Origin of the sequence: uncultured Lutibacter sp. (assembly GCF_947495725.1) — a bacterium.
GTDB lineage: Bacteria > Bacteroidota > Bacteroidia > Flavobacteriales > Flavobacteriaceae > Lutibacter.
This window is the reverse complement of the sequence record NZ_CANLZZ010000010.1, coordinates 1-54,235: the sequence shown is the minus strand read 5'-3', so window position 1 is coordinate 54,235 and position 54,235 is coordinate 1. Positions and strand designations below refer to the sequence as shown.

The window sequence follows — 54,235 nt, the reverse complement described above, 5'->3', positions numbered from 1 at the left end:
ATCTTTATAATTGCCATCTAAATTAATTTCAACTTTTAAATCTTTTTGATTTCCGTCCCAAACAATTTCATTAAAGGTTCCTACATTTGAAGAACCTTGTCCTATCATAAGATTAATCATTCCATATTTATCTGTGGAAGTGGAATGTGTTTCTTGAAATTCAATTCCTGCGGAACTTGTAATTGTAAATCGAACAGAAAGTGATTTATTAGGTAAAATATTACCACTCACATTTTCACCAGGAAGTTCTTGGGTGTTTGGGTTAATAATAACAGCTTGATAACTTAAGCCTTCAGTTTGTGCTAGCAAATTAGTTGAAATGAACAAGATTGCTATAAAAAGTATTAATCTTTTCATAATTAGTTAGTTAATTGGTTAGTTAGTATAGTTTATTTAGTTTAGATTATAGATTTGTTATTAAACCTAATCCAACCATATTTGATTTTATTTTTAGTTCTGAACTACCAGAGTTGTTACTATCTTTTAGTGCAAGACTTTTTCCATATACATATTGAAAGTATAGAGAGCAATTTTGAGCAATTGGATAGGAAATACCCGCTCCTCCTCTTAAAAAGATTGCTGGATTATCAAATTCTTCAACATTTACAATATTGAAAACTTGGTTATTAATAGTTTGAGTACCTTGAACAATAAATTCAACAGAGGCTCCTGCTTTTAGGTAAAAGTCGAATTTATTAATTTTAAATACGTTGTAGTTTAAACCAATATTAAGACCTAAATAATCCGTATTCCATTCATAATAATTATTTAAAGCGTCGTCACTACCTATAGCTCCATAACTGTTATAAACAAGGCTTATAAATAGATCAAGGTTTTTCGATGAAATGGGCGTGTTAAATCCAACTGAAACATAACTGTTTGAAACAGCTTGTAAGTTTTCCAAGTTAGAGCCTTGAGAGTTTTTAAAATCAAAGGAAGAAGCTGTTTTTCCAGTTTCTAAAAATAATTGTTGAGCAAACGATGATGTTCCTATAAATAGGAGAATCAATAGCGTAGTTTTTTTCATGGTTAGCGTTTTACTAGGTTAGCTTTAAATTTTTTGTTTCCGGAAGTTATGTTCAATATATATTGAGCACTTGCCAAGTTTGATAAATTAATGTTTATTTTTTGAGATGCTTCTCTATTATTTTGATAAACAACCCTTCCAAGCATATCAAAAATGAAAATTGAAAGTTGTTCTTTTAAATTTTCATTAAAAGTTATATTTATAGAACTTTCAAATGGGTTAGGATAAATAATTGCCTCAATTGTAGTTTCTTCAAGAATAATTTCACTTGAAATTAAAGGAGGTTGAATAAATCCTTGTCTAAGGGCAATTCTATCTGATTGAAAAGTACCGATTACACTAGATTGTCCTATGCTTTGTTGAATTACATAGTTTTTTTTGTTAATTGAGATATTTTCTGAATTTCCTTGAACGCTTATGGTGGATCGTTGAATTTCTTGTGAAAAACAATTCGCCGTTAAAATAAAAGAAAATAAAATGAGAAGTAATTTTTTTTTCATACTGTAAATTTTAAGCCTAAATTAACTATAAAAATTCAATAAACGAAATAAAATATGATATTTGTCATATTTTATTTTAGATAGGTAATTGTTTTACAGCACTTTAATTTTTGGTTGCAAGCTTTATTGAGAAATTTTATAATACGTAAAAAGCCACTCAAATTTTAATTGAGTGGCACTTTAAAATATATAAATTTTTATTTTGTTTTATTTTCTATTTAATCTTTTTAAGTTGTTTTTGAATTTTTTTAATGGCAGTTTCAATTGGTTTTTCAGGCTCAATTACATTGTATTCTCCCCAAAATTCAGGATCTGAAAATCCTGAAGCTTCATCGCTTAAAATTACAGATGATTTAAAGCGTTCTTTTGAGTTAAATGTTGTTTTTTCTAAATTTTTCTCCCAATTTGTAATAGCCATTTCCATAGTTAAGTGGTAAATAGAATTAAATAAACGCTTATCATAATCTATTTTAAAACCTAACTGGATTCTACTATATCCAAAATACCATTTTCCATTTTTTTGTCTGTAATTAACTTGGTAGCTAGCTTCAATTGGTTCAACATCTGCTTTCCTTGGTTTTTTTACAATAAAAATTCTACTGGCATTATATTTGTCTTCTAAGTTTAGCTTAAACTTAACGCTAGTTAATGCAAATGTATTAGCATCTATATATAATTTACCATAAAACAATGGGTCTTCAATATGAGGTTTTTGTTTAAAATTTACTACATAAATTGGACGATTATCAATTTTTGTTGAAGTGTCAAATTTGAAATCATATTTTTCAAACACATCGTTACCAAAAAAGTTTAATGTGTTTTTCATAACATCAATCTGGATAGTGCTTAATGGTCCTCCTTTTAACTTTAAGGTAATGGTATCTAATTTATCATAATCGGTATTTTTACGAGCTTTATACAATTTCAATAAATCAACTCGACCACTATTGTAAGATTGTTTTTTTATTTCAACAACTGCCTCAGAAAGCGAAACATAACTCCTTCTTTTTTTTATGGTTTCTCTATAAAAAGCGGTCATGTTTGTTGGGAAATCGAAGTAATTGTCTCCTTTCCTATTGAGCATTTCTTTCACAAGAACTTTTGGATCCTTAATGTCAATTTTAATTTCGGTTAACTCTTCTATATGTGTTTCTAATTTAATTATGATTTTATCTTTATCAAAATCTTTAAAGTCAATAACCTTACTTGTATAGCCTAAAAACGAAACAGTAATTCTATTGTTTTTATAGATTTTAGGAATCTTTAATAAAAATTCACCTTGAGAATTTGTTATAGAGCTAATATTAGTGTTGTTAACATTTAATGTAGCGTAAACTAAGGGCTTTTTAGTTTTAGTACTCAAAACAACACCTTTATATTGGTCAAAACCAATAGTATCATTTAAAATCTTGTTGAAAGCAAAATTGGAATTATGAAAGCCAATTAACACAAAAAACAAAAATGCAGCGAGAAATTTAAATTTCTTTTTAATATTAATATGATAGTTTTCCATAATGTATTGCGTTTTATTAATATTTTTTTATTCTACATTACAAGTTACTAAATATTAAGTAAATATAAAAGAAAGGGTGCATATTTGCACCCTTTGAATTTATTAATTTTTAATAGGAAATCCTCTGTCCCTCATTAATGCATCAATTTTAGCATCTCTTCCTCTAAAGAGCCTATAAGCCTCTGCAGGATCCATTGCGTTTCTAGGAGCAAATAGGTATTTCACCATTTTTTTTGAAAGCTCTTTATCGTAAAATCCTCCAGGAGCTTCTGAAAATGCTTCAGCTGCATCAGAAGTTAAAACATCTGCCCACATATAACCGTAATAAGCAGTAGCATAACCTTCACCAGAAAATACATGCCCAAAGTGTGGTGTTCTATGGCGCATAGGTAGTTCCTTAGGCATATTCATTTCTGCCAAAGTCTCTTTTTCAAATTTTGCAATATCAATATTTGTTGGGTCAGCCATATGTAATTTCATATCCATAATTGCTGAAGCTAAATATTCTGTAGTTGAAAATCCTTGGTTGAAAGTAGCTGACTTTTTAATTTTTGCAACCAATTCCTTCGGAATTACTTTTCCAGTTTTATAATGAACTAAAAATTGATTTATTAATTTATCTGTTGCTAACCAACGCTCTAAAACTTGCGATTGAAACTCTGTATAATCTCTAACTCCGCCATTCAAAGTTGGATAACGTACTTCAGAAGAGAAGAAGTGTAAAGCGTGTCCAAATTCGTGTAAAAATGTAGTTGCATCGTCCCAAGAAACTAATAATGCTTCACCTGGGGCAGGTTTTACAAAGTTTGAATTGTTTGACGCTAATACATTCTTTTTTCCATCGAAAGTAGAATGACTTCTATAAGTTGTTGCCCAAGCTCCTGAACGTTTTCCAGGACGTGCAAACGGATCTAAATACCATAAACCAATGTGTTCTCCAGAAGTTTTATCAGTTACTTCCCAAACCTTAACATCTTCATTAAATACTGGAACTGAACCCTCTTTAACAGGTGTAAATTTGTAATTGAAAACTTCGCTTGCTACAAAGAATAAAGCATCGGTTAATTTATCTAATTGTAAGTATTGTTTTACTTCGTCAGAATCTAAATCGTATTTTTCTTTTCTAACTTTTTCAGCATAAAAACGATAATCCCAAGGTTCAATTGTAATTTTTTCACCACTTTTATTAGCTACTGCTTGCATATCGGCAACTTCTTCTTTAACTCTAGCTATTGCAGATGGCCATACAGCATCCATTAGTTTCATAGCATTTTCAGGAGTTTTAGCCATTCGGTTTTGTAAACGCCAATCTCCATAAGTTTTGTAACCTAATAAACCAACACGTTCTTTGCGTAGTCTTAAAATTTGAGCAATAATTTCTTTATTGTCAAACTCATCGTTATTATCTCCGCGAGAATAATAGTTTTCCCATACTTTTTTGCGTAATTCTCTTTCGGTAGAATATGTTAAAAACGGATCCATATACGAACGTGTGTTAGGAATGGCGTACATTCCTTCTTTTCCTTTATCAGAAGCAATTTTAGCCATAGATTTTATCATTCCATCGCTTAAACCACCTAGTTGATCTTTGTTAATATAAACCACGTAGTTTTCTTCATCGGCTAAAACATTGTTTCCAAATTTGGTGTATAAAGAAGACAGTTCTTTATCAATTTCAGCATAGCGTTTTTTCTTTTCAGAATCTAATTCAGCACCATTCATTGCAAAACTTTCGTAGGTAAGTTGTACAACCCTTTGTTGATCTGCTTCTAAAGGTGTTTTTAATGAATTATCATAAACTGTTTTTATTCTTTTGAATAACTCTGAGTTTTGAGAAATTTTAGAACGAAATTCAGAAAGCTTTGGAGACATTTCAGTTTGAATAGCTCTAAATTCAGGCGAAGAAACATTAGAGCTCCAAATACCATAATATTTAAAAATTCTGTCTAATTCTGCTCCAGCTTTTTCTAATGGAACAATAGTATTTTCGAAAGTAGGCGCATCATTGTTAGCGGTTATTGCATTAATATCATTTAAATGCAATTCCATTCCTTTTTCAAGGGCTGGCTTAAGATCTTCTAAATTCATTTTGTCAAAGGCAGGAACACCACCAAAAGGTCCAGTCCACTCTTCTAACAATAAATTATCATTCATAACTGTTTCTTTTTCTTTAGTTTCATTACAGCTAATTAATGCTATACAGCAAAATGTTGCTAAAATTTTAAATGTAAATTTCATATTTATTTTGATTTGATTGAATTGAATCAAAATTAATGATTTAACACATAGAAATAAGAACTAGGAGGTTTTTTAGAGGTGAAATACTGTTAAGGATTTGTTAAAATTACAAATATAAAGGCATTCGAATGTTAATTGTACAAAAAAAAGGAATTACACTGCTGTAATTCCTTTTTTAATGACTTATTTTTTAGTTTTTTAAAGATGTTTTTTTGCATCTAATTTTTCAATTACTTTACCATAAACAATTAGGGCTACAGCAGAGACCATTGCAATTGCGGCAAAATAATACCAAATATAATGAGCGTTGCTAGCTGCGGTTTCCCAAGCTTCACGAGAATCAAATAGTTTTGGATCTGGACAATATTTAGAAAGTAAATATCCCGATATACCAAAACCTACAATTGAAGCTATAAAAGAGTGTAAGTGACTAAAACCTAAATATAAGCCTTCTTCACCTTTTGGTGCTTGTAAAGAGAAAAACTCTAAGAAACGTGGAGATATAAAAGATTCAGCTAAAGCTTGAAGTGCAATACCAATTATCATCATTAAAGCAACAGGATGCATTATCATAAACCCTAAGTCAAAACCTTCTCCATTAAACCAGTTTCCTGAAGCCATTGCAATGGCAGATAAAGGCATTATAAACATTCCAACAGTCATAGAAAACAAGGGTGTTTTACTAGCCATAATTCTTGTAACAAAAGTAACTGTTAAAACAACAATTAGTGGATTTACGTTTGCATACCAAGACGGAGCGGCACCTTCACCAGCCATACGTAAAACATATTTTGGCATTGTTGCGTAAAGTTGATGTTGAACCATCCAAAATCCTGTAATAATAATTATTAAAGTAATTAACCTTCCGTTTGTTAGTACTTTCACCAAGGCTGTCCAAATTTCATTAAATGTTTTTCCTTCACCTTCACGTTTAGCACTTTTGTAAAAGAAAATAATCATTAGAAGTGCTAAAGCAGTCATTGTTGCTGAGAAATAATTAAGATTTATTAACCCCATATCTCCCATAGAATCACGTAGAGGTTTTACAATTGTTTTTCCTGAAAAAGCACCAATGTTAACCATCATATAAAAAATAGAAAATCCAGCAGCTCTATTTGCTTCTGTAGTTTCTTTCGCAACAGTTCCAGTAATAACTGATTTTATAAAAGATCCACCAAACATAATTACTAGCATAACTGGTGCAATTAACCATTGATAAGAAGACTCTTTTAAACCACCGGCAAACGAAATTTCACCCGAATAATCTACTAATCCCGCAGATTCTAAAAAAGTGGGTAATACGGCTAACCCCAGATAACCAATTGTTAATAACGAAAAAGCAATCATTAAGGAGAATTTAAATCCAATTTTATCGGCTAAAGCCCCTGTAAATGTTGGTAATAAATATAATCCTCCAGAGAATACCCCAGAAATAATACCGGCTTCAATATCAGTAAATCCTAAAATTCGAGATAAATAAAGTGTAATAACAATAAAAACTCCATAATAAGCAGCTCTTTCTAACAGCTCTACAATATTTGCGGTCCAGAATGCTCTTGAAAATCCTTTTAATTTTTGAAACATGTTTCGATTTTATAAAATTAGTTTTCGAAGTTAGTAATTTTAGATGAATGGTTTTTTATAAATGTTAACTAATATTAATACTAAATAGTTCCAAATATGGAATAGTTTAAATAAATGAGAGTTAAATTTAATTAGTTTCTATATAAATTAGATAAAAGATAAATTTCAAATTTTAATAATTATGTAGTAGTTTTAGACGTATTATAATCTATAGAAAAGTAAAAAGTAGTTCCTTTAGTTAATTCGCTTTCGACCCAAATTTTTCCACCTAGTATTTCTATATATGCTTTTGCAATTGCTAATCCTAAACCAGCCCCATCATAATTTCTATTAAGCGATTCACTTCCTTGTCTAAACCTTTCAAATATAAGTTTTTGCTGTTCTTTAGAGATACCAATTCCAGAATCTTTTACATAGAATACAATGGATTCTTTTTTTACTTTATAACCAAATTTTATAAATCCTTGAGTTGTAAATTTTATAGCATTTTTAATAAGATTGGTTAAAATTGCGTAAATTTTTATGTTATCGGTTAAAATATAAGCATTATTATAAGGTAAATCATTATTGAAACTAAAATGAGTTCCCTTTTTTTCAACTTCATCTTTAAAAAGTGCATAAATATTTTCTATTTCGTCATTAATGTTAACTTCAGAAATATTTATTTCCATAATACCCGATTCAATTTTCGAAATATTTATAATATCGCTAATTAAATTAAGCATTCGTTTTCCGCTTTCTTCAATAATATTAATAAATTTTTTCTGTTTATCTCCAGTTAAATTAGGGTTTTTTAGTAAATCGGAAAAGCCTAAAATTGAATTCATTGGAGTGCGTATTTCGTGACTAATATTTGCAAGAAATGCGGATTTTAGTCGGTTATTTTCTTCTGCAAGGTCTTTGGCTTTAATTAATTCTTCATTTTTTTCTTTAAGTTCTTTTTCGTGATTTTTAATTCCTGTTATATTTACTCCAATACTTGCAATACCAGAAGCCGTATTAGAACTTGAATATAATGTAATATTATGCCACGAAATATATAATAATTCGCCATTTTTAGTTAGAATTTCATTTTCGTAATAGGTAGCAGCATTAATGGTTTGAGAAAAAACTTTTTTTAATGTATCTTTTAAAGGGGACTGAATAAAAATATCAAACCAGTTTTTACCTAATATTTCTTCTTGTGTATAGCCTGTTATTTGAAGTAAATAATTATTGCAAAAATTAATAGTTCCATCATTATTTAGTAATAGAGATACTATATTTCCACTTTCTAGAACTTGTGTAAATCTAAGTTCAGACTCTTTTAATTTTAACTGAGCAATGGAATTTTGAAAGTTTGTGTATTGTTTTAGCATTACAATACCCAATAACATAGTTGCTGGTGAATAAACAATTATAAGTGGAATTGAAATGATTTTTAAAGTTGGAAGTATTTTGTCTACTGGTAGAAAAATTGTACAAAAAGACATTGTTATATGTACTATTAATCCCAAAGACAATAATTCTAAGTAGTAGTTTTTAGTTTTCCATTTAGGTCTAAATTTTCTCCAATACAATCCAATTAAACCTGAAGAAATAATTACAGCTAAACCCATCCATAGTCCATCACCACCAATAAATACTCTGCCAATACATGCTATAATTATTGTAATTATTGTTGGAATTGGACCAAAAAATAAACCGGAGATTGCAAGCATTACAGAACGAGTATCAAAAGAAATTCCGGGAGCCAAAGTCCAAGGAGTAAACATTAATACAATACTGATACAGCCTAAAATAATTCCAGTTAGTATTTTCGAAGTATAAGAATTAGAATCTTCATTTTTAATCCAAAAATTTTGATAAATCATTGAAAAACTCAGCAATATAGCAACGTTTTGTAATAAGCCTATTATGATAGATTCTTCCATTTAATTTACTCTAAATAAATTTTTAAGTTGAATTTATTTTTGTTTCAAATTCTGGTAAATTTACTTTTTTTTTACATAAAATGGTATTTTACAATTTAATTTTATGGGATCATAAAATCTTTTAAATAAAAAAGGAACTACAAATAAGTAGTTCCTTTTTAAATATTATAAGTTTAAGTATTTTAAATTAACTCTACAAACAAACCTTCGTCTGTATTATTTACTTTTGCTAAGTTGTGTTTTGTTAATCCTTTAATGGTTTTATCCCATTTTTTATTGCTTAAACCACTTTGAGTTTTTAATTCAGGTAATTCAATTTTTTCAGCTTTTTTCAGCAATTCAAATACAGCCTTTTCATCATCGTTTAACTCAACAGCTGGAGCTTTTTTCTCAGGTTTCATTTGTGGGAAAAATAAAACTTCTTGGATTGATGCATTGTTAGTCATAAACATAACTAAACGGTCAATTCCAATTCCAATACCAGAAGTAGGAGGCATTCCATATTCTAGTGCTCTAATAAAGTCTTGATCAATAAACATTGCTTCGTCATCACCTTTTTCAGAAAGTTTTAATTGATCTTCAAAACGTTCTTTTTGGTCAATAGGATCGTTTAACTCTGAATAAGCATTTGCTAATTCTTTACCATTTACCATTAATTCAAAACGTTCAGTTAACGCAGGATTTGTTCTGTGTTCCTTTGTTAGTGGACTCATTTCTTTTGGATAATCGGTAATAAATGTTGGTTGAATGTAGTGGTGCTCACATTTTTCACCAAATAATTCATCAATCAATTTTCCAACACCCATTGTTTCGTCTACTTCAATACCAACTTTAGTACAAACTTCACGTAATTCAACTTCATCCATTCCGGCAACATCAAAACCAGTATGTATTTTTATTGCCTCTAAAATTGGAACTCTAGCATAAGGTGCTTTAAAACTCACCTGGTTTTCACCAATAGTTAGTTCGGTTGTTCCGTTAGAATCAATTGCGATTTTTTCTAATAGCTCTTCCGTCATATTCATCATCCAGTTGTAATCTTTGTATGCAACATACAATTCCATTACTGTAAATTCTGGATTGTGAGTTCTGTCCATTCCTTCGTTTCTAAAGTCTTTTGCAAACTCATAAACTGCATCAAAACCACCAACAATTAATCTTTTTAAATATAACTCGTTAGCAATACGTAAGTATAAAGGGATATCTAATGCGTTGTGATGTGTTTTAAACGGACGTGCAGCAGCTCCACCAGGAATTGGCTGAAGTATTGGAGTTTCAACTTCTAAATAACCACGTTCATTAAAAAAATTACGCATTGAAGTGGTAATTTTAGTTCTTTTAATAAAAGTTTCTTTTACGTGATCGTTTACAATTAAATCTACATAACGTTGTCTGTAACGTTGTTCCGCGTCAGAAAAAGCATCGTGTACTTTTCCATCGGCATCGGTTTTCACAACAGGAAGTGGTTTTAAACTTTTAGAAAGTACTGTTAATTCTTTTACGTTTACAGAAACTTCTCCAACTTTAGTTTTAAAAACTTCACCTTTAATTCCAATAATATCACCCATATCCAACAATTTTTTGAATACAGTATTATACATTGTTGCTTCGTCATCAGAAGAAATTTCATCACGGTTTAAGTAAATTTGCATTCTTCCGCTTGCGTCTTTTAATTCGGCAAATGAAGCTTTTCCCATAATTCTTCTACTCATCATTCTACCAGCTAAAACAACTTCCTTTCCTTCAAAAGCATCAAAATTTGAAGTGATTTCTTTTATGGTAGTTGTGGTTTTAAATTCTTCAGCAGGGTATGGGTTAATTCCTAAATCGCGTAGTTTTTGTAAAGATTCTCTTCTAACTATTTCGAGTGGTGATAATTGCATGATGCGTATTTTATGATTTACTTTTTATTTACAGTTTGCAAAGATACAATCAAATAAATTATTTATAGAGTTTCAAAAGAAAAAGTATTTATTTTATGATTTCAAATAATAATTTATATATTTGCTCATCGCTTTAAAGGCGATTTAGTTGTGTTGTTTTGATGTGTAAAAGCATCAATAGGTTTATTAAACCAATGGAAAGCTTCCCGAAAAACCGGGACGCTTTTTTTGTTTTATAAAGGCTGTTATTGAAATACACTGAAGAAAGCATCTTTGTATTCCCAGAAAATTGAAAAGTACAATCCAATAAAAACTATAGCAGTAATAAATTTTAAAAATGTTGAGGTTATAAAACCAATAAATGATCCAAAAGCTGCTTTTAGTGCTCTTTTAGAATCTTTGCTATCATTTAACATTTCTCCTATATAAGCTCCAATAAAAGGACCTATTACAATTCCAAAAGGGGGAAAGAAGAATAATCCTAAAATAAGTCCAATCATTGTTCCAATTACTCCATAGCGAGTGCCGCCAAACTTTTTAGTTCCCATAGCCGGTATTATATAATCTATAATCCAAATAATTAGAGCGATTGCCAAAGTAATTCCAAGAAAAGTCCAATTCATGGGAACGGCATTAGTTAAATGAAGAACCAGTAATCCTGCCCAGCTTGTAATTGGACCGGGTAAAACAGGAAGAAAAGATCCTAAAATTCCAAGAAAGGTAAATAAAATACCAACAGTTAAAAGAAATATATCCATATGTTATTTTTTATCAAATTTAATTTATAATTATTTAAATACAATAATCGTGCTATTTTTTAACTAAAAAATTAGTTTAAACTAAATATTTAGTTATATTTGTATTGTTAAACTAAAAACTTAGTTGAAAAATGAATAAACAATTAACAAAAGCAGAAGAGCAGTTAATGCAAGTTTTATGGTATTTGGAAGAGGCATCGGTAAAAGAAATAATAGAAGAATTGCCTTTGCCTAAACCCGCGTATAATACTGTTTCTACGATAATTAGAATACTTGAGACTAAAAATTTTGTAGGTCATAATGCAAAGGGTAGAGGTCATATTTATTTTCCAATTGTAAAAAAAACAGATTATAGTAATCAAAGTTTGCAAAAAATTGTAGATGGTTATTTTGAAGGATCATTTAAAAGTATGGTGTCATTTTTTGTTAAAAAAAATGATGTTGATTTAAATGATTTGGAGGCTATATTAAAGAGTATTAATGACAAAAAGACAGAAAAATGATAAATTATTTAATACAAGTACTGTTGTTTCAAGCAGTTTTATTGGCTGTTTACGATTTTTTTTTACATAAAGAAACTTTCTTTAAATGGAACAGATTTTATTTATTGATTGCGCCATTCTTATCGTTTATTATTCCATTTTTAAAAGTAGAAAGTATTCAAAAAAGCGCAGCTCAAGATTACCTAATTCAACTACCCACGGTTTTTTTAAACCCTCAAAATGTGATTGGACAATCCGAGAATAGTTTAATTGTTTTAGATTTTTTGAAAATTATTTTTTACGTAGGAATGCTTATTTTATTAAGCATATTCTTTGTTAAACTTTTCAAAATATTAACATTAATTTCTTCAAATAGAGTTGTTAAAAAGGAAAATTACAATTTAGTTTTATTGGAGAATAAACATTCGGCGTTTTCTTTTTTCAACTATATTTTTATTCATAAGGATTTACTTGAAAATAATAGTTTTAATGTTATCCAACACGAATTAGTTCATTGTAAGCAAAAGCACACTCTAGATTTATTGTTGTTTGAATTGTTGAAAATTGTGTTTTGGTTTAATCCGTTTATATATATTTTTCAAAAACGTATTACCTTATTGCATGAATATATTTCGGATGCAGAAGTTGTTAAAGAAACAGATAAAACCCAATATTTTAACAAGTTACTTTCTGAAACTTTTAGTGTTGAAAATATCACATTTATCAATGAATTTTATAAACAATCATTAATTAAAAAAAGAATTAAAATGATTACAAAAGAAAAATCTCGAAATATTAAACAGTTAAAATATTTATTTGTTGTTCCGCTGTTAATTGCAATGTTATTTTATTCGTCGTGCTCGGAAAAAGCGCAATCAGATACTCTAAATATTGAAAAGAGTAATAAAAATGATGAGGAAGAATTTAAAAACAAACAAGTAGCGGGTTCAGCTGAAGATGATTCTGTACCATTCTCTAATGTGGATGAAATTCCGGTTTTTCCAGGTTGCGAAGGAACAAAGGAAGAATTAAAAAAATGTTTTCAAGAGGGAATTATGGAACATGTAGGCAATAATTTTAATTCGAAGAAAGCTAAAGGTTTGGAGTTAGAACCTGGAATAAAGAGAATTTTTGTAATGTTTAAAATTGATAGTGAAGGTAATATTGCAGATGTTGAAGCGAAGGCACCACATCAGATTTTAGCAGATGAAGCAATAAGAGTTGTTAGTAGTCTTCCAAAAATGAAACCAGGAAAACATTTAGGGAAAAATGTTGGAGTTAAATATTCCTTGCCTATTGCTTTTAAGGTAGAGAGTGAAGAAGGTGATTTAAAAAATGAAAATGGGTCACAGCCTATTTATATTTTAAATGGAAAGGAAATTTCAGAATTAGAAATGAAGCAATTAAAACCTTCAGATATTGAAAGGATTGATGTACTTAAGGATAAATCGGCAATGGAAAAATATGGAGAAAAAGGAAAAAATGGAGTTATTATAATTACAAGTAAAGTTCAATAGTTTATTAGATGTAAAATATACATTGTTAGATTGTTGACTAAACTAAAAAGTTGTATTTTCACATTGTGAATTTTAAACGTATTTTAAAGCAATTAATTGCATTATTAATTTTAACTGGACTTGTTTTATCATGTACTTATTTTGTAAATAATACTGAAAAGGCAACTATACCAGTAGTAGATACTATTATAGATTTTAATAGTGTTGATGTTTTTCCGTTGTTTCCTAGTTGTGATAGTATTCCATCTGAAGAAAAACAAAAAATATGTTCACAAATTAAATTATCCGAGCAATTATACGCTTCTTTACTTTCTTATAATTTAGTTATTTCAGAGAAAATAAACGACACCATATTTATTAAATTACACGTTGATAATAAAGGAAATGTTTCTCTTGTAAATATGAAGTTTTCGGATTTGGTAAAAAATCAAATTCCTAATATTGATAGTATTGTTGAAATTGGAGTTGGAAAATTGCCTAAAATGTCTCCTGGTTTAAAACGAGGAATACCAGTTACAACAGAATTTACTTTGCCAATTGTTTTAAAAAATTAGAAAAGAGGCTTTCTAAAAGTATTTAATAACGTCATTCTGAATTTATTTCAGAATCTCATCATAAGTATTACCTATCGACAAGTGAACCTGAAACGAGTTCAGGTTGACGCAAATTTAAGCTTTCGGTAAGCCTCTTTTAAATTTCAATATTCTTAATCGTTTAACATTTTCCAAAGCGTGTCTTTTAGTTCTACAAGACCTTGTTGAGCAATAGATGAAATAAATAATGTTTTAATACCTTTTGGAAGGTCTTTTTTAATTTCTTCTTTCAACTCGTCATCAAGCATATCAGATTTAGAAATCGCTAAAAGACGTTCTTTATCTAATAATTCTGGATTGTGTTGTTTAAGTTCGTTCAATAAAATTTTATATTCCTTTTTAATATCATCAGAATCTGCAGGAATTAAAAACAACAGCGCCGAGTTACGTTCAATATGTCTTAAAAATCGATGTCCTAATCCTTTACCTTCAGAGGCGCCTTCAATAATTCCTGGGATATCAGCCATTACAAACGTTTGAAAATCGCGATATTGTACAATACCAAGATTTGGTTTTAACGTTGTAAAAGCATAATCGGCAATTTTAGGTTTTGCTGAAGTTATAACTGATAAAAGTGTCGATTTTCCGGCATTTGGAAACCCAACTAACCCAACATCGGCTAATAGCTTTAATTCTAACTGAAACCAACCTTCTTTACCATCAACTCCAGGTTGTGCATATCTAGGTGTTTGATTTGTAGATGATCTAAAATTCCAGTTTCCTAAACCTCCCATACCACCTTCGAGTAAAATTTGTTCAGTATTTTCTTTGGTTATTTCAAAAAGAATTTCTTGTGTTTCGCCATCTCGTACAATGGTTCCTAAAGGAACATCAATATAAACATCGCCACCGTCTTTACCTGTACTTCTAGATTTTGCTCCGTGACCACCGTGTTCGGCTCTAAAATGCTTATTAAACTTTAAATGGAAAAGTGTCCACAAGTTTGGGTTTGCACGTACAATAATATGTCCTCCTCGACCACCATCACCACCATCGGGTCCACCTTTAGTAATATATTTTTCTCTATGTAAATGGGTAGATCCACCACCACCTTTACCAGAGCTTCCATATACCCTTGTGTAGTCAACAAAATTTCCTTCAGTCATAATATTGTAATTTTATTTATTTAATTATTTAGAAGTTAAGTAATTAGTATTTAAAACACTAAATAATTAAACAACATAAATTATATTTTATCAAAAATTGAGCATAAACGCTCAGTTATTTCTGGAATAGTTCCAACACCATTTGCTCCAAAATATTTGTTTTGTGCTTGGTAATAATCTTTTAAAACAGCTGTTTTTGTATTATATTCATTAAATCTGTTACGAATTTTACTTTCGTCTTGGTCATCAGATCTACCACTAGTTTTTCCACGTTCTAGTAATCTTCCAACTAATAAATCTTCAGGTACTTCAAGTGCAACCATTCCATTAATTGATTCACCTTTTTCTTCTAAAAAAGCATCTAATGCGGCAGCTTGTGATTCTGTTCGAGGAAATCCATCAAAAATGAAACCTTTAGCGTCAGCATTTCTTTCAACTTCAGCTTTTAACATTTTAATTGTTACCTCATCAGGAACTAAATTACCATCATCCATGTATGATTTTGCTAATAATCCAAGCTCAGTTTCGTTTTTAATATTGAAACGAAAAACTTCACCTGTTGAAATGTGAATTAGTTCGTATTTGTCTCTTAGTAATTCTGCTTGCGTTCCTTTTCCTGCACCTGGAGGGCCAAATAATACAATGTTTTTCATGGTTGGTTTTGTTGTTAGTTGATATATACTAGCATAATTTCTTCCTATTCCGTCGTAGTCTAATCCGTACCCTACAATAAATTTGTCGGGAATTGAAATTCCTATATAATCTATTGGTAGTTCTTTTTTAAACACGTCGGGTTTAAAGAATAACGTTGCTATTTTTAGTTGTTTTAATTTTTTATCTTCAAATATTTTGTAGATTTCTTCAAGAGTATTACCGGTATCAATAATATCCTCAAGAATAACTACAGTTCTACCTTCTAAGTTTTCATTAACACCAACAAGTTGTTTTATTTTTCCTGTTGAATTAGTTCCTTGGTATGATGCTAATTTTACGAATGAAACTTCACAAGGTCCGTTATATTCACGAACAAAATCTGCAACAAACATAAAACATCCATTTAATATTCCTATAAATATTGGAGTTTCATCTTTACAATCGGCGTATACTTTTTGTACAACGCTTTCAACAGCTTCTTGTATTTGAATTTCAGAAATATACGATTTGAAATATTTGTCGTGTAATTTAATAATGCTCATTGGTTCTGTTTGTTGCAAATGTAATAATCAATAAATAATTATCATATTCTGTTTGTAATAAAATGCTAATTTGAAATAGAAAAAACCGTTTTGATATTTCAAAACGGTTTTTATGTATTTAATTCTTTTAAATATATTATTTTTTAGAATCTACTTTTTTTACTGTATCATACATTAATGGAGATGCAATAAATAGTGATGAATACGTACCCACTACAACACCAATAATTAATGCAAACATAAATCCTTTAATAGAATCACCTCCAAACAAGAAGATAGCCATTAAAACAACTAATGTTGTTAACGAAGTATTGATAGTTCTACCAAGTGTGCTGCTTAAAGCAGTGTCTACGACTTTAGAGAATTTCCAACCAGTATGAATACCTGCAAATTCACGAATTCTATCAAAAATTACCACGGTATCGTTCAACGAATATCCAACTACTGTTAAAATAGCCGCAATAAATGATTGTCCGATTTCCATATCAAATGGCAATATTTTATAAAATATTGAGAATATAGAAAGTACTATTAATACATCGTGGAATACTGCAGCTACAGCTCCAAGACTGTATTGCCATTTTCTAAATCTAAATAAGATATATAAGAATACAACCAATAACGAACCTAAAATTGCCCATCCTGCAGCAGTTTTAATATCATCTGCAATAGTTGGCTCAACTTTTATAGAGCTCATTATACCTACGGTTTTCTTTCCATCAAACCCAGGTTTAAATTCATCCATTGAAAGTCCTTCAGGCAAATAACCTTTTAAACCTTTAAATAATAAATCTTGAACTTCATCATCAATATGATTTCCTTCTTCTTCAATTTTATACTTTGTAGTAACTTTTAATTGACTAGACTCACCATAAGTTTTAACTTCAGGAGCACTTCCAAAAGCACCTTTAAGAGTTTCTGAAACTTCTGTAGGACTTATGGTTTTATCAAATTTAACAACGTAAGATCTTCCTCCCACAAAATCAACTCCATAATTTAATCCATTTGTAAACAATGAAATTAAACCTCCAAGAATTATAATTGATGAAATTACGTATGCAATTTTACGTTTGGTTAAGAATTTAATATCAATTCTTCTAAACCATTTTTTAGTAATGTTTGTGTTGAAAGTAAACGTTTTTCCTTTAGCAGCATACCAATCAATTAATAAACGAGTGATAAATACCGCTGTAAACAATGAAGTAACAATACCTACCATTAATGTATAAGCAAAACCTTTTACTGGTCCAGTTCCAAATACATAAAGAATAATACCAGTTAACATTGTTGTAATGTTAGCATCAATAATTGCTGATAATGCACCTTTAAAACTAAATCCGTGCTCAATAGCTCCTTTTAATCCTTTTCCTTTGTCAAGTTCTTCTTTAATTCTTTCGAAAATAATTACGTTGGCATCAACCGACATACCTATTGTTAATATAATACCAGCAATACCAGGTAAAGTTAATACTGCTCCAAAGGCAGTTAAAATTCCGAATATAAATAAAAGGTTAACTAATAAGGCAACATCGGCAAAAGCACCTGCTTTACCATAGTAAAAAATCATCCAAAGTAATACTAATAACAGCGCTAATCCAAAAGAACTCATACTACTATTAATTGCTTTTTGACCTAAAGATGGACCAACAACTTCTGATTGGATAATATGTGCAGCAGCTGGTAATTTACCTGCTTTTAATACGTTTGCAATATCTTGTGCTTCTTCAACGGTCATGCTTCCACCAGAAATAGAAGTTCTACCAGTTGTAATAGCTGTATTTACTGAAGGTGCTGTATGAACGTTGTCATCTAAAACAACAGCTACAAATTTACCTACATTTTCGGTAGTCATTTTTGCCCATTGTCTTGTTCCGCTAGCATTCATTGTCATACTAACTTCAGGTTTTCCTGTTTGTCCAAATTCTTGACTTGCATCATCAATAACATCACCTTCAATTGGAGCAACATCTTCACGGTTAGATTTTATACCGTATAAGTAAATTAACTCAGTAGCATCATTTCCGTCAGCTGCAGCAGATGTAAATGATTTTGAATCCCAAAGGAATTTAGCGTATTTCATTTCATTTGTTAGCAGTGCTCTAACTTCTTTCATTGCTAAGTATGAATTTACTTTTGCAGTGTCAATAACCTTAGCTGTTCCTATAATAGAAGAAACTTGATTTTGAGATTGAGGAATGCTTGGCGATAAAACAGAAAATAAATTTTTTGTTCTTTTAGTAGCTAAAGAATCTGAAACTTCACCTAAAAGATCTTCTAAATCTTCTTTAGCGCTAGTTGAATCAACTTCTGTTTCTGTACTTTTTAATAAATTTTCTACTACAGAGTTTGCTTGAAAAAAGAAATTTGCTGTTTCTTGGTTAGAATAAACTTCCCAAAACTGTAATTCGGCAGTACTTTGTAATAATTTTTTTACACGATCAATATCTTTAGCTCCTGGTAACTCAATTAAAATACGACCAGAATTTCCAATTCGTTGAATGTTTGGTTGGGTAACACCAAATTTATCAATACGACTTCTTAAAACTTCAAAAGCAGTATTTACTGAACCTGTAACTTCAGCTTCAATAATTGGCATTACTTCTTTATCAGAAAGTTTGAAATTTATTTTTTCTCTTAAAGACTTATTTCCAAAAATGCTAGGGTCGCTTAATTTAACACTTCCAGCACTTGTTTTTTCAAAAGCATCAAAAAATAAATCTAAAAAACGATCATCACTATTTCTTTGAGCTTCTGTTGCTCTCGCTAAAGCTTCGTTGAATATTGGATTTTTGGATTCATTTGATAAACCAATTAAAATATCTTTTACAGAAACTTGTAAAATAGCATTAATACCTCCTTTAAGGTCTAATCCTAAATTTAATTCTTTATCCTTAATATCGTTATAACTAAATTTTGCAATACCTAAATCAATAACTGGTTTATTTGCAATTGAGTCTAAGTAAACTCTTTCTAATTTTGCGATTTCTTTACCGTCGTCAGATTTAGATTCAGCATATGTTTTAGCTTTATCTTCAACACCATTTGTAAACCATGTAAATGATAATTGGTACAAACTTACTATTCCAAATAGGATAGCGAATAACTTTATAAGTCCTTTGTTTTGCATTTTAAATTATTTTAATAAAAAATTCTTTTGTAATAAACGTGCAAATATATAATTTCAAATAGAGACTGACAATACTTTTGGGCTTTTTATACCTATTAATTTAGGGTTTAATATTTATATGGAATCTAGACTACTAAATTTATATATTTGTTACCTTAAATTAGATCAAAATGAAACATTTAACGGATATTGAAATAGCACAAAGTAAAAAGCTAGTAAATATTAAGAAAATTGCAAGAAAATTAAATATTGATGAAGATGATTTAGAACTTTATGGAAAGTACAAAGCTAAGTTGCCGTTAAGTATTATTGATGAAGAAAAAGTTAAGGAAAATAATTTAATATTAGTTACTGCAATGACACCAACTCCAGCAGGAGAGGGAAAAACAACCGTTTCAATTGGTTTAACAGAAGGACTAAATAAATTAAATAAACAAGCTACTGTTGTTTTAAGGGAGCCATCATTAGGTCCAGTTTTTGGAATGAAAGGTGGGGCAGCAGGAGGAGGTTATTCTCAGGTTTTACCAATGGAAGATATCAACCTTCATTTTACAGGTGATTTTAATGCTGTTGAAAAAGCAAATAATTTGCTATCGGCTTTAATTGATAATAATTTACAAAGTAGCTGTTGCAAATTAAATATTGACCCAAGAACCATTTTGTGGAAACGTGTAATAGATTTAAATGATAGAGCATTACGCAGTGTAACAATTGGATTAGGTGGAAAAGCTCACGGAATTCCAAGAGAGGATGGATTTAACATTACACCTGCTTCAGAAGTAATGGCAATCCTCTGTATGGCAAGTGATTTAAAAGATTTAAAAAAACGATTGGGTGATATTTTAGTTGGTTTTACATTTGATAATAATCCAATTTTTGCAAGAGATTTAAAAGCTGAAAATGCGATGGCCATTTTATTGAAAGATGCTATTAAACCTAATTTAGTGCAAACATTAGAGGAAAATCCAGCTATAATCCATGGTGGTCCATTTGCTAACATTGCTCAAGGAACAAATACCATTATAGCTACAAAAATGGGACTTTCATTATCTAATTATGTGGTTACGGAAGCTGGTTTTGGTGCAGATTTAGGTGCTGAAAAATTCTTAAATATAAAATGTGTAGCCTCTGGGTTAAGTCCAAAAGCAGTTGTATTGGTGGCTACAATACGCGCACTAAGACATCACGGAGGTTCATCAAAAGAAGAATTAAACACTTCTAACTTAAATTATGTAAAACAAGGATTTTGTAACTTAGAGAAGCATATTGAAAATATTAGAAAATTTGAAATTGAACCTGTTGTAGCAATAAATTACTTTAGTGGAGACTCGGAAGATGAAATTAATTTTATTGTTAATGAATGTAGCAATATTGGTGTGCAGGCCGTAGTTTCTAAAGGTTGGGCAAAAGGAGGTGAGGGATGTAAAGATTTAGCCGAAGCTGTTATTAATGTTGTAGAAAGAAATAATGCTCATTTTAAGCCACTTTACGATTACAATTTACCAGTAAAGGAAAAAATTGAAATAATTGCAAAAGAAATTTATGGCGCAGATGGAGTTGATTTTGATAAAATGGCAAAACTTAATTTAAAACGAATAGATAGACTAGGTTTTGGTAATTTCCCTATTTGTATAGCAAAAACTCAAAAGTCATTTTCTGATAATGAATTTTTAAGAGGAAGGCCTAAAAACTTTGTAGTAACTGTAAGAGAAATTAGTATCTCGGCTGGAGCAAGATTTATTATTCCAATTTTTGGACAAATGATGCGTATGCCTGGCTTACCATCGGTTCCTGCTTCCGAATCTATGCATATTGATGACAAGGGAGTAATAAGCGGTTTAAGTTAAATAATTATGTAGTCATGAGTTTAATTACTAGTTTTTCAAAGATTAAAACTTGTTCTTTTTTCTTTGCTTAACTACATTTTTAACCATTTTACCAAAATTTTTATTTTTCTTTTTTCTTTCAATCGAACTTGATTCAAAGAATTCTTTTTCGCGTGTCATTTTTATATAATTATTATAGGAGTCTATATTAATAATTCCATTTTCAATGGCTTCTAAAACTGCACAACCAATTTCGTTTGTATGGGCGCAATTATTAAATTTACAATTGTTAGATAAGTTTAAAATTGTATTAAAAGTTATTTCTAAACCTTTATCGGAACTTGTAATTCCAACTTCCCTCATTCCTGGATTGTCAATTAAAACTCCATTTTCAGAAACAATTAATTCTCTACTTGTTGTAATATGTTTTCCTCTATCAATAGCATCACTTATTTCTCCGGTTGCCATTATTTTTTCACCAATTAGGTTATTAATTAGTGTAGATTTTCCAACACCAGATGAGCCCAATAAACAGTATGTTTTACCTTTACTTAATATTGATTTAATTTCATTTAACCCAATTAATGATTGATTACTTAAGTTAATAATGGTTATGTTATTTATTCTTTTTTTAATGCTTTCAATAATCGATTTTAATTCATTTTTGTCAATCAAATCAATTTTGCTTAAAACTATAATAGGTTTAATATTAGACGAATTACAAATAGTTAAGTAGCGTTCCAATCTATTTATACTAAAATCTCTATTTACAGATTGAATTATCAAGGCAACATCTATATTTGTTGCAATAATTTGAGTTTCACTTAGTTTACCAATGGCTTTTCTTTCTAATACCGAGCTACGTGGAAAAACAGCATGTATCAATGCTTTATGATCGTCATATTCCGAAATAGCCACCCAATCTCCAACAACAGGTAAATCGCACTTTGATTTAGCAGTAAACCTTAGGTTCCCAATTAGTTCTGAATCTAGTTCGTTTGTTTCCGTTTTAACGGTATATCTATCTTTATGTTCCGAAATTACACGTCCTACAGCAAAAGAATTTAAATTATTTTCTTCTCTATATTTTTCAAGTTTTAAATTATATCCTAAATCTTCAAGTGTCATTTTACAGTTTTTTTTAATATAATTATTATAGCACTAAGATGATTATGTTTTTCTAATTTTTAGTTTTTATTTATTAAAACCATATTTTCTAAAAGTTAAATTAATTCTAGGTTTTTTATAATCTGAATTTAAAGGAAGCGCATGTTCATATCTTTCCTGGCAGTATTCTCCCATTACAAGCAAGCTTCCATTTTCTAACTTAAGCTCATTTACTTTTCCAGTTTCCTTTTCTCTAAGTAGGAAAATTCGTTCTTCACCTATACTTAAAGAAGGTATTATAGTAGTATCTCCAAATGCAATATAATCTGAATGAAAATCTACACCTGAGTTTCCATTGGGATAAAAAATACAAACGCAAGTTTCAAATTTAATACCCGTATGTTTTTCAATACTTTTTTTTAGAAACGCCATCTTTTCAGACCATATTTTATTGGGACCCCAAACTAACTCTGGAAATTTTCCATTTTCAAAAAGTTCTTCATCAAGAAACATCATTTTACCGTATTTTTCTTGAAAATATTCACCATTATTCATTTTTATCTTTAAAGGAGTGGTAAGTTCTTTGTAAGTCAATAATTCATTAAATAGTTCATCACAATCATTTTTGGATAAAAATGATTGAACATATTCAACAGAGCAATTTAAATTTAATTTCATATGATTAAATTATCTGGATTTAAAGCTTTTAAATATACTCTAATTTACCATTTTTTTGATTTTATTTTGAGGTTTTAGGAGTTTTCTTTTGTTCTAATTATTCTATAAAAATTCATTGAGTCTTTAGTGTTAAAGACACTTTTTATCCAAATCAGGAAAAGATCTGTAGGTGTAGTATTGCAAAACTTCTTCTAAAGCCATTTTAAGTGCTTTGTTAACGGGTAATATAATGTTTCCTAAATGAAAATCTATTTGATTTAGTTTCATGTAGTATTCAGTAAACACAGGTACTTTTAATCCTTTTGTAATTGCCTCACTCGTCTTGTAATAATTAGCTGTCTGACTTTCTTTAATTATTTTACAAGTAGCTAATCTTAGTTTCCCAAATTTTTCCGTATTGGCTGCAAATCCAAATAATCGACAAATTAAACCTCTATATTTGTAATTTCTGCAGCGTCCTTGGTTAATAACAGTGAGCGGTTTGTAGATTAAACAAGTTAAATTTTTTGTGTTATTAATAATTTTAAGTGTTTTTTCCGCTTCTCCAGTTAAATACAAATGAAAGGCCCACGGTAAGAATTCTAATGGAGAAGCCTCCACATTGGGGAAAGTGCAACATTTTCCACAACCAGAAATACAACTCAATTCTGATGATTTTTTAAATTGAGCGATTTCTTGCTCTAATTGATGAAATAGTTTTTCTACCAATTGTACTCTTCGCTCTATTGACATTATTTTTTATGGAAGGTAGACTTAATAAAACTAAGTAGATGCATTTCTTACATAAAAGAATTTTTATTGTTTGAGTTTAACAATTTTTTTGAAGCTATAATTTAATTAGTTTTGTATAATTAAATTACTAATTAGAGATCAATATTAATAATATATTTAGCTATATTTAAATAATTGATAAAGCTCTAAAAATTAATACAGTAATAGGTTTTTACTATTTTCATTATTTTATTAAAACTATGTCTCATTATTTATTAGAACAAAATATTAAGAAAAACATACACCTTTCTAATGAAGATTTAACCACTGTTTCCAACTATTTTAAACCTTTAGATTTAAAGAGAAAAGAATTTTTATTAACTCAGGGAAGCATTTGTAAATTTGAGGGCTTTGTAGTGGATGGTTGTTTCAGGGTTTTTACTTTAGATAAAAAAGGAAACGAAAACACCCTATATTTTGCAGCTAAAGATTGGTGGTTAATGGATATAGATAGTTTTATGAATCAAACCGCTTCAAATTTAAATATACAAGCATTAGAAGATAGTAAAGTGTTGTTAATAAGCAGGAAAGATAAAGTATCTTTGTATGAGTCACTGCCAATTGTAGAAAAACTTTTCCGTATTATGTCGCAAAAAGCACTAGTTTCGTGGCAAAGGCGATTAATACGAAATCATTCTTTTACGGCAAAAGAACGCTATTTTCATTTTATTGAAACCTATCCCGATATTTCATCTAAACTTACAGATAAGCAAATAGCAGGTTATTTAGGTATTAGCCATGAATTTTTAAGTAAGATAAAAAAAAACAGCAAATAATTTTATTCAATTGAACTTGTTCAACTTTTTTATCGTTTTCATTTAAGTTATTTGCGTAACTAAAATTATTAATGGTAATGAAAAACATACTTAAAAACGAAACAAAAGCAAACAAGGTTAAATTATTAAGAGGTTTTAAACTTTTAATTTTATTTATACTTTTAAATACAGGAACTACTTTTGCACAAGTATCAAATGATATAACACATGAAGAAGCTTTAAAAGCTGTTTTAGCAGCAAAAAAGAAAGCCGAAATTTCAAATGTATTGGTAAATATAGCAGTTGTAGATGCTGGTGCAAATTTAAAAGCCTTTATTAGAATGGACGGTTCTTTTTTGGGAAGTATTGATGTTGCTATAAAAAAAGCAAAAACATCGCGCTATTTTAACATAGCTACAGGAGATTTAGGTAAACTTACCCAGCCTGGAGGTATAATTTATAATATTGAACATTCAAACGGTGGGCTTATGAGCTTTCCAGGAGGAGTTCCTATAAAAGACAAAAATGGTGTGATAATAGGAGCCATTGGCGTAAGTGGAGGAACTATTGAACAAGACCATGAAATTGCAATGGTAGGAGCAAAATCAATTATAAAATAATTTATTAAATTCAAAAAAAGATTAGAATTATGAATAATATTAAAAAATGGTTTCTTTTTGGGGTTGTACTTGTATCTCAAATTTGTTTGTCACAAAATAGTGATGAATTAATGCTTTATAGGCAAGATTTTAAAGATATTTCGGGAAATAATACGGTTTCTGTTACAAGCTATGAAAAAAATGGCGCTCATTTTGTGTATGCAGGTGGAGTAGGTAATGTGGATGTTTACAATATGGATAAAGAAGGTATTCTTACACCAATTAGTAACCATGAACTTTATATGAAAAAAGGGCCGGCAAGAGGAATGGTTGCCGATAATATTAACGGTACAGACTTTTTGTTTATAGCCAACAAGCACGGAAATGTTATAGAAACGTTTAAAATTTTAGACAACGGTTCTCTTAAACGTGTTGCTTTGATTGAAGATACGGATAAAACGCATCTAGGTACAGCAATTACGCTACAAGTTGTTCATATGAAAAAAGCATCATATCTTTTTGTTGGAGGTTTAGAAGAAACTCCAGGACTAAGTAGCTTCAAAATTCAAAATGATGGAAAACTAACTCATGTACAATCTATGAAAGATGATGAAAAAATTCATACGGATGGAATTATTGGGATGTTTATTCATAGAGTAAAAGGAAAAACATATTTGTATACAAGCGGATTTCAAGATAATGGTGTAAGTAGCTTTAGAGTTTATGAAAATGGAAAATTTAAAAATGTAAACAATATAAGTGACAATACTACAGATCGATATTTAACGGGAGCTTACCCAGTAACAGGTGTAACTTTAGGCGATAGTAAATATGTTATTGTAGGTCATAGGCATCATAAATATTACAAAAGAGGTGGATTTATAAAAAGAACAAACTTTGTGTATCATGGAGATGCCGTAAGTGTTTTTAAGGTGAACAAAAAAGGAGCCTTAATACCACATTTTATTTTAAAAGATGATGAAACAACCAAACTTCAAGGACAAACAAGAATTGAAATTGTTTCAACAGACAATAATGAAGCCGTATTAGCAGTTGGTACAAGAGACGATGCTAGTATTCAATTATTAAAATTAAACAAAGAAGGTATTTTAAGTCCTATCAATTATTTAGAAACAGGTTTTTCAATTTATTATGGTTTAAGATCACATAAAATTGGAAATGACAATTTCCTAATTGCAGGTTCTTTTAGATTTGATTTAGGTAAAGTGGCAACCTATAAAATTGCTCCTAAAATTAATAGAGAAGGAAAAATTTTAAGGCATATGGTAAACTTAAAATATAAAAAAGAAGCTACCAAAGAGCAAATTAAGGAGGCAGTTAACACTTTTGTAAATCTTAAAAATGAAATTAATGAAATTGCTAATATTGAATGGGGAATAAATGATAGTACTGAAGGTGTGAGTAAAGGATTTACACATTGTTTTACGTTAACTTTTAATAACGAACATGCAAGAGAAATTTACTTATTTCACAAAGCTCATTTAGACTTAGTAAGTAAAATTGGTCCGCTAATAGATGATGTATTTGTTATGGATTATTGGGTGAAAAAGTAATTAAATAAAGCCGTAAATTTTAAAATAGAAATATAATATGAACGATATAAAACATAAAAAAGCAATTATAACAGGAGGAGGAAGAGGCCTTGGTAAGGCAACGGCAATTGCTTTCGCAAAGGAAGGTATTGATATTGCAATAACTGGTAGAGATGAAAAAGCATTAAAAGAAACCGTTTCTCAATTAGAAAAGTTTGGAGTTAAAGCTATATATTCTGTTTTTGATGTAGGTAATTATGAAGAGGTTAAAAGCGGTATTAAAAGTATTATAGATACCTTAGGGAGTGTAGATATTTTAGTTAATAATGCAGGAGTTGGCGGATTTGGATTATTTAAAGAGATGGAGGTTGCCGTATGGACTAATATTATTCAAACTAATTTAATGGGTATGTATTATGTGACAAAAGAGGTTTTACCACATTTATTAAAACAAGATGGAGGTGATATCATAAACATTTCTTCTACGGCGGGTTTGAATGGAAATGCCAGTACTTCAGCTTATTCAGCTTCGAAATTTGCAGTTATAGGGATGTCAGAATCACTAATGAAAGAAGTTCGTAAAGATAATATTAGAGTTTCTACATATACTCCTAGTACATTTGAATCGGATATGTCCATTAATGCTGGAATAGCAAATAAAGGCTCTCAAGAAAGCGTTTTACAACCTGAAGATTTTGCAGAATTAATTGTTGCGGGTTTAAAACTTCCAAGAAGAGCAATGCTTAAAAGTGCGGCTTTATGGTCTACTAATCCTTAATTTAAAATGAGATGTATTAAACATTGGTAATACTAAAAACAATGTTTAGAGTTTATAACACAACAAAAAAGCGTTTCTTAAAGAAACGCTTTTTTTATACTAAAATATGTTTAGAGTTTAATTTGTAATGCAGCACAGGTAAATACTATTTATTGTATTTTATGTGGTATTTATCTAATAATCCGGTTAGGTATTTTACCGAACCTATTACTCCCAATTTACCTTCTGCTCCAGATACAATTCCTACTAAATATCCATTGGAATCTATTACCGGAGAACCACTTCTACCAACAGGATTGATGTTTTCTGTTTTAGTTAAAATATAATAATAGTTCCCTAGATTTTGGTACATTTTCATTTTAATAAGTGATGGAGATTTTGATGTTTGTTTATGTCCCCATCCAACGGAGTATACAATTTCTCCTTTTCTAATTGGTGTTGTTCTAATTTTTAAAGGGTAAATATCTTTATGCACACTGTTAATTTTAAAAATAATCCAATCTCTATCTTTCAATGTGTTAAATTCACCAATAGGTTCACTATTATTTTTATTAATTAATTTGTTAATTTGAACACTTTTTTCAATTTGACCTTTTGGATACATAGTCCAGCTTTTAAAATCCTTTCCTAAATCTATTGTATTTAAATTATTATTTTTAAAAACCATAAAAAAGTGTTTACAAGTAACAGCAATGGTATCATAACCAGTATCAATTAAAAATGAATTTGCAATATTTTGGTAAATTGTATCTGTAAACTTAATTGTATTTGTTAAGGCAAAGTTAGGCCATTGAGATGTTTGTTTTTCCATCCAAGGTTCTTTAACAAAAACTTTTTCTTGATTATGGCAACTTAAAAATATCAAGATTAACAATAGGTAGTAACAATTTCTCATTTTAAATATTTTATGAAGCATACTATTATCTGAACGCTTCTATGTAAATACTTTTTTCACTTTAATAAATTTAAGAATAATTTAAATAAGTTACTGCAAATGTTTTATAATGTTTTAAAGAGTAAGTATAATTCTAATAAAAAGGAGGTATTAATTTAAAAATTAATTGAACTTTTAATTTGAAGTATTGAACCACTTTCAAGCTGAGGTTGTTTTTTTATGCGTTTATTTTTCTCCAACTAGATATGCTCCTAAAGGACGAATATATTCTGAAGGAGCCGCATTAACTTCTAGTTGTTTATTCACATATTTCAACACAATTTCTTCATCTTCCATAGTGGTACCATCTATATTTGTTGTTGTTGAAAAGGTAACAGCTCCGCCTGCATCTGTAATATTTTTCACAAAACGATACGCTTGTTCGCCATCAAACATTAATTCGGATCTTTCACTAGACCAAGTTGATCGTATAGGTAAAAACAAATGTTTTAGAGTTAGTTTAGAGCCATCATATGAAGTAGTTGCAGATGTTTTAATATCAGCTACCGTAAATTCTTCATAGGCCCAAGAATTTGGAGGTGCTCCTTGTGCTAATGGAGTTATATGTCCTGCTGTAATATCCGACCAGGGATCTTTTGCGGTAAGCTTTATAATTTTGTAATCAGTATCATCAGAGTCTTCAATTCCGTCGCTATCAACTTTTAAAAAATTGCCATTCATATCTTTAAAATAATCTTTATCATAATTAGCAGCAACTATTACATCTGGATCTACATTGCGTATCATTTGCACAAATTCAGTTCTTTCACTATCGTTACCAGGATAACTCGAAAAAGCATCAATCCAATAGCCATCTACTCCCAATTTTTCAAAACGTTTTATATAACCTTCACATAAATTCATCCAAGCTTTATGTTCGTTATTAGAGAAATAGTGCGCAACATAGTTATTCCAAGACGCAGCACCGGTTGCTGTAGCTCTTTTTGCTGGGCTCATTCCATTTAAGTATAAAATTACCTTCTTATTTGCATTTTTAAACTCGGTAATTACATCAATTATAACTTGTTCATTGGCTAAACTAGGTACAAATTCCTCATCTATAACTGCGCCCGAAACCCCCATAACAGCATCAATATTTTCGTTGGTTCTTAAGGTCCATAAATGTGAATTTGCATTGTTAGTAGCATTTGTAATTACGTGTCCCATCGTAGGGTAGCTGTTTATTATTTCTTTAGCACCTGCTAAATAATTATAGCCTTTACCTCCGTTAGAAATCGCTTTTACATAATAATTTAAATCTTCGCCTCCTCTCACATATAATCGAGCTCCCCAAGATCCTTGAAGTGTTAGCGATGTAGTTTTAACAGGACTATCTATATTGCTTTCATTTGTACAAGATGTGGAAATTATGATTACAGTTAAAATTGTGATCATATTTTTAGCAGATTTCATAAATGTTCTTTATTAGCAAAGGTAATTAATATTCAAAATGGTTTCAATATTTAAGAAATTGATTTTGTAGGGTGTTTTTTCTTTTAGGAATTGCAAAGTAGGAGAGGATTTAAGTTTAAAAATGTGTTGTTTTTACTATGATTTTTGCACATCTAAAACCTCATTTGATTTAAGATATTCTAATTTAATATTTTTTTAATTAAAGCAAATAATTCTTTTTTTATTATTGGTTTTGTAATGTATTCGTTACATCCTGCTTCAATTGATTTTTCTCTGTCTCCTGTAAGTCCAAAAGCTGTTTGTGCAATAATTTTAACTTCTTTATTAAATTTACGGATTTTTCTAGTTGCTTCGTATCCATTCATTTCAGGCATTTGAATATCCATTAAAATTAATGTTATATCAGGATTTTCACGACATAATTCAACAGCTTCTACGCCTGTTTTCGCTGTTAAAACTTCGGCTTCAAGTTTTTGTAGTAATAAGGAAATTAATATAACGGATGTTTCATCATCTTCTGCAACTAGTATTTTTATGTTTCTAATTGGAGTCTCTTCTACTTCAACAGAAATATCATGATTAGAACTCCATTTTTCTTTAGTGGGAATTTGATATGGCAATGTAAAATAAAATGTGGATCCTAAACCTATTTCGCTTTCAACCCAAATTTTCCCTCCTAGTTTTTCAACATATGCTTTTGAAATTGATAATCCCAAACCAGCTCCTTGATGTGCCATTTTATCGGAAATATCGGCTTGAATAAAACGCTCAAAAATAGCCTTCTTTCTATTTTTAGGGATGCCACTACCAGTATCTTTTACATAAAATTCAAGTTCAGAAATATCATTAGCCTTTTTTAATTTATAACCAAAAGTGATTGACCCTTTTTCGCAATATTTTAAAGCATTTTTTATAAGATTTGTAAGTATTGCATATACTTTTTCAATGTCAGTTATTAAGTTGGCACCTTCTGTAGGTAAATCATTTTTGAATTCAAACTGTAAACCTTTTGCTTCAATATGATGATGAAAGAAATTATAAATGTATTCGATTTGTTCGTTAATGTTGGATTCCTTTAAATTAACTTCTAATAAGCCAGATTCTATTTTAGAAATACTAATTATATCGTTAATAATATTAAGTAATCGTTCTCCTCCCTTTTCGATAATTTGAATATATTCTTGCTGTTTTTTACCTGAAAGTTCGGGGTTTTTTAACAAATCAGCGAACCCCAAAATACCATTCATTGGAGTTCGTATTTCGTGACTCATATTTGCTAAAAATGCAGATTTTAAATGGTCGCTTTCTTCTGCTTTCTTTTTGGCAGCTTGTAAGTCCGAATTTTGGGTTCTAAGCAATAACTCCTTTTTCTTAAGTAATATTTGCGTGCTTTTAAGTTTCCATAAAGAATAAGTAATACCAAATATTAATAAACATAGCAATAAGGTAATAAAAATGATTAATGGTGTAAAAGGAGAGTTTATTTCACTTGTAACTTGCAGTTTTAACCCATTTTTTAAAGAGGTTAATTCTTTTTCTGTAGTTATGGAATTTCTATTAAAATTATTTGTTGGCAATTCTGTTATAACCAAACCATTGCTATTGCGTAAACTAAATAATGTTTTTGAATTAGTATTATCAATCCAAGTGTTAAGCACTTCATTGCTTGAGTAAACGGCAGTAAATAAACCTAAAAATTTATTGTTGTGAAAAGCTGGATTCCAAGCTTCAAATGATGATTCTCCTTGAATTGCTTCAAAAGGTTCTGTATAAACGGTTTGCCTTAACTCTTTTGCTAAACGAGATGCTTTTTTGGGCATTGGTAACTCAATATTTAAACCAATTATATGTGAGTTTCCTCTAAGTGGAGAAACAGATTTAATTGTAAAATTTGAATCGACCCAAGTTATATTAATCAACTCAGGATGATTTTTTAAATAATCACCTACTATTTCTTGAAAAGTGGATTCAGGAAGGTTACCTTCCATTAATTCAATTTCAAGTAGTTTTAGAAATTCAATATTTCCTTTTAAATTCAGTTCAATTATTTTTGAATATCTTTCTGCTAATAATTCGTTTGCTTGTTTTTGGTTATTTATAGAATTATGACGTAAAATCACCAATAAAGAGCTTAATATCAATGCGAAAGTTACTATAATTATAACTGAAATGGTATAATTTGAGTTTGTAATATTCTTTAATTTATATTTAAACATTTATGTATTATTCATAAATTAAACAGTTGCTTTGTGGGATAATGATATAGGTTGGTCATTTTTTTAATACTATGCCTTTTTTAATAGTTGATACAATTAAAAGTTAATTGAAGTCTACGATTATCATAAATATTATTGCCAGGTTTTACAATTTTTTCAGCTAAAATAATATTTTTTATTATTGTTCCAAGCAATTGGCGTATTTTAACGTATAGGCTATTAATTAAATATATTAAATTAATAATCATAGTTTTATAAAATGTAAGCGTTGTGTATAGGTGTAACGGAAGTTGTTATTACAAGAAAATTACATTGGTTTTGAAAGTGATTTTACAACTAAAAAGTGTAGAAGATAGTCTAGAGATTTTTGGTGGAAATTAAAAACAAGAAGTTTATTATAAAAACGATGTTTTATACTACTTCCCAAGTAGTTTCTTTAATTGTTGAAATGGTGTTAAAATAATTTTAGAGGTCTTTAAATTTTATTAGTTTGCAATTTAGTGTAAACGTAAGCATATATTAAGTTAGGTGATTTTTTCTTTCTTTTTCATTATTTAATTTTTAATGTACCATTGTTTTCTAAATCTTTTTAAGAAGAGCCTTCATTTCATTTTCACTTATATCTAGTTTTAATAGATCAAGAGCAGCTTTTATTGTGCTACAGTAAAAGTGATTGTTGTTCCCTTTTTTTGCTACTTTATCTTGATATAGGTGGGTAACAACAGTAGAGGATGGAGTGTTAACAATATTAACATTTGTGTAATTTAAATTAATCATAGTTTCTCATAATTCAATTAATTTGTCAATTTCTTTAAATGCTGATTCTAAATTTACATCTCTTAAATCAGAAAAAATTTTCTTAACATTCAGCATTTTTTTATTGTTCAAGGTTGTTTTAGTATAGTTAATATAGCTTTCTGTTGACCAATCTCCATAAGCTTTCTGAATTAAAAGGTTAGATTCCTCAATAAATTTATAACGTATTTCCATTTTTTATAGTTCTGATTTTTTTAATAATTTTTTAAAATTAATAAATTTTTTAATAGAAATAAGTGGGGTTATACAATGTTTGTTGTAGGTTTTTATCTGCATTAAATTATACGAGTTATTGTCGCGGTTTTTATTCGCATATTGCATTTAAATAAAAACTCAAATTTTGTCCTCCTTTATTCCAACTATCCATAGCTTTTTCTCTAAAATATGCGGTATGAGTTGGTGAACTAGCAGTTGAAATTGCAAAATATTTACTTTTTTCATTTGCTTTTACACTTTCAAGCCATTGAATTGTTACTGCAACATCTTCGATTTCTTTATTAAGAAAAATTTCATAAGGTTCTAAATCAACTGTAAGCCAACCAAGAAAGTTGTCTTTTATTTCGAATACGATGTTCTGTTGAACTATCAAATCTGTTGGAAGTCCGTCTTTAATTTTATAAAAATTTAGTCTAAATTTTAAAGATTTAAAATCATTTGAAGTTATATTAAAATTCAAATCTTTAATATGGCAATTTCGTTTTACTTTAAATTTCATTCCTCTTTCTTTACTTAATCGGTCATCAACATCTTTTTCATAATATGAGTAAAAATTTGAGTGAAATAAACCAAGTCCTTTTGATGTTCTTCCAATTTTTTTTGGCTTAAGTTTTAATTTTTTTGAATTCACAACTACTTCTTCTAATTCCATATTTTTTGGTTGAAGAAAAATCGGTTTTTTTATTTTATTTAGTTCCGATACTAGATACTTTTTAGTTTTAAAGCCAATGTATGAAAAAATAACAGTGTCTTTTGAAGAAACCTTCTTATTTAATGAAAGCTTAAATAAACCATTGTTATTAGAAACGGTTCCTACGGTTTTATTTTTAATTCCAATATTAACATAGGCGAGAGGCTTATTATTTTCGAAATTCCAAACTTTTCCGGTTATTGTTTTTTCTTGAGAGTGTATAATTGCCATTATAAAAAATGCAATTATTGAAAAAAAAGTTTTCATGAAAGTTGTTGATTTTTGTTTAGTAGATCAAGATGAAAAAAACAAAAATAATTTTCTGTTAAGAATATAATAATTGGGAAATTCTTAAGATTTAGAAACTGTGCTAAAACAACGACTAAAAGGTGAAAGAATAAAAAGTTGCATTTTTAAATACACAATTTTCTATTTAAAAATCTAATGTATTAGTTAATTCGATTATATACAAATTTGTAATAAACCAAATCCCCATATCCATCCGTATCAGAATCCACTAAGATTAGAGTGTTATTTTCGTTTTCAAATTTAACGGTATCATTATATTGAAGTCCTTTATGAGTAAATTCATATAAATTATTGTTAAGTTTTTTCCAAGTCATATGTATCGTTTCAACCACTATACATTCTCCAGAATTATTTCTGTTATAGTAAATGTCTGTTCTATTTCCATCTGGTGTAATTTCAATAGTGGAGGGTTTACAATCTCTTGCAGTTATTTGTTTATCATTTTCATACATTGTAACATACTCCCAATTGCCTATTAGTTGTTCTTTTTTGTTCTCGTTATTTTCATCATTATTACAAGATATTAGAATTAAAACTAGGATTACAGTAATTTTTTTTAGCAATTTTTTCATTTCATTTTATTTTGTTTTATTTCATAGGTGTATTTATAAAAAAAATAACGTTTTTTAAACGTTATTTTTCATTGGTTAAAATTAGTATTATTTTATGTTAGAAACATTCTATATTACAAAGCTAGTATTTTTTAGATTTATAGTTAAATACAATTTACCTAAAATTGAAGTATAGAATGTTTCAAGGGTTTTTCATTCTAATTAAAAATAATAAGAAAGCCCAAAAACTAAATTATTAGGGTTTAAATTAAAACTAAAAGAATCAAATTTAGTTTCACGACTGTCCGCTTTATTTTTACCAGTTGAATAGCCTAAAGCTCCAATGCTAGTTTCTAAAGCAAGCTTTTTAGCTAGAAAAATTGTTAACCCAGGGCGAACTCCAACAAACAAACTTCTAGTATTATTGTCATTAGAAGTTAAGTTAGATAAGTCGTTATTATCATTCCAAGTTTTGGACATTCTAAATTCGCCTTGTAAATGAAAAGAGACTTTAGTATTTACATTAAAAAATTTCTTAACGTATGGAAATACAACTATTCCATTTTGTTTTGAATTATAAATTTCAGTTTCTGAATAGTAATTTTCATTTTTACGATATTCATAACCAACTCCCATTCCAATAATTAAGTTGTTTTTAATTGCATAACCAACTTGGGGGTAAAAGCCAATATAAAATTGATCATTTTCTGCGTTAGTTGAAGTGTTGTTAGTTTCCGAAGAAGAATTGCTATAGGTGAAATTTCCTCCTAAATTCCAAGTTCCTTTTTCAATGTTTAAAGGTTCTTTTTTTTCTTGACCAAAACTAATTCCAAACGTAATTAAAAGTGCAATAATAAATAATTTTCTCATAATAAAATTTTAAGATTAAGTTGTAGAAGTATCAAGCTTTATACCATGAGCCTTTGTAGTATATTAAGATAAGTTTAAGTAATAGTTTAGTTTTTGAACGCTAAAAAAGTAATTGACTTATAAAGAGTCGGTTATGTTTTTAGCTTTAAATAAAACAAAAAGTTATTTGTATAAAAAACAAGAATTTTATAAACGGACGAGTAGTTGTGTCAAATTAAACTTGATGTTAATAGAGGTTTTAAATTAATATTTTTCAGTTTTAAGATTTTTTACTTTTGGTTAATTGAAGAATGATTTTCGATGTTTCCACAAAAAATAAGTTGTCCAAAATGAAATTAACACAAAGGGTAAAAACAATTTCGTTCCTGGAGAAAATGACTCCGAGTAAAAATCTCTTATTATAATTACAGTAAATGAATACCAATAGAATCCATTAGCTAAAAGTGCGGCTAACCAGCCAATTTGAGTTTTTTTCCAAAGTCCAATGGAACCTATTAAAAGAATAGGAACAGACCATATAAAATCTGCAATACCAAATCCATATGTTGTTGCTAGGTTTATACGATCTCCTATATGTATTTGCGAAGAAATAGGTGGTAGTTTGATAAAAGCAATAATCCAAAAAAACAAATGCAACATGGCGGCTAGTCCATTAATTGAAGCGATTATTTTAATCCAACACCGTTGGTTGTATAATAATCCTTTTTTCATTGTATTTTAATTTGTTGCTAAAAATTTGAATAACCAATTTACGTGTTGCTTATTACAATTATTCGTTATTAAAGTTAACAATTTTAAAACTAAGAAGCACACTATTTAATAAAAATTGTAGGGTACATTATTCTTCAAATATTTGATTTACAGAATCTTTATTGCTGTTATTTAAAAAATCATCAAGTATTATGCTTTGGGCTCTTTTTTTAATAAAGTAATTTTATGCTAAATAGGAAATAACACTGTCTATGACTTCTTTTGTTTTTAAAATTTTAAAATGTCCAGTTCCATTAATTTCTTTAAACTCAGATGCTTTCCAATTATTATGAACATTTATAGAGCGCGCAATTGGAATTACTCTATCATTTTTATCATGGATAATAATTGATTTTTTAACATTAATAGATTTTACAAATTCGCTAACATTTAAATTTGTAATATCCATGTTTATTTCATTCTCTAATCTTTTAATAAGTTTATTTTTAACGTTATTGTTTATTCCAACCATTTCCGAGACATCATTTATGCGTTCAGTAAATTTGTCGGGTGTTGTAAGTAATACATATTTATCAATTTCCAAATCGCTATTAGTGTAAAGCGCATATGTTGTAGCAACACCACCAAAGGAATGACTAATTAATTCCCTTACTTGGAACTTTCTTATTAAAATGCCAACCAATTCGGTAAATTCAAACAAACTTGTTTTACCTTTAGAACTAAATCCGTGCGAAGGACCATCAAATGAATAAACGGTGTAACCATTTACTAATAGTTGTTCTATCAAATCGGAGAAATTTCCAGCTTGACCTTCCCAACCGTGGATAAGAAGAATTTTTTTATCGCCACCTTTCCAAGTATAAAGCTGAATATCAAAATCTTTGAATTTAAACATTTCTCTTTCCGCTTTGTTAAGTGTGGCTACTTCATTTTCTCTAAGTTTGTGAACTTGCGGATTTGTTAATTGCTTGTATGCAAATGATGTAATAACTTTTGGGAAAAGAGTAGATAGGGTTTTAACAACGGTTTTTTTCATTCGAGCTTTTTATAAGTTTGTAGTTGCAATATAACGTTTATTCATGCTATTTTATTCATTCAAATTTAAGTATAAAATGTATGTGGTTTTATAGTGTGGTATTTATCAATGCTAAGAGTTTATTAGGGTTTAGATTCTATTTTTAATTGGGTTCGAATATAGTGGTTAATATCCGATTTTTTAACCGCAAGGTATTTTTCAATAGCATTGTAATAATCTTTATCGGTTGTACCGGTAGACATAAAATCTTTAAGTAAACTCCAACCGCCTTTATCCATTATTTTTTTTGCTATAAGTCCGCCTAATACATAATGATAAGAAGTTTGGTTATCTAAGTTTGTTAGCTTAAGCATGTTGTTTAAATCTATTTCGGGATGCTTTTGTAAATATAGGTTTGTACGTTTTATGTGCCAATGTAAGCTTTTACCACGACTTCCGCCTAATAAGGTTGCAATTCCTTCAGAAACCCAAAAGTGTTTGTTTTTAAAATGTTCGTCTATTTGAAGATGAAAAACTTCATGAGGATAATACTCTCCCAAACCACCACAATATACTTTGTCGTCAGTGGCTTTTCCACTTGGCATTGATTGTTCGCCCATTCCAATGTAATAATCAAACCCCTTTAGTTTTTGAATTTCGTCATAATTATTTGCAAGATAGTATTCAAATGGTTTTGGTTGTACACTAAAGTTTTTACAAATTTCATTAATAAAGTTATTCAGTTTTTTAGCTTTTTCGTAATTAAATTTGTGGCATGGAGGAAAGTAAAAATCTACAATACCAACCTTTTTACGATTCCATTTTTTTTTGCTGTAACTCAACCAATTGTATAACTTAAATTTTCCGTTTTCTTTTATAGCCAAATAATTTACAATTGCTAAAACATGTGGGTTCCCATTTTTTTTAACATAAGAATATTTAACTTTAATTTTACAACTATCATTTTTAAACTTAATGCTTAAAACTTGGGCAGGAATTCCCATATATAGTGATGGTTGAAATTCGCTTTCCAAGAAATCATAATTTTTATGCTTCTCTTGTTCTTTTTTATTCCAATATGGATTCTTTCCTTTTTTTTCGGGATTTGAAGCCAAGTAATTTTCAAATAGCAGCATAACTTTTTTAGTTTCTACATCTGTTGCATCTATAGTGTGGTTGTACGTTACGCTTTGCCCAAAAACACTTAAGCTAAAAATAAGAAAAATTATAATTTGAAGCTGTTTCATTCTAAAGGTTTTAAGTGTTTTTACAATGGTTAAGCAGCCAATTTAATAAAAAAAATGACTAGAAAATCCGCAAGAATTATCAAAAATATGCTTCTACTAGCAATAAATTAGATAGGATGTTGTAGGTGGTTTTTATTTTTTCATTTTGTTTTATAAAAATCTAATCTTTCACAGTCCATACATAGATTATCGTTAAAGAAAATTCCAACTCCAAATCCAGATGAATGTAATGACATTCTATATCTTTTAATATGAATTTTGCCTTTGATATACTTATTCGATGAATTTCGGATTTTTAATTTTTCCGATACAATTAATTCTTTGTTTTTAAATAAAAAACAACTGTCGTTTTTTATTTTTATCAAATTTACATCTGCGTATTTATCATTATGAATGGGTTTTAAACGATATGTTCCGCTAAATTCAGAAACTATTTGGTTGTAACTGTTCAAATTCGAAATCGTTTGGATTCTATCCCAAATGTAAATATCGAAAATCTCATTTTCTCCTAAAAGATTTTTGTATTCAGGAATCAGAGTTGAGTCAGAGTCAGTTTGGGTTTCTTGTTCCAATAACTTTGAGAAATTCATTCCAACATTGTTTTCTGTTTTAGAAATTAATTCAGTCAATGAATCATTTTCTTTTTTTAGAATTTCTTTTTCTGCAGCTAGTTTTTCTTCATTATGGTTACAAGAAGAAACTATAATAATGAATAGAAGTAGGAAAGTTTTTTCATAGTTTGAGTTTTCTATATTAACCACAACAAGTTTTTATAATATTTTTACGACTAGAAAATCGGAGATTTTTTCGGTTGTAGTAAATCGTATGTTGTATTATGTTTTAATCAATTTTTTAATAAAGATAGCATAAAATTTAGGAGTTGTTGAGCGTAGTTATTTTTCTGTCTGTTTTTGAATCCAATCCATAAGTTCATCTTTATTTATCGAGTCCCAAGTTGATTGAGTATTCCTTTCTTGTAATGGATTGTCCTCAGGTTGTATTACAATCAATTCGGTGTTTTCATTTCCTGCTATTCTCAATTCAGCTAAAAACCCAACTATATCTGTCGAATTATTCTGGTATAATGTTCTTAATTGTTTTGTTAGTTTATATTTTATTGCTGGTTCTATATACGCTCGAACTGCATAATTCTTGTAAATTTTAATATTTTCATTCTTTTCATCAAAGTAACAATACGATGAGAAGTTGTGATAATTTTCGGGATTAGTTTGTGGTGTTCCTCCCAAGTTGGTTTCCAATAGATAATTTATAAATTTTGGTTCCCAAAGGTCAATTAGGTTAATTCTTATATCACGTTTATGTTGATACCATTTTCTTATAAAATCCATCGTGAAATTGCAAGGGACAATACCTTTAATTTTAAGTTGAAATTTGGAGTCACTCTCAGTCATAAATTTAATATAACGCATCGCTCTATGTCCAACTAAACTTGCTCCTAAAAAGAAAATGTTGTTATTCGGTAAATTATAGGTGTCAAATACTTCTCTAATTAGCTTATGCGTAGAAATCATAGACGATTTAGAAAAATAAAAGTCAAGAGGGATTTCGGTTGAAACCGACAATACCGCAAAGTCTTTTTCCGATGCTTGAGTATACATTTGCTTTGAGCTCCTATTCTTTTTGTCATACTTGGAATCTTCTAAGAAAATGAGCACACCTTTTATTTCCTTATTTTTAGGAAGCATTAGCGTATAACCCTTTTGAATAAAAGGCAAAAAGTCATTATCTTCTATTCCAACTCTTAGGCTATCATTTTTTGCGGGTTCGTAATATTCAACCATTTTCTGTGAAAAAGATTTCGTACTAAAAACTATCAGAAAGAGCAAAAATAACACCTTAAAAGTTGTTTTCATTATCGGTTTTTTTTAATTACACACAACGGTTTTTTTGGTTGTTTTGTTGCGTGTTTTAAGTACCTAATTTAGCAAATAAATTACAGATAGAATATTCCGCAGGAATGTTCGTAAGTAGGCTAGAACTAGCAATGGATTATATACTTTGTTAGTTGTTCGGCATTATCTCTGTTTTAAAGAAGCCTAACTTTTTTTAGCTGAAATTCTAATTCTTCTTCATTTCGTAATATTTTAATTGTTATTTCAGCAGTTCCTTTTGATATAATACCATCGTTAAAGTAATCACACTTATTTTCATTAGTGATTTTTGAGTAATCGATATTGTTTATCTGTAATATTTGGTCTCCAATTTGTAATAGTTTTGATGCGGCTGTATCATTATATATAAAATCTACAAATACCTTATTTTTATTAAAATTAGGATTGAAACCAAAATGGTTTAATTCTGTATTATTAGAAGTACTTTCTTGAACCATTTTGATATTTTTTGCTTTCCAATTCAAAATCAATCTATAATTTTTAAAAAATAAAAGGCCAAGATTTGTTTTACCATTTTTCACTCTCATTATCTTGTTTTTTATAATATGGTCCCCTATTTTTATTTCATCAATTTTTGCAGAATACTCATTTTTCTTCTCGCCTTTTCCATACATTCCTATTCCAGAATATCCTGAACCTGCTATATACTTCGTTATTTTATTAGATTCTTTTTGTTTTACAAAATTTAAATACGATAAATGTGGCGTAGAATTATTACCTAAATCAATCAAATTATTTAATGCTTTATCTCCATTTATATAACTAATTATAGATGGTACACTAGATGCTGTGCCAATAAACATTTTTGACTCAATAGCATCTGAAGGAATATTTAGTTTCTGTTCATTATCTGTAATCGTAATTAATTGATTTTTAAAATCGAAGTCCCATACAGCAAATCGCATTAAATTAGAACCAATAAAACCATCGGCATTTAAACAGGCAAGTTCACCACTATTAAAATCTGATATAGCTGCAATAGTATTCTGAAAATTAATACCTCCGATTTCAATATTGCCTATTTTTGTATAGTTAAGTAGTTGGCTAGTTTTATGAATATCAGTTACATTTTCACTTCCTAAAGACTTAACGTTAAGCTTTTCTGCCAATTCTTTAGAAAGTACGTTAGAAGCTCCAGTGTCTAAAATAAAGTCATATGTTTCATTTTCAATAGTTACTTTAAGGATAATAAGTCCTTTACGGTATTCAAATGGTATAGTAGTTTTAAAGTCTTCCTGAACGATATTTCCTTGTTTAAGGGTTTTAATTATTTTTGACGATGCACAACTGGTTAATAAAGTAAGTACAATAAGTGAGAATAATAGTTTGGTGTGTTTCATAAATTGATTTGGTATTTATTAATATTTTTAGTTTAGGAATAAGTTTTTCTTTATCCATTCATATAAATAGACGCTAATTTTTCTGAAATGGTTGCCTGGGTTGAGTGTTTTTTTTGCTGACAGGTAACGTGATTGTGTATGATTAGTGGCGTGTTTAAGCACCTAATTTAGCAAATAAAAACCGAATAGAAAATCCGTGAGGATTTTCGTAAGTAAGCTTGAACTAGCAATAAATTCTATATGTTGTTGTGGGCAGTTATTTTCTACATACTATCATCCAATGTCTTTCATTCGGATTTTCTTCAGTTTCATTAATTTCTTTTGCTTCTATTATGTTATAGTTTCCAAATTCTTTTTTTACAGCCGTTTCGTCATAAAAATAAAGGTTTAATCCGTGCGGAGAATTGAAAGTGTTTTTTTCTATTTCGTCTCCTATTCCAAATCGCTTATCGTTTATAGATAATGCCACAAAAACCATTAAGCCATTTGGCATTAATTGTGAATAGCAATTCTCGATTAATTTCCATCTGTCGATTTTGTCCAAAAGATGAATTAGAGAATAACAGTAGATAGATTCGAAACGAGCCTTGTCAAATGGCATATCAGTAACAGAACCGTAATGTATCGTTACATCATTCCCAAAATATTTTCCAGCTCTTTCAATCGCGGTTTTTGATATTTCAATTCCTGTAACATTAAATCCGTTATCATAAAACACCTTTGCATTTCTTCCATAACCGAAACCTGGAATCAAGACGCTTTTAATTTTATTTCTCTGAAACAACTTAAGGACATTCTTTGAATTGTCAGTCGGACTTTCTCCCCACATCTTATCGTTATTCCTAAAAGCAGACTCCCAAAATTCATTCATACTTCGGTTATTTGTTTTGATTGTTCTTAAGTTTTATGCGTTCACTTTGTTTTAATTGCCCACAACGTGTTTGTACAAGATTTAGTTGCTTGTATAAGCACGTAATTTAGCAATTAAAAACCGAATAGAAAATCCGCAAGGATTTTCGTAAGTAGGTGAGAACAAGCAATAAATTATATACGTCTTAAGTTAGCAATTCATTAAATTTAATTAATAATAATTACCATTAAAAGAGTCTATGAAAATAATAAAAACTTAAATTGGCTTGGGATAATAATGTCAAATAATAATGAAGAATTTATTTGTTTTTCAGCTCAGTTCTTTGTTGTGCAACGTTTTTATATTCATCTTTCTTTGAAAAACCTCCTTTATAATGTCAATTTCTTTCTTAAATAGAAGGTCGCTTCTAGTTGCGAAGTATAAGGTATTAGAAACATCTTTTTTACCTTTCCAAACTAAATTTATTTTATTTAATTCGATTGAATTAGATACCAAAAAATCTGGAACAATAGCAAATCCTTTATTGTTTTCAACACATCTTATAATTGAACCAATATTAGGAAGTATGTAATTAGGTTTAAAATCGGGTCTTTTATTGAAATTTTCATACCAAAACCTATTAAAATGTTCCATTTCGTTAGAGGCACTGTACCAAGTTTTATTTTTTAGTGTTTTTTCTAATAACGAAAAATCCTTGTTTTTTATCAGTTTATTTATTTCTTCCAAATCACTTTGATTACCTGCAATTAAAACAATATTTTCTTCTGTGAAAGCTTCATATTCAACAAGAGAATTTGTGCTGTTATCAACTTTTGGTGTAATGATAAGGTCGAGAATACCATTATTTAAATCTTTTATTAAATCTTGATTAGTTCCAAATCTAGCTACAAGATTAAAATTAAGATTGGAAATTTCTGGTTCTAAAATAGTTTGAAATGTTTCGGTACACATTCCAATACTTATTGAAGGAACCATATCTTTTGATGTTTTTTTAAAATGTTGCTCCGCTTTTTCAAGTTGTTTAATGCTGCTTAAAATAAAATTGTATAGTGCTTTTCCTTCTTCGGTCGGAATCATTTTTCTAGAGGTTCGCTCAAATAATTTTTTACCAACATAGGCTTCTAAAGCATTCAAATGTACGCTTACACCTGGTTGTGATGAATACAAAGCTACGGAAGCCTTTGTCAATGTTCCGTTTTCGTAAATTTCTTTAAACGTTCGATACCATTCTAAACTGACCATAATCTACTCTATTAATATTTTAATGCAAAGGTATGAATTATATTATTTTTACAATACAACTAAGTGCTTTAATTTTGTCAAATATTAAATAATAGACAAATGAAAAATATATTTATAATTAATGGAAGTCATCCATTTGCACATTCTGGTGGAAGATTTAACGAAACACTTTTCAATACTACGATTTCATTTTTTGAGTCATTAGAGAGTTATGAAGTGAAATCGACCCAAGTAGGAGAAGACTATAACCCACAAGAAGAAGTAGAAAAATTTAAGTGGGCAGATCTAGTGATTTATCACACTCCAATTTGGTGGTTTCAAATTCCTTTTGGATTTAAAAAATACATAGATGAAGTTTTTACGGAAGGTCATCAAAACGGAATTTATGCAAATGATGGAAGAAGTAGAAAAAATCCAAACATCAATTACGGAACTGGTGGTTTAATGCACGGAAAAAAATATATACTTACTACAAGTTGGAATGCACCTAAAACCGCATTTACTTTAGAAAATGAATTTTTTAATCAAAAAAGTGTAGATGAAGGTGTTATGTTTGGGTTTCACAGAATGAATGCTTTTACAGGAATGGAATTATTGGCAACACATCATTTTCACGATATGGAAAAAAATGCAGATGTTCCCATTGAATTGAATAATTACAGTGCTTTTTTAAATAAAAACATAATTGCTTTGAACTATGAATAAAAATAGATTAGAAGCATTAACGGACGGTGTTCTTGCTATAATAATAACCATTATGGTATTAGAGTTTAAAGTACCTGAAAATGCAGATTTTCAGTCTTTAATAGATTTAATGCCAATATTTGGTATTTACACCATTAGCTTTATTCTAATTGTAGTGCATTGGAATAATCATCATCATCTGTTGCAAATTTCAAAAAGTATTAACAGCAAAATATTGTGGGCAAACCATCATCAATTATTTTGGTTGTCGATAGTACCTTTTGCAACAGCTTGGGTGGGCGAAGATTATAGCAAAGATATTCCGATGGTGTTTTACGGTTTTATTTTACTTATGAAAACCATTGCCTATTTTATATTAGAAAAAGCAATTATTGCACATCATAAAAATGATGATTGTATAAGTGAAATTCTTTACAACAAATTTAAGAATTACATAACCTTACTGTTATATATTTTAGGTATTGGAGTTAGCTTTTTCTTTCCGTTAATTGCATTATTAATATATGTAATTATACTGTTTATATGGTTTATTCCTAGTAAAAAAGTAGAAAATGTGGTAAGTAATATTTAATAGATAAAAACAAAACTAAATCTAAAGAGCACGTACAAAATGTATGTGCTTTTTTTTGTAGTTCAAATTTTGAAATTTGATTGAAAAATCTCGTATGCTAAAGCATTTTTATCTATTAAATAATTAATAGACATCTATAAAATGCATTATTTTTATAATACAATTTATAGATATAATTTTGTGCCAAGAAATCAATAAAACTATAAATGGTTAAATATATTATGTTGCAGCAGACCATTTTTTTAGCTTTTAATAGATTCTAAATTAAAGTATTAATAATTATAAAATTTTAAAGATGAAAAGTTTAAAACAAAAATTAAGAATTAGTATTGTTGCCATAGCTTTAACTATGGGCTTCATAAATGTTAACGCACAAGAAGTGCCAATGTCCCCTTATGGACCAGATGATGAAATAGGAGCATTAAACCTAATAACACAAGAGTCTGTATTAAATGCAATGAAACTTGTTAAAAATGGTAAAGTATATCGTTTGGGAATGGTGGTTAATGAGAAAACACCCGCATTTCGTCATAGATATTTTCATATTGAAACACTACAACCTGAAACTAAAACAGAAGGTTCTAACAAATTTACATATGTAGATGACCAATTAATAGGTTGGACGGGTGTAGGTTCTCAAATAAATGGGCTTTCTCATTATGGTCGAGATAATGTACATTATAACGGACATAAAGTAGAAGATTTTCTTACTGTAAGAGGAGTGAAAAAATTAGGATTGGAAAAGCTACCGCCTATTGTAGCACGTGGTGTGGTATTAGATATGCGCTCTTATTACAAACAAGATATTGTTAAGGAAGGTACAGTATTCTCGGTGAAAGACATTGAAAATGTGGCTAAAAAACAAGGTACAGAAATTCGTAAAGGAGATGTTGTATTATTCTACACAGGATGGACAAAACTTATGGGAGTAGATAATGAACGTTATCTTGCAGGGGGTGCCGGTATAGGTACAGAAGCTGCTCGTTATCTTGGAGAAAAAGGTGTTGTTGCAGTTGGAGCAGATAATTGGTCTTTTGAAGCTGTTCCACACGAAAACGCTAATCTTTCTTTTCCTGTAAATCAAATGATGGCTACAGAATTTGGTGTGCAAGTTTTAGAGAATATACTTGTTGATGAGCTGGTAGCAGATAAGGCTTTTGAGTTTCTTTTTATACTTGGTCACCCACTTTACGAAGGGTCAACTCAAGTTCAAATTAATCCGGTAGGAATAAGATAACAATAATTAACAAGCTGTACATTTATATAGATATCAGATGTACAGCTTTTTTTTAAAATCGAATAAAACAGAAAACAACTTTTATTCGACAAGTAACAGTTAAAATGATTAATAAAAATATTATATACAATGAAAACATTTTTAATAACAATAACAATGGCATTATTCTCTTTAATAGGTAATTCACAACAGATTGACATAAAAATACCGAGCAATAAATCAAGTCATTTTTCAATTCCTAAAAACGCTGTAACTATTATAGCGTGGACAAAAATAAAAGCAGGTAGTGAGCAAAAAGTTATGAAAGCCACAAAATTAATGATGGATAAAATCAGAAAAAATGAACCCAGATGTTTGATTTTTGAAGCACATCAAGGAGAAACAGCACCTGGATTAGTATTGTTTTATGAAGTTTTTGCTGATGAAGCTGCTTTTGAAAACCATCAGCAAGCAACTTACGTGCAAGATTGGTTTGATGCTATCGAAGGTTTCACAACTATGGAAATGAATGTGAATAGAATGACAAACTTTAATACTCATTAAAAAAAATCTCTTCCCTAAAGGCAGATACCTTTTGTATTTGCCTTTTTTTTTCTAAAAAAAATAAAGACACTATAAATGACACATATAAGGAAAACTATTAATAATAAAATGTGGTAAATATTTCTAAAAAATAGTCTTTAAATAGTTTAAATAATGGTTATGAGTCAAATGTTGCACAACGGTCTTGTGCAATATTTAGTTGCGTGTATAAGCACGTAATTTAGCAATTAAAAACCGAATAGAAAATCCGCAAGGATTTTCGTAAGTAGGTGAGAACAAGCAATAAATTATACACGTCTTAAGTTAGCAATTCATTAAATTTAATTAATAATAATTACCATTAAAAGAGTCTATGAAAATAATAAAAACTTAAATAGACTTAGGATAATAATGTCAAAAATTAATGAAGAATTTATTTGTTTTTCAGCTCAGTTCTTTGTTGTGCTTTCGTTATTTACATTCTTTTTCTTTTAATAATCCTATAGGTTCTTGCATTTCCTTTTTCAAATTTGATAAATGTTGTTTCTGTCTGATTAGCATAGCAATAAATACAACAAGATTATCTTGAAACTTCACGAAGATTGGATTATTTGGCTCATTTGTCCAATCGTTTTTTGGTAATAAATCCACTAGTTCTTTACCGAGTACTTGATTAAGGTAATTAATATCTTGATATCCAAAATCAACTATTAATTCATAATCACTCATTCTTTTAAGAATTTCATTCCTATTCTCTTGAAGTAGATTTAAAATATTGTTCAAAAATGTACTGTGCTGAATGAGTCTGTTTTTAAGTTTCAAATCTGTCAACAGTTTTAACTGTCCTGACGATGTTATGTCTTCAAAAGCGATATTGCTAGGTACAAAAACGTCTTGTCTTAAAGCAATTACAAATTTATTAAGTATTTCATCTCTTTCATTTGGTATTTTGTTTAAATCTAATATCAATTCTTTACAGAGCTCTATTTTGTTGTTTATCAGTTCGGTAGTGTCATCAATTAATTTTTCATTGAGTTCAAAGTCATCTAAAATTCTACAGTAATAATCAGCTTCAGCAATTTTATTTTTTCGGTTTTCATTCCAGTTATTAATCTGCAAAGCAATCAAAATTCCAATGACTACAAGAATAATTTCTCCGATAGCATATTTAAAATACTTTCCAGTTTTATTTTCAGTCAGCAGTTTTTGTCTAATTTTTCTAAAGAATTTTATCATTGATTAGCGATTTGTCATAATGAAGCACAACGGTCTTGTACAAGCTTTAGTTGCGTGTTTTAAGTACCTAATTTAGTAAATAAAAACCAATTAGAAAATCCGATAGGATTTTCGTAAGTGTGCAAAAAACCAAGCTATAAAATATACCAGTTGTTGGCAACTGGCTTTTTAATCATTCAAAGATTTCAAATACTCATTTAAAACTGAAGATACTTGTGAGTTTTCATCAATTTCTAATTCTCGTAAAAATATTTCTCGAATCACGAATTCAAGGAGAATATTAGTTTTAATAATTTCATTTGTATTTAGACTCTTCTCTTTATGCTTTTCCTCCAAATGAGCGTGATAGTTTCGTGTAATTTTTAATTTTTCCGCATAATTTTCAATGTCATTAATTTTAGAATTAATACTAGATTTTTCTAATAGATAATTTAGCCTACTTTTTAAATAACCTTTATTATTAATATTGTTTTTATGATAATTTTCTAGAATTGAAATATAAGTTAAGAACTTATTTTCAACTAACACTCCTTTTTGTCCATAGACACTAAAAAAATTAAGTATTACTAATTCTAATTTTTCTTGTTTATCTAACCAATTTGAAATAATATTTTGTGAATTTTCTCTAAAAACCGAAAAATTTATTTTTTTTCCTGTTGTTGAAGACAAAATATTATTTTTCTTAATTACAGAATATGCTTTGTTTTCGTCTGTTCTAAATTCAATTATGTTTGAATAAAATGGAATGAACAGTAAAATATTAAAAAGTCTCTCTATAACTGTTTTTATCTTAAACAACTCTTTAATCTCAAAACTCTTATTACATTCAATATTTATGAAGATATTTTCTTTAATATATGAATTGCGTCTTCCTTGAGAACCAGATGAAGCTCTAAAAAAGAGATATATATCGAAATCATTATTCTTAAATAGTTCTATTCTTTGTGGTTGTTCGTATAGTTGACTTATTTTAAATGTATTTTCAATTTCAGACTTGAAATTAAAGCCAGTAATTGGAATCCAATTATTTATTAAATCCGAACTTAACAAAATTGTATTATAAATGCTTATTTTTATATCGTTGTCATATCCAGAAAAAATGAATGAATTATTCGATTGATATTTATACTTGGTTAATGAACCAATTGTTTGATGAGTTTTATAAACATCATATAGTTTTATTGAATATGTTTGAGATTTATCATTAGAATTAATATATCCAAAAACTAGATTTTCTTTATTCCATTTTTTAGTAACATTTTCATCTTCTCTGAAAGGTTTTAGCGACGTAATAGTTGCAATTCCTCTTTCATCAATATATAAGGTTGATATGATTTTATTGTCCTCATTATCAGATAACCAAAAAATCCCTTCATAGTATTTATTATAGAAGTCCAATTATATCTAGAGTTTTATTTTGTCTGCTTGTTGCCAACGGTCTTGTGTATGGTTAGTTGCGTGTTTCAGCAACTAATTTAGTAAACAAAAACTAACGCGAGAAAATTCCGAAGGAATTTTCCAAATAAGCAACGACCAAAGCAATTAATTATACACGGTGTTGTGCTTTCGTTATTTCTCAAGTTCTTGCTCAATTTCCTTTATAATGGTCTCTATTTCCACCTTTATACGGCCAAATAATCGTGGTCCATTCGTTGCTTTAGCCAATAAATGGTAAGCTAATAGATAATTTTCAAATTCAGCTGATTCGAAGATTAGCTTGTTATCTAGCTTTTCGGAAATGGACTCGTGCTCAAAATCCATAAATCCTATATCCATCACAATTTTTCGGATACTTCCCTTTTTATAAAAAATAGTACGCAATTTTTCGTCTGTGAATTCTGCTCCATTTAACTGAATGCTTAAAAAATCCAATGAACTATCAAAAGAGGCCAAGTTTTGCCTTAAGCTTTTATTTAAAATAATATTGAGCTTACCTGAACTAATGATGTCATTTAAAACTCCTGTTGCCGGTATATAGCTAATTGCACTGCCGAAAATAGGGGCGAACTTTTGAGAAATTCTCTGATTACTGACTGTGTCAAGCACATTTCTGTCAAATAAGGTCAATAGATATTCAAGAGACTGTATACGTTGCTCATTTTCTTGAATAGAGGCATTTATTTTATTCAAGTTAGTTTTAAATTCTGCTTGCAGAGATAATAAATATTCCTGCTCTAGAATTCTTTGTTCGTTGTAATTATTGTTATTGTTAATCTGTAAGGCTATTAATATCCCAATAACCACAAGTAAAATTTCTCCAATGGCATAAATCAAATATTTACTGAATTTGTTTTCAGTCAGCATTTTTTGTCTAATTTTTCTAAAGAATTTTATCATTGGTTAGCGGTTGGTTATAATGAAGCACAACTCGTTATATAACATAATATATAAACGTTTATACGTTTATATTGCCGGATAAACGCAATTTTTGTGTTTTTTATTAATTTGTTTATATCGTTTAGAATGCAATTTTTATAACGATGCACTAAGTTAAAAAAATCTAAGAAAAGAAGAATCTTTTTTTAAATTAAAATAAATGAAAACAAATAAACATTAAAACACCTAGCTTAAAAATAAACTTTTTCTGTTGTAACCTTAGAAATTAAGGTAAGTAATTTTTGCTGGTTTATTGGTTTTGAAATAAATGCATTACAACCGGCTTCTTTTGCTTTATGCTTGTAGTTTTCTTGCGTAAAAGCAGATTGAGCAATAATAAATACCTCTTTATTAAATTTTCTAATTTCTCTAGTTGCTTCAAAACCATTTAAATGAGGCATTTTAATATCCATAAATATAAGATCTATGCTTTTAGATTGTTTTGCCAATTCTACAACTTCGCGCCCATCTTTGGCTCTAACAATTTGTTCTGCTATATTTTCTAATATATTTTCTAAATAAACAAATGATATTTCATCGTCTTCGGCAATAAGTATATTGTATTTTTCTAAAATAGAAAGGTCTGGAGTTTCGGTTGGTGTGGTTTTATCTAATAATTGCTGATTGTCAATACTGTTTGGAATGCGCACATAAAATGTAGAACCTTTGGCTGGTTCCGATTCTAATTTTATATGTCCTTTTAGTAAATGAACATATCCTTTAGAAATTGATAAGCCAAGTCCAGATCCTTCAAAACCGCTGGTATGAGAATAATCGGCTTGCACAAATTGTTCAAAAATAGAAGCTTGTTTGTCTTTAGATATTCCAATTCCGGTGTCTTTTATCCAAAATTCTGCATAGCCATTATGCAAAGAGTAGCTTACTTCAATACTACCTTTTTTAGTAAATTTTAAAGCATTCTTAATTAAATTTGTAAGTATTGAATTAAGTTTATATTCATCGGTATAAAAAGGTTGGTTTAAGGTTGAATCTTTTTCTTTAAAAACAAAACTCAATCCCTTTAAAGTGGCTTCAGGATGAAAGAAATTTCGAAGTTCGCGTATAATTTCTTTAATAGGAACTGCTTTAATAATTGGTTTTTCTAAACCCGATTCTAGTTTAGAAACTTCAATAATATTATTTATGGTATCTAACATTCTATGTCCACTTTGCTGAATAATAGAAATAAACTTAGAGTGCTTTTCAGAAGAATAATCGGTATTTTTTAACAAATCGGCAAAGCCTAAAATACCATTCATTGGTGTTCTTATTTCATGACTCATATTTGCTAAAAAAGCCGTTTTTATTTTGTCGCTTTCTTCGGCTTTATTTTTTTGCTCTTCAAGTTCTTCCATTATTTGAGAGTTTAAAGCCAATTGCTCTCTAAGGTCTTTAGTTTTAGTACGAACTCTATTTTGTAAAACTCTATTTACTATTATTAGAAAAATTAGAATCACTAAACTTAAACCGCCAATTAGGGTTATATATTTTAAATAAATACGCCAATTGTTATTAATTTCATCGTATTCTGCTAGCGAATTATCAAATATTTTTTGATACTCGCCATTGGCTAAAATTACCTCTAAACCATTGTTTAAAATTGCTGCTAACTCTGGATTTTCTTTAGAAACTTTAAAGCCCATAGAACGTTCTAAAATTCTATGGTTTAATGGTTTTACATAGTCTTTGTACGAACTTTTAGCATAGTACATTGCACAAATTCTTTGTCCAAAAATACAGGTTACATCTTCGCGATCTAAAGCATTTATAAAATCGGTGTAATTAGTTACAAATAAAAATTTAGCCGATGGATTAATAGATTGTACATACCTAATAAGCACATCATTTTTCCACATTGCAATTAGAGGTTCTTTGGTAGTACGAACATATTCGAGCGAAAATTTATTATGAAAATTGGAATTGTATAAAAAACAATGTGATGTATTTATAGCAGGACGCGTATAAATAAAATTAGGATCCAGGCTACCAGGATAATGAATACCTCCAATAGCATCAATTTCATTATTGTTTAACGCCCTATTAATTGTATACCATTCTCCAGAATTAATAAATACATCTTCTTTGTAAATGTCTTTTATGGCATTTAAAATATCAACATTAAATCCAACTAGTTTTCCTTCGTTATTTAGATAATTATAAGGGGGATAATTGTCGCTAAACATTATTTCATGTTGAGCGTGTAACTTTCCAGTTATCAAAATGATAAAGAAAATTAGGGCAATATAAAATTTTTTCATTGAGGGGTTGTTTGATGCAAAAATAAAAATAATTTTATCAATTAAAATAGGTGTTTATTATTTTATCAATAATAAAGGATAAACAACCTTATAAAAAGTTCGAAAAAGGTGTTTTGTTTTTGTGATACTATAAATGTTGTTGTTTTGCTTAGTAAATAATGACTAATACTTAATAAAGCTTGGCAAAGTTGAGGGACTTTGAGAAAAAAATACTACAATTTTTCACTAAAAATACTACATTTATTTTATAAATATACTAGTTTAATTTTTAAGAAATTGTACAATAAATTTAAGAGGTTATAAAGGAGTTTATTTTTTTATAACCATTTAAAAATACAAAATAAATATAGAAAAGTAAAAAAATCTAACCAATATTTAAATCAGTTAGATTTTTTCAATTAATAAACTTCAAATCTTACTTAATCACAATCGTACACATACTGTGTAGTGCTTGAAATACTTATTCCAGATACAATAATAGTTGCTGCACTTGTACGTAACAAGTTTCTCGCGTCAATGGTATTGTTTACTTCTCCTATAACTGTTCCACTTCCATTTTTTGAAACCGTTTTTTTAAGTTGACAATCTTGATATGTATGCACGTCAGTTTGTGTAATTGCGTTTGATGCATCATAGGTTTGAACCAATTGAGGAAAACTGCCTTCTGTACTTAAGAAATCGGAGAAAAGGACATAACTTGTCAATGCTCCTGCTGAGGTATAATTATCGGTACGAGCAAGGCGCATATTAGAATCGTATTCACTAATTGTATAACCAGTTAAATTTCCGCTAGCATCGTAGTTTTTGCCTTTCACGGTTTTGTCGTTGTTGCTATATTCATATTCGATATAGTTTTGTAAAGCACCTCCCATTTTGGTTTCATCTTTAATTCTTCGTGCTTGTGCATCGTATTGAATGCTAGTTTCTATAGTTGATCCAATAGTTGATGTTGTAATTCCAGAAATTAGTTTTTTTCCATTTACAACGGTATAAGAATAATTTATGGTTGTAGTAAAACCAGAAGAAACAGTTGAGGTTTTTTCTACGTAACAATCAGGTAAATTACAAGAATTGCTATTGCCACCACCAGCTGTTACCGTTATTGTTTTTGTTATCTCGTCGGTTCCCGCCGAATTGGTAACTATTAGTTTTACTTCAAAATCGCCTGCGGTATCAAAAGTAAATTTCGGATTTTCTTCGGTAGAACTAAAACTTGTACCTGCTGCCGACCATTGGTACGAATCTGCGTTTGTACTTTCGTTTGTAAAAGTAACTTCTTGTCCTGTTTCTGGATTTGTTGGCGAAAAACTAAACCCTGCAACTGGAGAAACTTGCGCGGCTGTTACGGTTATTGTTTTCGTTATTTCGTCGGTTCCCGCCGAATTGGTAACTATTAGTTTTACTTCAAAATCGCCTGCGGTATCAAAAGTAAATTTCGGATTTTCTTCGGTAGAACTAAAACTTGTACCTG

At 29.1% G+C, this 54,235-nt stretch carries 47 protein-coding genes; 12 read left to right on the top strand and 35 right to left on the bottom strand.

Annotated features, from left to right (window positions below; translation table 11 throughout):
* From Q0776_RS17645 to Q0776_RS17605, 9 genes are all read right to left on the bottom strand, one after another.
* Positions 1-357 (bottom strand): hypothetical protein (locus Q0776_RS17645; protein ID WP_298371322.1); only part of this gene is annotated, 357 nt, incomplete at its 3' end.
* 46 nt (positions 358-403) lie between these two features.
* Complete coding sequence (locus Q0776_RS17640) at positions 404-1,027, bottom strand: outer membrane beta-barrel protein (RefSeq protein WP_298371319.1); 624 nt, start codon at positions 1,025-1,027, stop codon at positions 404-406.
* Between the two features lie 2 nt (positions 1,028-1,029).
* Complete coding sequence (locus tag Q0776_RS17635; RefSeq protein ID WP_298371316.1) at positions 1,030-1,527, bottom strand: T9SS type A sorting domain-containing protein; 498 nt, start codon at positions 1,525-1,527, stop codon at positions 1,030-1,032.
* A gap of 214 nt (positions 1,528-1,741) precedes the next feature.
* Positions 1,742-3,040, bottom strand: a complete 1,299-nt coding sequence (locus tag Q0776_RS17630) for a carboxypeptidase-like regulatory domain-containing protein (RefSeq protein ID WP_298371314.1) — start codon at positions 3,038-3,040, stop codon at positions 1,742-1,744.
* Between the two features lie 102 nt (positions 3,041-3,142).
* A complete protein-coding gene (locus Q0776_RS17625; protein WP_298371312.1) occupies positions 3,143-5,278 on the bottom strand; it encodes a M3 family metallopeptidase in 2,136 nt (711 codons plus the stop codon).
* Between the two features lie 198 nt (positions 5,279-5,476).
* Positions 5,477-6,862 carry an MFS transporter gene (locus tag Q0776_RS17620; protein WP_298371308.1) on the bottom strand — a complete coding sequence of 462 codons (1,386 nt, stop codon included), beginning with the start codon at positions 6,860-6,862 and terminating at the stop codon, positions 5,477-5,479.
* 179 nt (positions 6,863-7,041) lie between these two features.
* Complete coding sequence (locus Q0776_RS17615) at positions 7,042-8,775, bottom strand: LytS/YhcK type 5TM receptor domain-containing protein (protein ID WP_298371305.1); 1,734 nt, start codon at positions 8,773-8,775, stop codon at positions 7,042-7,044.
* Between the two features lie 182 nt (positions 8,776-8,957).
* A complete protein-coding gene (lysS, locus tag Q0776_RS17610) occupies positions 8,958-10,658 on the bottom strand; it encodes a lysine--tRNA ligase (protein ID WP_298371302.1) in 1,701 nt (566 codons plus the stop codon).
* 245 nt (positions 10,659-10,903) lie between these two features.
* Positions 10,904-11,416, bottom strand: coding sequence for a DUF456 domain-containing protein (locus tag Q0776_RS17605; protein ID WP_298371299.1), 513 nt, complete (start codon positions 11,414-11,416; stop codon positions 10,904-10,906).
* Between the two features lie 131 nt (positions 11,417-11,547).
* Here Q0776_RS17605 and Q0776_RS17600 point away from each other — a divergent pair, with 131 nt between their 5' ends.
* From Q0776_RS17600 to Q0776_RS17590, 3 genes are all read left to right on the top strand, one after another.
* A complete protein-coding gene (locus Q0776_RS17600; protein ID WP_298371297.1) occupies positions 11,548-11,919 on the top strand; it encodes a BlaI/MecI/CopY family transcriptional regulator in 372 nt (123 codons plus the stop codon).
* Entirely contained in the window at positions 11,916-13,415 is a 1,500-nt protein-coding gene (locus tag Q0776_RS17595; protein ID WP_298371294.1) for a M56 family metallopeptidase, read from the top strand. The genes Q0776_RS17600 and Q0776_RS17595 overlap by 4 nt, the downstream gene beginning before the upstream one ends.
* A 65-nt stretch (positions 13,416-13,480) precedes the next feature.
* Positions 13,481-13,969, top strand: coding sequence for a hypothetical protein (locus Q0776_RS17590; protein ID WP_298371291.1), 489 nt, complete (start codon positions 13,481-13,483; stop codon positions 13,967-13,969).
* Positions 13,970-14,121: 152 nt separating this feature from the next.
* Here the strand turns inward: Q0776_RS17590 and obgE are convergent, their stop codons facing one another.
* The 3 genes from obgE to secDF all read right to left on the bottom strand — a co-directional run bounded on the left by obgE (position 14,122) and on the right by secDF (position 19,437).
* The gene (obgE, locus tag Q0776_RS17585; RefSeq protein WP_298371288.1) at positions 14,122-15,114 is read right to left on the bottom strand and encodes a GTPase ObgE; all 993 of its coding nucleotides are present in this window, start codon (positions 15,112-15,114) and stop codon (positions 14,122-14,124) included.
* 80 nt (positions 15,115-15,194) lie between these two features.
* Positions 15,195-16,310, bottom strand: coding sequence for an adenylate kinase (locus Q0776_RS17580; protein ID WP_298371285.1), 1,116 nt, complete (start codon positions 16,308-16,310; stop codon positions 15,195-15,197).
* A 136-nt stretch (positions 16,311-16,446) separates the two neighbouring features.
* Positions 16,447-19,437: a protein translocase subunit SecDF gene (gene secDF, locus Q0776_RS17575; RefSeq protein WP_298371284.1), complete on the bottom strand. Its 2,991-nt coding sequence runs from the start codon at positions 19,435-19,437 to the stop codon at positions 16,447-16,449.
* Positions 19,438-19,607: 170 nt separating this feature from the next.
* On the opposite strand from secDF, the gene Q0776_RS17570 reads away from it, so the two are divergent.
* Complete coding sequence (locus tag Q0776_RS17570; RefSeq protein ID WP_298371281.1) at positions 19,608-21,284, top strand: formate--tetrahydrofolate ligase; 1,677 nt, start codon at positions 19,608-19,610, stop codon at positions 21,282-21,284.
* 42 nt (positions 21,285-21,326) lie between these two features.
* Here the strand turns inward: Q0776_RS17570 and rsgA are convergent, their stop codons facing one another.
* From rsgA to Q0776_RS17555, 3 genes are all read right to left on the bottom strand, one after another.
* A complete protein-coding gene (rsgA, locus tag Q0776_RS17565; protein ID WP_298371278.1) occupies positions 21,327-22,391 on the bottom strand; it encodes a ribosome small subunit-dependent GTPase A in 1,065 nt (354 codons plus the stop codon).
* Between the two features lie 66 nt (positions 22,392-22,457).
* Positions 22,458-23,048 carry an alpha-ketoglutarate-dependent dioxygenase AlkB gene (locus Q0776_RS17560; protein WP_298371275.1) on the bottom strand — a complete coding sequence of 197 codons (591 nt, stop codon included), beginning with the start codon at positions 23,046-23,048 and terminating at the stop codon, positions 22,458-22,460.
* Positions 23,049-23,177: 129 nt separating this feature from the next.
* Complete coding sequence (locus Q0776_RS17555; RefSeq protein WP_298371272.1) at positions 23,178-23,780, bottom strand: YkgJ family cysteine cluster protein; 603 nt, start codon at positions 23,778-23,780, stop codon at positions 23,178-23,180.
* 239 nt (positions 23,781-24,019) lie between these two features.
* Between Q0776_RS17555 and Q0776_RS17550 the strand changes: the two genes are divergently transcribed.
* From Q0776_RS17550 to Q0776_RS17535, 4 genes are all read left to right on the top strand, one after another.
* Positions 24,020-24,595: a Crp/Fnr family transcriptional regulator gene (locus Q0776_RS17550; protein WP_298371269.1), complete on the top strand. Its 576-nt coding sequence runs from the start codon at positions 24,020-24,022 to the stop codon at positions 24,593-24,595.
* A gap of 77 nt (positions 24,596-24,672) precedes the next feature.
* A complete protein-coding gene (locus Q0776_RS17545; protein ID WP_298371266.1) occupies positions 24,673-25,194 on the top strand; it encodes a heme-binding protein in 522 nt (173 codons plus the stop codon).
* Positions 25,195-25,223: 29 nt separating this feature from the next.
* Entirely contained in the window at positions 25,224-26,747 is a 1,524-nt protein-coding gene (locus tag Q0776_RS17540) for a Dabb family protein (protein ID WP_298371263.1), read from the top strand.
* A 37-nt stretch (positions 26,748-26,784) separates the two neighbouring features.
* Positions 26,785-27,504 (top strand): 3-ketoacyl-ACP reductase, encoded by a 720-nt coding sequence (locus Q0776_RS17535; protein ID WP_298371260.1) that lies wholly within the window; start codon positions 26,785-26,787, stop codon positions 27,502-27,504.
* A 145-nt stretch (positions 27,505-27,649) separates the two neighbouring features.
* Here the strand turns inward: Q0776_RS17535 and Q0776_RS17530 are convergent, their stop codons facing one another.
* The 15 genes from Q0776_RS17530 to Q0776_RS17460 all read right to left on the bottom strand — a co-directional run bounded on the left by Q0776_RS17530 (position 27,650) and on the right by Q0776_RS17460 (position 43,859).
* Positions 27,650-28,399, bottom strand: a complete 750-nt coding sequence (locus Q0776_RS17530; protein WP_298371257.1) for a serine protease — start codon at positions 28,397-28,399, stop codon at positions 27,650-27,652.
* A 225-nt stretch (positions 28,400-28,624) separates the two neighbouring features.
* Complete coding sequence (locus tag Q0776_RS17525) at positions 28,625-29,851, bottom strand: hypothetical protein (protein WP_298371254.1); 1,227 nt, start codon at positions 29,849-29,851, stop codon at positions 28,625-28,627.
* A gap of 179 nt (positions 29,852-30,030) precedes the next feature.
* Positions 30,031-32,067, bottom strand: a complete 2,037-nt coding sequence (locus Q0776_RS17520) for a response regulator (RefSeq protein ID WP_298371251.1) — start codon at positions 32,065-32,067, stop codon at positions 30,031-30,033.
* A gap of 783 nt (positions 32,068-32,850) precedes the next feature.
* The gene (locus Q0776_RS17515; RefSeq protein WP_298371249.1) at positions 32,851-33,057 is read right to left on the bottom strand and encodes a hypothetical protein; all 207 of its coding nucleotides are present in this window, start codon (positions 33,055-33,057) and stop codon (positions 32,851-32,853) included.
* Between the two features lie 130 nt (positions 33,058-33,187).
* Entirely contained in the window at positions 33,188-34,057 is an 870-nt protein-coding gene (locus Q0776_RS17510; RefSeq protein WP_298371246.1) for a carboxypeptidase-like regulatory domain-containing protein, read from the bottom strand.
* Between the two features lie 182 nt (positions 34,058-34,239).
* Positions 34,240-34,671, bottom strand: coding sequence for a lipocalin family protein (locus Q0776_RS17505; RefSeq protein ID WP_298371243.1), 432 nt, complete (start codon positions 34,669-34,671; stop codon positions 34,240-34,242).
* A gap of 201 nt (positions 34,672-34,872) precedes the next feature.
* Entirely contained in the window at positions 34,873-35,520 is a 648-nt protein-coding gene (locus tag Q0776_RS17500) for an autotransporter domain-containing protein (protein ID WP_298371240.1), read from the bottom strand.
* Between the two features lie 279 nt (positions 35,521-35,799).
* Positions 35,800-36,231, bottom strand: a complete 432-nt coding sequence (locus Q0776_RS17495; protein WP_298371237.1) for a hypothetical protein — start codon at positions 36,229-36,231, stop codon at positions 35,800-35,802.
* Positions 36,232-36,454: 223 nt separating this feature from the next.
* Positions 36,455-37,267, bottom strand: a complete 813-nt coding sequence (locus tag Q0776_RS17490; RefSeq protein WP_298371234.1) for an alpha/beta hydrolase — start codon at positions 37,265-37,267, stop codon at positions 36,455-36,457.
* A 122-nt stretch (positions 37,268-37,389) separates the two neighbouring features.
* Positions 37,390-38,493 (bottom strand): hypothetical protein, encoded by a 1,104-nt coding sequence (locus tag Q0776_RS17485; protein WP_298371231.1) that lies wholly within the window; start codon positions 38,491-38,493, stop codon positions 37,390-37,392.
* Between the two features lie 140 nt (positions 38,494-38,633).
* Positions 38,634-39,254 carry a hypothetical protein gene (locus Q0776_RS17480; RefSeq protein ID WP_298371228.1) on the bottom strand — a complete coding sequence of 207 codons (621 nt, stop codon included), beginning with the start codon at positions 39,252-39,254 and terminating at the stop codon, positions 38,634-38,636.
* Positions 39,255-39,386: 132 nt separating this feature from the next.
* Positions 39,387-40,295: a hypothetical protein gene (locus tag Q0776_RS17475; RefSeq protein ID WP_298371226.1), complete on the bottom strand. Its 909-nt coding sequence runs from the start codon at positions 40,293-40,295 to the stop codon at positions 39,387-39,389.
* 245 nt (positions 40,296-40,540) lie between these two features.
* Complete coding sequence (locus tag Q0776_RS17470; RefSeq protein ID WP_298371224.1) at positions 40,541-41,746, bottom strand: aspartyl protease family protein; 1,206 nt, start codon at positions 41,744-41,746, stop codon at positions 40,541-40,543.
* 256 nt (positions 41,747-42,002) lie between these two features.
* The gene (locus tag Q0776_RS17465) at positions 42,003-42,617 is read right to left on the bottom strand and encodes a class I SAM-dependent methyltransferase (RefSeq protein ID WP_298371221.1); all 615 of its coding nucleotides are present in this window, start codon (positions 42,615-42,617) and stop codon (positions 42,003-42,005) included.
* Positions 42,618-42,926: 309 nt separating this feature from the next.
* On the bottom strand, positions 42,927-43,859 hold the full coding sequence (locus tag Q0776_RS17460; RefSeq protein ID WP_298371218.1) for a LysR family transcriptional regulator: 933 nt from the start codon (positions 43,857-43,859) through the stop codon (positions 42,927-42,929).
* A gap of 99 nt (positions 43,860-43,958) precedes the next feature.
* Between Q0776_RS17460 and Q0776_RS17455 the strand changes: the two genes are divergently transcribed.
* The 4 genes from Q0776_RS17455 to Q0776_RS17440 all read left to right on the top strand — a co-directional run bounded on the left by Q0776_RS17455 (position 43,959) and on the right by Q0776_RS17440 (position 46,915).
* Positions 43,959-44,564, top strand: coding sequence for an NAD(P)H-dependent oxidoreductase (locus Q0776_RS17455; protein ID WP_298371215.1), 606 nt, complete (start codon positions 43,959-43,961; stop codon positions 44,562-44,564).
* A complete protein-coding gene (locus Q0776_RS17450; RefSeq protein ID WP_298371212.1) occupies positions 44,557-45,135 on the top strand; it encodes a TMEM175 family protein in 579 nt (192 codons plus the stop codon). The genes Q0776_RS17455 and Q0776_RS17450 overlap by 8 nt, the downstream gene beginning before the upstream one ends.
* Before the next feature lie 295 nt (positions 45,136-45,430).
* Positions 45,431-46,372, top strand: a complete 942-nt coding sequence (locus Q0776_RS17445) for a cyclase family protein (protein ID WP_298371209.1) — start codon at positions 45,431-45,433, stop codon at positions 46,370-46,372.
* A 129-nt stretch (positions 46,373-46,501) separates the two neighbouring features.
* The gene (locus tag Q0776_RS17440) at positions 46,502-46,915 is read left to right on the top strand and encodes a putative quinol monooxygenase (protein WP_298371206.1); all 414 of its coding nucleotides are present in this window, start codon (positions 46,502-46,504) and stop codon (positions 46,913-46,915) included.
* Between the two features lie 450 nt (positions 46,916-47,365).
* Here the strand turns inward: Q0776_RS17440 and Q0776_RS17435 are convergent, their stop codons facing one another.
* The 5 genes from Q0776_RS17435 to Q0776_RS17415 form a co-directional block, all read right to left on the bottom strand.
* Positions 47,366-48,130, bottom strand: coding sequence for a DUF6090 family protein (locus tag Q0776_RS17435; RefSeq protein ID WP_298371203.1), 765 nt, complete (start codon positions 48,128-48,130; stop codon positions 47,366-47,368).
* A 168-nt stretch (positions 48,131-48,298) separates the two neighbouring features.
* Entirely contained in the window at positions 48,299-49,528 is a 1,230-nt protein-coding gene (locus tag Q0776_RS17430; RefSeq protein ID WP_298371200.1) for a HEPN domain-containing protein, read from the bottom strand.
* Between the two features lie 171 nt (positions 49,529-49,699).
* On the bottom strand, positions 49,700-50,467 hold the full coding sequence (locus Q0776_RS17425; protein ID WP_298371198.1) for a DUF6090 family protein: 768 nt from the start codon (positions 50,465-50,467) through the stop codon (positions 49,700-49,702).
* A 230-nt stretch (positions 50,468-50,697) separates the two neighbouring features.
* The gene (locus Q0776_RS17420) at positions 50,698-52,764 is read right to left on the bottom strand and encodes a transporter substrate-binding domain-containing protein (RefSeq protein WP_298371195.1); all 2,067 of its coding nucleotides are present in this window, start codon (positions 52,762-52,764) and stop codon (positions 50,698-50,700) included.
* Positions 52,765-53,183: 419 nt separating this feature from the next.
* Positions 53,184-54,235: PKD domain-containing protein (locus Q0776_RS17415; RefSeq protein ID WP_298371193.1), on the bottom strand; the 1,052-nt coding region annotated here is incomplete at its 5' end.

What these genes read in the sequence shown, in the direction of transcription:
- Q0776_RS17640 (WP_298371319.1), bottom strand. Translation starts at nt 1,027, where the DNA reads ATGAAAAAAACTACGCTATTGATTCTCCTATTTATAGGAACATCATCG.
- Q0776_RS17635 (WP_298371316.1), bottom strand. Translation starts at nt 1,527, where the DNA reads ATGAAAAAAAAATTACTTCTCATTTTATTTTCTTTTATTTTAACGGCG.
- Q0776_RS17630 (WP_298371314.1), bottom strand. Translation starts at nt 3,040, where the DNA reads ATGGAAAACTATCATATTAATATTAAAAAGAAATTTAAATTTCTCGCT.
- Q0776_RS17625 (WP_298371312.1), bottom strand. Translation starts at nt 5,278, where the DNA reads ATGAAATTTACATTTAAAATTTTAGCAACATTTTGCTGTATAGCATTA.
- Q0776_RS17620 (WP_298371308.1), bottom strand. Translation starts at nt 6,862, where the DNA reads ATGTTTCAAAAATTAAAAGGATTTTCAAGAGCATTCTGGACCGCAAAT.
- Q0776_RS17615 (WP_298371305.1), bottom strand. Translation starts at nt 8,775, where the DNA reads ATGGAAGAATCTATCATAATAGGCTTATTACAAAACGTTGCTATATTG.
- lysS (WP_298371302.1), bottom strand. Translation starts at nt 10,658, where the DNA reads ATGCAATTATCACCACTCGAAATAGTTAGAAGAGAATCTTTACAAAAA.
- Q0776_RS17605 (WP_298371299.1), bottom strand. Translation starts at nt 11,416, where the DNA reads ATGGATATATTTCTTTTAACTGTTGGTATTTTATTTACCTTTCTTGGA.
- Q0776_RS17600 (WP_298371297.1), top strand. Translation starts at nt 11,548, where the DNA reads ATGAATAAACAATTAACAAAAGCAGAAGAGCAGTTAATGCAAGTTTTA.
- Q0776_RS17595 (WP_298371294.1), top strand. Translation starts at nt 11,916, where the DNA reads ATGATAAATTATTTAATACAAGTACTGTTGTTTCAAGCAGTTTTATTG.
- obgE (WP_298371288.1), bottom strand. Translation starts at nt 15,114, where the DNA reads ATGACTGAAGGAAATTTTGTTGACTACACAAGGGTATATGGAAGCTCT.
- Q0776_RS17580 (WP_298371285.1), bottom strand. Translation starts at nt 16,310, where the DNA reads ATGAGCATTATTAAATTACACGACAAATATTTCAAATCGTATATTTCT.
- secDF (WP_298371284.1), bottom strand. Translation starts at nt 19,437, where the DNA reads ATGCAAAACAAAGGACTTATAAAGTTATTCGCTATCCTATTTGGAATA.
- Q0776_RS17570 (WP_298371281.1), top strand. Translation starts at nt 19,608, where the DNA reads ATGAAACATTTAACGGATATTGAAATAGCACAAAGTAAAAAGCTAGTA.
- rsgA (WP_298371278.1), bottom strand. Translation starts at nt 22,391, where the DNA reads ATGACACTTGAAGATTTAGGATATAATTTAAAACTTGAAAAATATAGA.
- Q0776_RS17560 (WP_298371275.1), bottom strand. Translation starts at nt 23,048, where the DNA reads ATGAAATTAAATTTAAATTGCTCTGTTGAATATGTTCAATCATTTTTA.
- Q0776_RS17555 (WP_298371272.1), bottom strand. Translation starts at nt 23,780, where the DNA reads ATGTCAATAGAGCGAAGAGTACAATTGGTAGAAAAACTATTTCATCAA.
- Q0776_RS17550 (WP_298371269.1), top strand. Translation starts at nt 24,020, where the DNA reads ATGTCTCATTATTTATTAGAACAAAATATTAAGAAAAACATACACCTT.
- Q0776_RS17545 (WP_298371266.1), top strand. Translation starts at nt 24,673, where the DNA reads ATGAAAAACATACTTAAAAACGAAACAAAAGCAAACAAGGTTAAATTA.
- Q0776_RS17540 (WP_298371263.1), top strand. Translation starts at nt 25,224, where the DNA reads ATGAATAATATTAAAAAATGGTTTCTTTTTGGGGTTGTACTTGTATCT.
- Q0776_RS17535 (WP_298371260.1), top strand. Translation starts at nt 26,785, where the DNA reads ATGAACGATATAAAACATAAAAAAGCAATTATAACAGGAGGAGGAAGA.
- Q0776_RS17530 (WP_298371257.1), bottom strand. Translation starts at nt 28,399, where the DNA reads ATGAGAAATTGTTACTACCTATTGTTAATCTTGATATTTTTAAGTTGC.
- Q0776_RS17525 (WP_298371254.1), bottom strand. Translation starts at nt 29,851, where the DNA reads ATGAAATCTGCTAAAAATATGATCACAATTTTAACTGTAATCATAATT.
- Q0776_RS17520 (WP_298371251.1), bottom strand. Translation starts at nt 32,067, where the DNA reads ATGTTTAAATATAAATTAAAGAATATTACAAACTCAAATTATACCATT.
- Q0776_RS17515 (WP_298371249.1), bottom strand. Translation starts at nt 33,057, where the DNA reads ATGGAAATACGTTATAAATTTATTGAGGAATCTAACCTTTTAATTCAG.
- Q0776_RS17510 (WP_298371246.1), bottom strand. Translation starts at nt 34,057, where the DNA reads ATGAAAACTTTTTTTTCAATAATTGCATTTTTTATAATGGCAATTATA.
- Q0776_RS17505 (WP_298371243.1), bottom strand. Translation starts at nt 34,671, where the DNA reads ATGAAAAAATTGCTAAAAAAAATTACTGTAATCCTAGTTTTAATTCTA.
- Q0776_RS17500 (WP_298371240.1), bottom strand. Translation starts at nt 35,520, where the DNA reads ATGAGAAAATTATTTATTATTGCACTTTTAATTACGTTTGGAATTAGT.
- Q0776_RS17495 (WP_298371237.1), bottom strand. Translation starts at nt 36,231, where the DNA reads ATGAAAAAAGGATTATTATACAACCAACGGTGTTGGATTAAAATAATC.
- Q0776_RS17490 (WP_298371234.1), bottom strand. Translation starts at nt 37,267, where the DNA reads ATGAAAAAAACCGTTGTTAAAACCCTATCTACTCTTTTCCCAAAAGTT.
- Q0776_RS17485 (WP_298371231.1), bottom strand. Translation starts at nt 38,493, where the DNA reads ATGAAACAGCTTCAAATTATAATTTTTCTTATTTTTAGCTTAAGTGTT.
- Q0776_RS17475 (WP_298371226.1), bottom strand. Translation starts at nt 40,295, where the DNA reads ATGGTTGAATATTACGAACCCGCAAAAAATGATAGCCTAAGAGTTGGA.
- Q0776_RS17470 (WP_298371224.1), bottom strand. Translation starts at nt 41,746, where the DNA reads ATGAAACACACCAAACTATTATTCTCACTTATTGTACTTACTTTATTA.
- Q0776_RS17465 (WP_298371221.1), bottom strand. Translation starts at nt 42,617, where the DNA reads ATGAATGAATTTTGGGAGTCTGCTTTTAGGAATAACGATAAGATGTGG.
- Q0776_RS17460 (WP_298371218.1), bottom strand. Translation starts at nt 43,859, where the DNA reads ATGGTCAGTTTAGAATGGTATCGAACGTTTAAAGAAATTTACGAAAAC.
- Q0776_RS17455 (WP_298371215.1), top strand. Translation starts at nt 43,959, where the DNA reads ATGAAAAATATATTTATAATTAATGGAAGTCATCCATTTGCACATTCT.
- Q0776_RS17450 (WP_298371212.1), top strand. Translation starts at nt 44,557, where the DNA reads ATGAATAAAAATAGATTAGAAGCATTAACGGACGGTGTTCTTGCTATA.
- Q0776_RS17445 (WP_298371209.1), top strand. Translation starts at nt 45,431, where the DNA reads ATGAAAAGTTTAAAACAAAAATTAAGAATTAGTATTGTTGCCATAGCT.
- Q0776_RS17440 (WP_298371206.1), top strand. Translation starts at nt 46,502, where the DNA reads ATGAAAACATTTTTAATAACAATAACAATGGCATTATTCTCTTTAATA.
- Q0776_RS17435 (WP_298371203.1), bottom strand. Translation starts at nt 48,130, where the DNA reads ATGATAAAATTCTTTAGAAAAATTAGACAAAAACTGCTGACTGAAAAT.
- Q0776_RS17425 (WP_298371198.1), bottom strand. Translation starts at nt 50,467, where the DNA reads ATGATAAAATTCTTTAGAAAAATTAGACAAAAAATGCTGACTGAAAAC.
- Q0776_RS17420 (WP_298371195.1), bottom strand. Translation starts at nt 52,764, where the DNA reads ATGAAAAAATTTTATATTGCCCTAATTTTCTTTATCATTTTGATAACT.